Annotated in this window: 39 protein-coding genes and 1 tRNA gene (1 of these 40 running past the window's edge); 15 read left to right on the forward strand and 25 right to left on the reverse strand. The window is 33.4% G+C overall.

Annotated features, from left to right (window positions below; genetic code table 11):
- Window positions 1-165 precede the first annotated feature (165 nt).
- From ACZIYX_RS04195 to ACZIYX_RS04225, 7 genes are all read right to left on the reverse strand, one after another.
- The gene (locus ACZIYX_RS04195) at window positions 166-5,214 is read right to left on the reverse strand and encodes a DNA repair ATPase (RefSeq protein ID WP_462680945.1); all 5,049 of its coding nucleotides are present in this window, start codon (window positions 5,212-5,214) and stop codon (window positions 166-168) included.
- Between the two features lie 129 nt (window positions 5,215-5,343).
- Window positions 5,344-5,655, reverse strand: a complete 312-nt coding sequence (locus ACZIYX_RS04200) for a GIY-YIG nuclease family protein (protein ID WP_462680946.1) — start codon at window positions 5,653-5,655, stop codon at window positions 5,344-5,346.
- Window positions 5,656-5,757: 102 nt separating this feature from the next.
- Window positions 5,758-6,075 carry a hypothetical protein gene (locus tag ACZIYX_RS04205; RefSeq protein WP_462680947.1) on the reverse strand — a complete coding sequence of 106 codons (318 nt, stop codon included), beginning with the start codon at window positions 6,073-6,075 and terminating at the stop codon, window positions 5,758-5,760.
- 217 nt (window positions 6,076-6,292) lie between these two features.
- On the reverse strand, window positions 6,293-8,359 hold the full coding sequence (locus tag ACZIYX_RS04210) for a flotillin family protein (RefSeq protein ID WP_462680948.1): 2,067 nt from the start codon (window positions 8,357-8,359) through the stop codon (window positions 6,293-6,295).
- Between the two features lie 6 nt (window positions 8,360-8,365).
- A complete protein-coding gene (locus ACZIYX_RS04215; protein WP_462680949.1) occupies window positions 8,366-9,076 on the reverse strand; it encodes a hypothetical protein in 711 nt (236 codons plus the stop codon).
- A gap of 59 nt (window positions 9,077-9,135) precedes the next feature.
- Window positions 9,136-9,846 carry a PspA/IM30 family protein gene (locus ACZIYX_RS04220; protein ID WP_462680950.1) on the reverse strand — a complete coding sequence of 237 codons (711 nt, stop codon included), beginning with the start codon at window positions 9,844-9,846 and terminating at the stop codon, window positions 9,136-9,138.
- 5 nt (window positions 9,847-9,851) lie between these two features.
- Window positions 9,852-10,247 (reverse strand): type III secretion system chaperone family protein, encoded by a 396-nt coding sequence (locus ACZIYX_RS04225; protein ID WP_462680951.1) that lies wholly within the window; start codon window positions 10,245-10,247, stop codon window positions 9,852-9,854.
- A gap of 321 nt (window positions 10,248-10,568) precedes the next feature.
- Here ACZIYX_RS04225 and ACZIYX_RS04230 point away from each other — a divergent pair, with 321 nt between their 5' ends.
- The 4 genes from ACZIYX_RS04230 to ACZIYX_RS04245 all read left to right on the forward strand — a co-directional run bounded on the left by ACZIYX_RS04230 (window position 10,569) and on the right by ACZIYX_RS04245 (window position 14,275).
- Complete coding sequence (locus tag ACZIYX_RS04230) at window positions 10,569-11,333, forward strand: helix-turn-helix domain-containing protein (protein WP_462680952.1); 765 nt, start codon at window positions 10,569-10,571, stop codon at window positions 11,331-11,333.
- 321 nt (window positions 11,334-11,654) lie between these two features.
- Complete coding sequence (locus ACZIYX_RS04235; RefSeq protein WP_462680953.1) at window positions 11,655-13,112, forward strand: catalase; 1,458 nt, start codon at window positions 11,655-11,657, stop codon at window positions 13,110-13,112.
- Window positions 13,113-13,229: 117 nt separating this feature from the next.
- Window positions 13,230-13,697 carry an ankyrin repeat domain-containing protein gene (locus ACZIYX_RS04240; protein WP_462680954.1) on the forward strand — a complete coding sequence of 156 codons (468 nt, stop codon included), beginning with the start codon at window positions 13,230-13,232 and terminating at the stop codon, window positions 13,695-13,697.
- A complete protein-coding gene (locus ACZIYX_RS04245) occupies window positions 13,694-14,275 on the forward strand; it encodes a hypothetical protein (protein WP_462680955.1) in 582 nt (193 codons plus the stop codon). The genes ACZIYX_RS04240 and ACZIYX_RS04245 overlap by 4 nt, the downstream gene beginning before the upstream one ends.
- Here ACZIYX_RS04245 and ACZIYX_RS04250 read toward each other — a convergent pair.
- The 10 genes from ACZIYX_RS04250 to rplM all read right to left on the reverse strand — a co-directional run bounded on the left by ACZIYX_RS04250 (window position 14,255) and on the right by rplM (window position 29,065).
- Complete coding sequence (locus ACZIYX_RS04250) at window positions 14,255-16,825, reverse strand: DUF3857 domain-containing protein (protein ID WP_462680956.1); 2,571 nt, start codon at window positions 16,823-16,825, stop codon at window positions 14,255-14,257. The genes ACZIYX_RS04245 and ACZIYX_RS04250 overlap by 21 nt on opposite strands.
- A gap of 65 nt (window positions 16,826-16,890) precedes the next feature.
- The gene (gene asnS, locus ACZIYX_RS04255; RefSeq protein WP_462680957.1) at window positions 16,891-18,333 is read right to left on the reverse strand and encodes an asparagine--tRNA ligase; all 1,443 of its coding nucleotides are present in this window, start codon (window positions 18,331-18,333) and stop codon (window positions 16,891-16,893) included.
- Window positions 18,334-19,332: 999 nt separating this feature from the next.
- Complete coding sequence (locus ACZIYX_RS04260; RefSeq protein ID WP_462680958.1) at window positions 19,333-21,738, reverse strand: efflux RND transporter permease subunit; 2,406 nt, start codon at window positions 21,736-21,738, stop codon at window positions 19,333-19,335.
- Window positions 21,739-21,823: 85 nt separating this feature from the next.
- Entirely contained in the window at window positions 21,824-24,265 is a 2,442-nt protein-coding gene (locus ACZIYX_RS04265) for a DUF5686 family protein (RefSeq protein ID WP_462680959.1), read from the reverse strand.
- Window positions 24,266-24,357: 92 nt separating this feature from the next.
- Window positions 24,358-24,921, reverse strand: coding sequence for a ribosome recycling factor (frr, locus tag ACZIYX_RS04270; RefSeq protein ID WP_462680960.1), 564 nt, complete (start codon window positions 24,919-24,921; stop codon window positions 24,358-24,360).
- Window positions 24,922-24,967: 46 nt separating this feature from the next.
- On the reverse strand, window positions 24,968-25,675 hold the full coding sequence (gene pyrH, locus ACZIYX_RS04275) for a UMP kinase (protein WP_462680961.1): 708 nt from the start codon (window positions 25,673-25,675) through the stop codon (window positions 24,968-24,970).
- Between the two features lie 456 nt (window positions 25,676-26,131).
- Window positions 26,132-27,097 carry a translation elongation factor Ts gene (gene tsf, locus ACZIYX_RS04280; protein ID WP_462680962.1) on the reverse strand — a complete coding sequence of 322 codons (966 nt, stop codon included), beginning with the start codon at window positions 27,095-27,097 and terminating at the stop codon, window positions 26,132-26,134.
- A gap of 177 nt (window positions 27,098-27,274) precedes the next feature.
- Complete coding sequence (gene rpsB, locus ACZIYX_RS04285) at window positions 27,275-28,057, reverse strand: 30S ribosomal protein S2 (RefSeq protein WP_462680963.1); 783 nt, start codon at window positions 28,055-28,057, stop codon at window positions 27,275-27,277.
- A 130-nt stretch (window positions 28,058-28,187) separates the two neighbouring features.
- Complete coding sequence (gene rpsI, locus ACZIYX_RS04290) at window positions 28,188-28,610, reverse strand: 30S ribosomal protein S9 (RefSeq protein ID WP_462680964.1); 423 nt, start codon at window positions 28,608-28,610, stop codon at window positions 28,188-28,190.
- On the reverse strand, window positions 28,610-29,065 hold the full coding sequence (rplM, locus tag ACZIYX_RS04295) for a 50S ribosomal protein L13 (RefSeq protein ID WP_462680965.1): 456 nt from the start codon (window positions 29,063-29,065) through the stop codon (window positions 28,610-28,612). Before rplM ends, rpsI begins: the two co-directional genes overlap by 1 nt.
- Window positions 29,066-29,350: 285 nt before the next feature.
- Here rplM and ACZIYX_RS04300 point away from each other — a divergent pair, with 285 nt between their 5' ends.
- Together ACZIYX_RS04300 and ACZIYX_RS04305 are read left to right on the forward strand one after the other, a co-directional pair.
- Window positions 29,351-32,068, forward strand: a complete 2,718-nt coding sequence (locus ACZIYX_RS04300; protein ID WP_462680966.1) for a DUF5916 domain-containing protein — start codon at window positions 29,351-29,353, stop codon at window positions 32,066-32,068.
- 69 nt (window positions 32,069-32,137) lie between these two features.
- Entirely contained in the window at window positions 32,138-33,334 is a 1,197-nt protein-coding gene (locus ACZIYX_RS04305) for a serine hydrolase domain-containing protein (RefSeq protein WP_462680967.1), read from the forward strand.
- Window positions 33,335-33,394: 60 nt separating this feature from the next.
- Here the strand turns inward: ACZIYX_RS04305 and ACZIYX_RS04310 are convergent, their stop codons facing one another.
- The 4 genes from ACZIYX_RS04310 to polA all read right to left on the reverse strand — a co-directional run bounded on the left by ACZIYX_RS04310 (window position 33,395) and on the right by polA (window position 38,861).
- Window positions 33,395-34,075 (reverse strand): hypothetical protein, encoded by a 681-nt coding sequence (locus ACZIYX_RS04310; protein WP_462680968.1) that lies wholly within the window; start codon window positions 34,073-34,075, stop codon window positions 33,395-33,397.
- 281 nt (window positions 34,076-34,356) lie between these two features.
- Window positions 34,357-35,040 carry a hypothetical protein gene (locus ACZIYX_RS04315; RefSeq protein ID WP_462680969.1) on the reverse strand — a complete coding sequence of 228 codons (684 nt, stop codon included), beginning with the start codon at window positions 35,038-35,040 and terminating at the stop codon, window positions 34,357-34,359.
- Between the two features lie 38 nt (window positions 35,041-35,078).
- The gene (locus ACZIYX_RS04320) at window positions 35,079-35,759 is read right to left on the reverse strand and encodes a hypothetical protein (RefSeq protein ID WP_462680970.1); all 681 of its coding nucleotides are present in this window, start codon (window positions 35,757-35,759) and stop codon (window positions 35,079-35,081) included.
- A gap of 273 nt (window positions 35,760-36,032) precedes the next feature.
- Entirely contained in the window at window positions 36,033-38,861 is a 2,829-nt protein-coding gene (gene polA / locus ACZIYX_RS04325) for a DNA polymerase I (RefSeq protein ID WP_462681038.1), read from the reverse strand.
- Window positions 38,862-39,263: 402 nt separating this feature from the next.
- Between polA and ACZIYX_RS04330 the strand changes: the two genes are divergently transcribed.
- Window positions 39,264-40,502, forward strand: coding sequence for a metallophosphoesterase (locus ACZIYX_RS04330; protein WP_462680971.1), 1,239 nt, complete (start codon window positions 39,264-39,266; stop codon window positions 40,500-40,502).
- 73 nt (window positions 40,503-40,575) lie between these two features.
- Complete coding sequence (locus tag ACZIYX_RS04335) at window positions 40,576-40,872, forward strand: thioredoxin family protein (protein ID WP_462680972.1); 297 nt, start codon at window positions 40,576-40,578, stop codon at window positions 40,870-40,872.
- Here ACZIYX_RS04335 and ACZIYX_RS04340 read toward each other — a convergent pair.
- On the reverse strand, window positions 40,869-41,522 hold the full coding sequence (locus tag ACZIYX_RS04340) for a polysaccharide deacetylase family protein (protein ID WP_462680973.1): 654 nt from the start codon (window positions 41,520-41,522) through the stop codon (window positions 40,869-40,871). The genes ACZIYX_RS04335 and ACZIYX_RS04340 overlap by 4 nt on opposite strands.
- 149 nt (window positions 41,523-41,671) lie before the next feature.
- On the reverse strand, window positions 41,672-44,977 hold the full coding sequence (locus ACZIYX_RS04345) for a glycosyltransferase family 117 protein (RefSeq protein ID WP_462680974.1): 3,306 nt from the start codon (window positions 44,975-44,977) through the stop codon (window positions 41,672-41,674).
- Between the two features lie 209 nt (window positions 44,978-45,186).
- Between ACZIYX_RS04345 and ACZIYX_RS04350 the strand changes: the two genes are divergently transcribed.
- A tRNA-Gln gene (locus tag ACZIYX_RS04350) sits at window positions 45,187-45,259 on the forward strand.
- Window positions 45,260-45,398: 139 nt separating this feature from the next.
- On the opposite strand, the gene ACZIYX_RS04355 is transcribed toward ACZIYX_RS04350, so the two are convergent.
- Window positions 45,399-46,232 (reverse strand): universal stress protein, encoded by an 834-nt coding sequence (locus ACZIYX_RS04355; RefSeq protein ID WP_462680975.1) that lies wholly within the window; start codon window positions 46,230-46,232, stop codon window positions 45,399-45,401.
- Between the two features lie 240 nt (window positions 46,233-46,472).
- On the opposite strand from ACZIYX_RS04355, the gene rimP reads away from it, so the two are divergent.
- The 3 genes from rimP to infB are packed head-to-tail and all read left to right on the forward strand — an operon-like array spanning window position 46,473 to window position 51,073.
- Complete coding sequence (rimP, locus tag ACZIYX_RS04360) at window positions 46,473-46,937, forward strand: ribosome assembly cofactor RimP (protein WP_462680976.1); 465 nt, start codon at window positions 46,473-46,475, stop codon at window positions 46,935-46,937.
- A gap of 15 nt (window positions 46,938-46,952) precedes the next feature.
- Window positions 46,953-48,185 carry a transcription termination factor NusA gene (gene nusA, locus ACZIYX_RS04365; protein ID WP_462680977.1) on the forward strand — a complete coding sequence of 411 codons (1,233 nt, stop codon included), beginning with the start codon at window positions 46,953-46,955 and terminating at the stop codon, window positions 48,183-48,185.
- Window positions 48,186-48,229: 44 nt separating this feature from the next.
- Window positions 48,230-51,073 (forward strand): translation initiation factor IF-2, encoded by a 2,844-nt coding sequence (gene infB / locus ACZIYX_RS04370; RefSeq protein WP_462680978.1) that lies wholly within the window; start codon window positions 48,230-48,232, stop codon window positions 51,071-51,073.
- A gap of 67 nt (window positions 51,074-51,140) precedes the next feature.
- Here infB and ACZIYX_RS04375 read toward each other — a convergent pair whose 3' ends face one another.
- Window positions 51,141-51,605, reverse strand: a complete 465-nt coding sequence (locus ACZIYX_RS04375; protein ID WP_462680979.1) for an SPOR domain-containing protein — start codon at window positions 51,603-51,605, stop codon at window positions 51,141-51,143.
- A 224-nt stretch (window positions 51,606-51,829) separates the two neighbouring features.
- On the opposite strand from ACZIYX_RS04375, the gene ACZIYX_RS04380 reads away from it, so the two are divergent.
- From ACZIYX_RS04380 to nrfD, 3 genes are all read left to right on the forward strand, one after another.
- Complete coding sequence (locus ACZIYX_RS04380; RefSeq protein WP_462680980.1) at window positions 51,830-53,155, forward strand: c-type cytochrome; 1,326 nt, start codon at window positions 51,830-51,832, stop codon at window positions 53,153-53,155.
- Window positions 53,156-53,216: 61 nt separating this feature from the next.
- On the forward strand, window positions 53,217-56,336 hold the full coding sequence (locus ACZIYX_RS04385) for a TAT-variant-translocated molybdopterin oxidoreductase (protein WP_462680981.1): 3,120 nt from the start codon (window positions 53,217-53,219) through the stop codon (window positions 56,334-56,336).
- A gap of 34 nt (window positions 56,337-56,370) precedes the next feature.
- Window positions 56,371-57,671, forward strand: partial view of an NrfD/PsrC family molybdoenzyme membrane anchor subunit gene (nrfD, locus tag ACZIYX_RS04390; protein WP_462681039.1) — the 5' portion only. It continues 430 nt past the right edge of the window; the window shows 1,301 of its 1,731 coding nt (coding positions 1-1,301); its start codon is at window positions 56,371-56,373; its stop codon lies beyond the right edge, outside the window.

Genomic DNA, 57,671 nt, shown 5'->3' on the forward strand with positions numbered 1-57,671 from the left:
ACAAAGTAAATCATTATTGAAATTTAAACCCTATACAAACATAGGATGACAAAAAATAAAAACCCAAGACATAACACAGTTCATCCCAGTGTATGCTGGGATCTATTTCGTAGTCTAATTAGATTCCAGATCAAGTCTGGAATGACAGTTATGAATTTGATTTGTTTACCTCTCCAATCCCTTTTTTAAAACTTCTTGTATGCCTGCCAGGTGATCGCTAAACTGCATCATTTGTGCTAATACCTGAGCCATTTCATTTTTATCTCCAAATCCTTTAAGCTTATTATTTTTGATAAAAGCTTCTTTTATTGTTTTCCAGCGTGTGGTTTCTTCTTCAGAGAGGATATTAGTCATTTCTTTGTATTTTAATACATTAGCCTCGGCTGCACTGGTTAACGTTTGAGATTCGTTTTCGTAGTGAGACAGAAGTATCGTTTTTAATTCTTTTTTATTCATAATAGGAACCACTTTGGATACCAATTTACTCATATCCCTATAAGAGCCTTGTAATTTAAAAGATGGCTCTGTACGATAGGCATCTTCCATAGCTGCAGATTTTATATACGTTTCATTTACTTTTAGAACCGTATCCCGTATTGTAATAACTTTTTCTAATACCGCCAAATATTCTTGTATTTCTTGTTTGGTATGATTTCCTTTAAGCTCTATGCCTTCCTGCGACCCGGTTTCTGCAACCTTAATTAGTTGGTATATGTCTTCAAAATACTTACTGCTTAATTGATGTAATATTGGATTTGCTGTCATGGAGTTTTCTATCAAACTTAATTTGAACAAATCCGCAGTATCTCCAATAATATCTCCCAGATTATAAATATCTGCACGGTTGGCAAGCATATCCGGGATTTGAAATTTGTCTCCGCTTTCTGTATATGGATTTCCTGCCATAATCACACAGAATTTTTTACTGCGCAAATCATATGTTTTGGGTTTACCATTATAGATACCTTCTATTTTTCGGGTTCCGTCTGCCAAAGAAATAAATTTTTGCAAAAACTCTGGATTACAATGCTGTATATCATCCAGATATAACATTACATTATTGCCCATTTCAAAAGCCAGATTTAGCTTTTTTAATTCTTCTCTGGCAGAGGAATTGTTTGCAGCCATTGGATCTACAGAAGTTACTTCGTGACCAATAGCTGGGCCATTAATTTTCATAAATACCAGTCCCAGACGATTTGCCATATATTCCATTAAGGTCGTTTTTCCATAGCCAGGAGGAGAGATAAGCAATAACATTCCCATTCGGTCTGTTCGCTTAGTATCGCCAACACTACCTAATTGTTTGGATAGGTTATCTCCAAATAACGGCAGGTACACTTGATCGATCAGTTTATTTCTTACAAACGAGGAAAGTACTTTTGGTTCAAATTCATGAAGTTTTAAATCTTCTTTTAAATTTTCTGTAACCGAATGTTTTGCTTGTTTGTAGGCTTCAAAAGCAGGAACTTCAATATTTGTAAATTGGTTCATTCTTGCTGTAAAGTCATGATAATTAAAATCAAAAACCCCTTCTGTAATCGTAGGATGACTGCCATTTAATCCGTCGATAGTCTGTGAAGGGTTGACATGAATTATTTCGGAAGCAGATTCGTTTTTAAACAACAAAACACAAGCTATTTCATGTGCATAACTGATAAATAGAGGATGATTTGTTTTTAGGTAAGAGGTTATCCATTGCATTATAAGTTGAATGGTGTCGATAGGTTTTTCTTGGTCATGCCAGTGCATGTCCGGATCTATGTTCAAAGTTGTTTTTAACTTTGTATACACATTTTTCTTTTCTAATTCAGCAATAAAAGCATCACAAAGTTCATTTGCTGTTTGACTTATACAAAAACTGCGATCGTTTTGTAATTCTTTAAATAGATACATTGCAATATTTTCCGACAACACTTCGTCAAGCTCCCTGTGACATTTTATCGAGATATCAGAACTAAGATGGTTAGAGGGAAGTTGTTGAAGTTCTTTTTCTTCTAATAGTTCGATTATCAAATCTGAATTTTTTACTTCTTTTTCTAAATTTGAAATTACTTTGTAATATTCATTACTATCCGGAAAAATGGTTAGCACTTCTCCTGAAGCTTTAATAGTATTGTTCCAGTAGGCTTGTTTTTCTGAAGTTAAGCTATTCCAAAAATATTGTGCAAAAGCACGTGTCCTGGGCGTAAATCGCAACAATCCTAAATCGTGACCTTTGGTAGCTAATACTTTTAATATTTTGGAGGCATCGATATCGTGAACTCCTTTTATGTACCCTTCGGCATAGTTTTTACTGCTTTCTGATTTTACGAGTTCTAATAGTTCCTGGTCATTCATAGATGTCAATTTTTTCTTGAACAGGCTCTGTGTTACATAACTATTTTGCCTATCTAAGTTTTTTTTGACATTATTATTTGAATTTGCTTCAACAGGTTCGACATGATATTGTTTAAAAATTTTGTGAGCAAGATATGCAGCACGATACACTTCTTGATTTTCAGAAATTAATTCCTGATCCCAGTATTTTTTTGATTTTAGCAAAACCTCATTTGTAACTTCTTGATAAAAATCGGTTCCGGTAAGATGGTAGTTTAAAGTTCCGTCTTTATATACAATTGTTAAATCCAGAGGTTGTTTGTTTACTCCAAACTTATGTTTACCCAGTTTTATGATATTTTCGCCATCCTCATATAGGTCTTGTTTGTCTTTTAGTTTACGGGTAGCATCTTGTTTTGCTACTTTTAAAGAAGTTAGGATAGCTTCGGCTTTACCTATATCTTCTAATTTTTGTAGCTGATCAATAATATCCCGCAATTTATTGATCATAAGATCGGATGCAAAATATCCATTAATACTTACTATAGAATCAAAAGTTAGTGCTTTTTTGGTGATCCCTTTTAAAATACGATTGGCTGCATTTTCTAAAGCAATGGCTTTTTTGTTTCTGGCTTCGATTAAACTATTTTTTCGGGCTTCAAAAGCATTGTATACTTCTTCTCTTTTTTCAATAATCTGAATGATAAATTCTTCAAAATCGGCAAATCGACCTTCAAGGTCTTCTAGCTGAACGGAAACTTTGTTTAGTAATTCTTCTGTTTTTTCGGGGGTATTGGCAATATCCAGATAGTTAATGATACTTTGATCTACCAGTTTTAGTTGCGAGGCAAATTCTGCTGTAGCTTCTTTGCTGCCCAGAGATTTGATTTTATTTTTAATTCCTGCTTTAAGTTGATTTATGGTAGCAAAAATAAGAGATATGTTGTCAATAATTTTGGTGGAGTGTGATGTGTCTTCTATTTGTAGATTAGAAACAATGTCGATAAGCATTTCCAGATCTGTAGCTATCTGGTTTACTTCATTTTCTAATTTTTTGGCATCAATAACCTTTTTGATGTCCTCTAAGAGCTTTTGTTTTTCTTCTACACGATTATGATAGGGGAGCAGAGCTTTGTCGTTTATTAAAAACTGAACACATCGTTGTGAAATTTTTTTGGTTTGCTCTGTAATTTCAGTCTCTAATGCAGTAATAAATGTTTTGTCTACATATCGAATATCATTTAAACCTATAACTTCGCCACGCAAAGTACGTAGCTGTGATAACACCAATACAAAGTCATCGATAGAGGTAAAAGAACTACTTTTAATTTTGCCAAAAATAGCTTCGGCTTTATCTTGTGTCTCTTTAGTGGTAGCTAGCGCTGTTTTTCTAAGCTGTAGCACTTTTTCAAATTCATCAATGGCAGCATTTGCAGCTCCATTAATTTCATCGAGCGGGATATCTAGTCTAAAGGTGTCCTCTTCTCTAATCCAATAATAACTATCTACAATTTCATTAGAAAATTTTGCTATATCGTCATACAATCCATCATAATTGTCTTCTTTATTAAGCAATGTTATTAAAGCATTGCTTTCTGCCATTGCTTTTACAATATCCTTATTGCCTATTTTGTAAAGTAAGGTGTCTGTGTGTTCTGATGGTAATATGGTGCCTTTTATAAATGGGGTTTGCCATATCTGGATGACATGATGTTTGGTTTGCTCGTTTTCGGTTTTAAAATAACATAATTCGCCATGTTCCAGTATGGTAAAACCATTACAAACTATTGGGGTTTTTACCTCTTGTTCTATTACATTATAAGACATGAGTGTGTATAAGCCCTTTTTGCCTTCATAAAAAACATAAAGATAATCTTCTCCATTAGGAGAACTGATTTTTTCTTGAAATTTTACATTGGTAACTTCATTGGTAAATAATTTGAATTCGCCAGATTGCAGGTAGTATCCATTAGGATAAATAATGCCCTGATCGTCAGGGAGCAATACGCATGCGTCTTTTATACAACTAATTTTTTTTACTTCCTGTATTTTATGATTGTACACAAAATAGCGGGGCGCTTCCTGAAAAGGTTTTATTTCGAGTGCTATTAGGTTACCTATGTCGGCAAAGCGATATTGTCCATCGTCTAAGGTTTGATCTACATGTTCTACAGCCTCGTCTAAAATTCCTTTTCCTTCTTCGGTATTATCTTCAATTTTAATAGTTAAATCCCCACCTATAGTTTCGACAAATACTTTGTCTAAAATCGAAATATGCGGATGTTTTCCATATCGGTGCATATCCCGATTGACTTCGATCCAATTAAATTCATGTTGTTTAGGAAATTTGAATTCGTGTTCACTGCGGTTGTCCATATAGGTTAATTTACCTTCATTAATTAACCATTTGAAGGTTTTAATGTCTGAAACACTATCACTAAGTTGAAAAACCATGTGAAGGTAATTTCCAACTATTGCAAATTTTGAAAATATGGTGTTACGATAATATTTATATAGATTGGTAAATTCATCAATAAATGTGGTATCGTTGATTAGGTCTAAAGGTTTTGCTGCAAAGTGGTCATTTTTATAGGTGTAGATACTAAATACATCTGCTAATGTAACTTCTGTACGGAGCCCAAAGTGTACGTTATACCCAAAAATACAAAACTCACCAATGGTAACGATGTCCCGGGCAATACAATTATGCTCTGTATTTATTCGGTTGTTGGCAATTAATTTGGTTTCTACACTACCAAAAACTTCTTTACGGGCATCATTAAGTTGTATAAGTCGATTTTGAAGCTCACCTTTTTGTTTTTGTAAACGGTTCTGGATGATTTCGTAAGTCCCTCCGTCTAGTTGGGTATGTGGATTGGTGTTTTCTTTTTGCATAGTTTACCTCGAATTTTTCATTCGTTTTCATGGAGGCTCTGACAGATTTAATACAACAAAAGAGATCTGATTGCTAATTTCGTTGTCACGCTGAGCTTGTCGAAGCGCCTATGATATTATAGTTTTATTCTACTTCTCTATGTTTTTTCCAAACTGAGTATAGTTTTTTGAATATTCTATCAATTTGTCCCAATTTTCTTCTATCAAAGCTATTTTCTTTCTTCGACTCCAGCCTTTTAATTGTTTTTCTATGGCTATAGCTTGATTTGGCTCAGTAAATACTTCAAACCATTTTAATGTTATAGGCCTTCTTTTAAAAGTATAACAATCTTCTTTCAAACCAATACTGTGCTCATAAATTCTTCGCTCAAGGTTATTGGTGATTCCAATATAAAAGGATTCATCATTACACTTCACGATATAGACATAATATTGTTTCATCTTTTTATTATCATTATAACTTCGACAGGCTCAGTTTGACAGTTCGTACGGGATAAAATTTTCATTAGATATATCATCTAGACATTAAATCTTTTTTTATTATCAATTTGATTGCTTGTATAAGAAATCATTGGATATTCCAGGATCATTTTCAAAATAAGAGAACAAAAAATAGATAACGATAATTGAGATCACAATGCTTAATATTATGATACCCAAATTAATAATTGTTGTTTGTCTTTTTTGTCTTTTTAGCTTATTTCTAATTTCCTGTAATATTTCTTCAGAAACTGGTTCTATCTTGATACCTTGACTTGTCTTGCTAGAACTTGTCCATCCATCAAAAGCTTCGCGTTTATTTCTTCTATTATTATTTTTGAGCGATGTAATCATTGCTGCTGTTGCTCCTCCAAATCCCATGATTAAACTGTATTAAAAGTTAAACAAATCCCATCCCGAGTCTCCCTTAGGATGAGAAGACTTTTAGGGGTCTAAAAATGTGGTTATGATTGTATTCATAAAGGTGTTTTTACCTTTTTTTTCTTCCGCTTTGCGAAATTCATTCTCCTCCTTTTTTTTGCAAGGAGGAGAGTTTTTTGGTTCCTAATTTTGTTCTTCTGCTTTGCGAAAGAGTTTATTATTTTAATTTTTTATCAGATAATCCCAATCCTTTTGCGAGGTTTAAGAGATTGTTGAACATATTGTTTTCTGAAGAATCTGTAGTTTTTTGTTTCAAATCCATTAATATATTAGCAATGGTTAGATTCTTGATGTCTTCAGAAGAAATACCGTATTTGGTAGCAAATTCTTTTATTTTTTCTAAAAGGTTTCCTTTTACATCATCGCTCCCCAGTATGGCATCTTTTACGTCTTGTATATTATCAGAATGTTTAACTAATCGATCTATTCCTTTGGCTCTTGTAATTTGCCCTACAATTTGATCGAAGAACATGGTTTCTCCACCTACAATATCAATATTTGCAGCTTTTAAGGCTTCTCCGATTACTTCTGCCTGTGCATCTGCGATTTCTTTCTGGATATTAATATGTGCCAGATCTACTTGTAATTCTTTGTCTAAGCGCAGCTTAAATTCTTCATGTTCTTTACCAACACCATCTAATTTTTTCATTGCTTCTGCTTTTTCTTCTATTCCTACAGCATCTGCAATAGCTTTTTCTTTGATTACTTCTGCTTCTGCCAGTCCTTCTTTTCGAATGGCTTCTGCTTTTGCTTCAATTCCCAAAGCTTCTGCTTTCGCTTTCTTTTCAATTACAATGGCTTCTACCATACCTTCACGCTCTCTGGCATCTGCTTTTGCGTGCATTACTTGCGCTTCAGACATCCCAATGGTAGCTTCTTCTTTTGCAGTTGCTTCTGCTAATGTTTTACGTGCTTCAGCTTCTTTTTGGCTGGCTTCTTTTTGCGCTTGTGCTTCGATATTTATTTCTTCGGCTCTTTGTTTGGCTGCTTCTTTTTGTGCTTCTGCTGCTTTTATAGTTTTGATCAAATCTTCTTGCGCATTTGCTTCGGCAATAGTAATTTTTACCTGTTTATCACGATCTGCGGTTTTAAAAGCTTGAATATCTTTCATGTTTTCTTGCTCTTCTACCACCCCTTTTTCTAGGACCACCCTATCCCGAATTACATCCTGAATATTCTTTTTTTCAACTTCGACTACTTTTTCTTTTTCGATTTGAGCTAAGGTTACAATACGTTCCCGTTCTGTAGCTTCCAACATTCTGTCTTTTTCTACTCTTTCGGTTTCTACTGCGTTTGTACGTTCTTTATTTTTGGCGGCAACTATAATTTGGCGTTCCATGTTTTCTTCTGCAACTTTCACTTTTTCTTGTGTTGCAATTCGGGCAGTTTCAGATTTTAATCGTTCTTCTTCTGCCACTTTTAGGGTTTCGGCTTCTTCTCTGGATTTTATATTGGCAATTTCTCGCTTTTGTTGTTCTTCTTTTTCTGCAAGTTGTTTATCTAATTCTAAAATAGCCTCTCGTGCTTCTACATCTTGTTTACGAATGATTTTTTCTTCATCCCGTTTAATTAGGTTAGATTTGATATTTTGAGCAGCAGTTAGTTCTGTTATTTTTTTAATCCCTTCAGAATCTAAAATATTATCTGGTTTTAAAACACTTAATGCAGTTTGTTCCAGATCATCAATGGCGCAATCATCAAGTATATAACCATTTAGGTCTGTTCCTATAATGTTAATGATCTCTTCTCTAAATTCTCTTCTGGCTTCGTACAATTCTATAAATTCGAATTTTTTACCTACTGTCTTCAAGGCTTCCGAAAACTTAGCGTCAAATAAACTACGTAAAGTATCAATTTCTGAAGCGCGATTACAACCAATGGTTTGTGCTACATTTATAATATCTTCTACAGACTTATTAACTCTAACAAAAAATGCTACTTTAATATCTGCCCGGATATTGTCTTTACAAATCAATCCATTTACTCCGGTTCGTTCTATTTCAATTTTTTTGATAGAAATATCCATAATTTCTACCCGGTGTAGTACAGGAATTACATATAATCCTTTGTCGAATGCTACTGCAGTTCCTCCAAATCCAGTACGAACCAGGGATTCTCCTTGCGGAATTTTTCTGTAGAATATGGCGATTATTATAAAGTATAGTACAATTAGCAGTACCAATGCTACCACCACGATAATGGCTATGTTAGCTATATTGCTCATAAAATATTAATTTATTGGTTGAATGATATAAAGTTGTTTGTTTTTTACTTGATTAACTATTTCTACTTTGGTATTGGCAGGAATTTCTATGCCATCTTTGGATTTTACCATTACTTTGATTGGGTCTAACTGAATTTTTATTTCTAAAGTTGAAATTTTTTCTCCCGAAATAGTATTTTGTAAGATACCTTGCCTGCCTAATAACTCTAGGGCACTTTCTCCTTTATTATTAAAATTGGTAAAGAACCGTTTAAATGGGGTAGTAAATATTTTGGTTAAGAATAATGCAGGAATAATCCCTGCAAAGAAAAACGTAAATCCAAAATCACTGTCATAACTATGGGTTATAGATGTTCCTGTCATGGTTATTGCCCACCAGAACAAGACAAAAAATGAAAAGGTAAACATAAATGGCAGCCCGACAAAGTTAAAATAGATTAAAAATATCTGAAAAAAATTAAGTTTACCCCGTCTTCTAATTACATCTTCTTTTTTTACTTCGGTGTTAGAGATCTCATGTATGTCCAAGTTGGTTCTTGCATCAAAATCCGTATCCATGTCTATATCTGTATCGATATCCACATCTATATCTGCATCAAAAAAATCCAGATCCATTCCTGTTAAGGTGGTTAACAGCCAGTATAGGATTAATAATCCAAAAAGGATAGTTAATGGTAAATTAACTATAGAAGTTGCAATGTCAAATAATTCTTTCAATGGTATGGTTATTTAATGAGTACTATTATATACTTAATGTCGCGAGCCTAAAAAATGTTTCATTTTTTATTATTAATTCCTAATTGTTTTTTTAGTTTAGCTAAATCATCCTCGGCATTTTCCTGGGTTACGTCGATGGCTTTATCTAATTCTTCATCAATGGACTTAGAAGTATTGGCTATCTCCCCATAGGCTTCTGCAAGGGCTTCTTCTTGGGTCACTTTGTCTTTCATGCGCTCTAGCATAGATACGGTACTTGAACTATCAATTTCGGCCATTTGTTTGTTTACATTTTTGGTAGCAGCAGATACTTTTACACGAGCTTTTAGTGTTTTTAGTTCGTTTTCCCATTTGCTGATGTTTTGTTTTATTTCCTGCACATTCGTTTCTAATTGTGCCACCGATGTATTTAGTTTATCCGATTCTTCTTTGCATCGTTTTTTTTGTTGTTGAGCTTCTTCTTTTTTGATTAAAGCTTCTTTGGCTAATCGATCTCCTTCTGTATAGTCCAAATCTCCTTTTTGTGCTTTTTTTAGAATCAGCATTGCTTTTTGTTGATAATCTTCGGACTTTGCTGTAAATTCTTCGATATCATTTTTGGCTCTTATTGCTAATGCCTTTACTTGCGCCAGTGCTTCGAGGCTTTTTTCAAGATCGGTTTTCATATCCCGTATTCCTTGCTCTGTCATTTTTATAGGATCTTCCATCTTATCAATTGCAGAATTTGCTTCTGCTTCTCCTATTTTAAATATTCGTCTAAAAAAATTCATAGTATTTAGTATTTTGAAAAATTTATAATTTTGTCTGAGTATTCGCTCAATAGCAGACCTAAAGAGTTTAGCGATCCTTCTAGTTCATTAAGATCAAGGTGTTCTACCTGAAGGGTATCTCTAAAGATCACTTTCTCACCAGTTTCATCCAAAACAAAAGCTCCATGAACGATATCCCGGTTTTTCTGAAGTAAATTTCGGTATACTTCCTCATTTTTGTTCCTGATATTAAAAATATGCTGTTCCATTATAAGAATAGGGGGTGCTACTCCCAAAATCATGTTCTTTATTCCTTCATTTTCTTTGCTGATCATGATAATACCTTCTGCTTTATTTTCATGAACGATATTATAGTTGAGTTGAAGCAAATAGTCTTTTACCAGTTGAAAATGATCTTGCATAGGATGGTTTATTTAGATAATTATTAGTAATATATTTCAAGTTGTAGGACTGTAGATCAATATTACAAAAAGTAGTATAACTTTTTGAGAATATCCAGTGCTAAATTAACGAGATAAAACACAATGACTATCATGGGTATAAAAGATTTAAGTTAATAATTTGATTATTTTGCTAAAAAAATTAGGATATACTTCTTTTGATTAAAAAAGGTAAAACAAAAAAAGTATATCTACTAAAATTAGCTTTTTAACAAGATATTAGCTAATATTGTTAGTGTAAATATACGATTATATTTTATAATTGCAAATAAAATTAGCAAAATGTCTTTTTTTGGAAAAAATATTAAAAAAATAAGAGGGGTTAAAGGTTTAAGCCAACAAGCTTTTGCAGAGCTTTTTGAGCTTAAAAGAGGTACCTTGGGAGCGTATGAGGAGGGTAGAAGCGAACCAAAAATAGAAACGATTATTAGAATTGCTAACTATTTTAGCATAGCAATAGATGATTTGTTAACCAGAGAACTAACCGTAAACCAACTCTTAAAATTTAAAGGAGATTTAACTACGTATGCAGAGGATATAAAACGAGAACAATTTGCAAATATTCCTTGTATAACCGATAATACCTCTAATGAGTATATTGCTTTTTATGATAAACCGTTCTTTATTAAAGAACTCCCCATAGTGCAATTACCAGTTAATCCAACAAAGGAATTTCGGGCATATACAGTAAGTAATCTTGAAATGACATCGCATGATAAAGGTTTTTATCCTAAAGATGTGGTTATAGGAGAAAAAGTCCCGCAAACGGTTATAAAAAAACTGAATACCGGGACCTTGGTTTTTGTGGTCGTGGGTAATAAATTGATTTTCAGAAGATTATATGTAGCAAATAATAATGCTGTTTTAAGGGCAGATCACAAAAACATTGAAGACGAGGAATATTCTTTGTCAGATATAAAAGAAATATGGAGAGTTAGGTATGTTTTTTTTAGACGTATACCAGAATTTTCTGATGCTGTTGAGGATAAATTGATTATGATTGAAAGAGAGTTATTAAAAATGAAAAATCGTTTGGGCAATGAGTGAGTTTTTTGATAATTTTTAAATAAAAATAAATATAGAAGCACATTTTTATTTAAAATAATATGATGTATGTTAAAAGTAAGGATAAGTGTTTCTTCTTTTTAAAATTTGAGTAACAGAAAAATTAATAGTAGGTTAATTATATAATCACTATTTCTTATGTCTAAGAATTGGAATATATTTATTGATAGTTTTTTATGATTAAAAATATTATAAAATAGATTTTTGTTATACGGTAATTATTAGAATCAATATAATATATTGATTTTGTGTGTAATAGAGTGTATCTTTAGATAAAGATTATCCACACAAAATTTATATACAATGACTAAGAAAAAATTGACTACCTCGGCAGGGGCTCCTGTCCCTAATAATCAAAGATCCGTTACAGCAGGGCATAGAGGTCCTGTTTTGTTGCAAGATTACCAACTAATAGAAAAATTAGCGCATCAGAATCGTGAACGAATACCAGAACGCGTTGTTCATGCCAAAGGATGGGGAGCGCAAGGTACTTTTACTGTAACCAATGATATTACAAAGTATACACGTGCAAAGATCTTTTCTGAAGTGGGAAAGAAAACACCAATGTTATCCAGATTTTCTACTGTTGCAGGAGAGTTGGGAGCAGCAGATACAGAAAGAGATGTAAGAGGATTTTCCTTGAAGTTTTATACCGAAGAAGGAAATTGGGATTTGGTAGGAAACAATACTCCGGTGTTTTTTATTCGGGATGGATATAAGTTTCCGGATTTTATTAGAACTCAAAAAAGACATCCCAAGACTAATTTAAGGTCTAATGAGGCTATGTGGGACTTTTGGTCTCAAACTCCAGAAAGTTTACACCAGGTAACTATATTAATGAGTGATCGGGGAATCCCTCAAACACCTATGCACATGAATGGGTATGGATCGCATACATTTTCATTTTGGAACAATGATGGAGAACGTTTTTGGGTGAAATTTCACATGAAAACTCAACAAGGGCATAAACATTATACGAATGAAGAAACTGCAACAGTAATAGGACAAACCAGAGAAAAATTTCAAGAAGAATTGTACGGAGCGATAGAGCGTGGAGATTACCCTAAATGGAAGATGATGATTCAGGTAATGCCAGAAGCAGATGCAGAAAAAACACCATATAACCCATTTGATTTAACAAAAGTATGGCCACATGCAGATTATCCGTTAATCGAGGTAGGAGAGATAGAGTTAAATAGAAATCCGGATAATTATTTTCAATACATAGAAAATGCTGCGTATTCCCCATCAAATGTAGTTCCTGGTATTGGGTTTTCTCCGGATAAAGTATTACAAGCAAGGATTTTTTCTTATGCAGATGCGCATAGATACAGATTAGGAACCCATTATGAGGCATTACCAGCTAATGCACCGATATCTGAGGTAAATCATTATCATAAAGATGGTGCTATGCGATTTTTTGATAATGGAAACACAAACCCGGATGCATATTATGAGCCTAATACAAAAGGAGGGGCAGTAGAGGATCCTGGTGTTGCAGAGCCGCCAATGAAAATTCATGGAGATGTAAACAGATATGAAGAAAATGACACTTTTGGAGAGTATAAACAACCAGGTGATCTGTTTAGATTGTTTAATGATGAACAAAAAGAACGCCTTTTCAAAAATATTGCCGCAGCAATGCAAGGGGTATCTATGAAAATTATTGAAAAACAATTGAATCATTTTGATAAAGCAGACCCAGAGTATGGTAATGGTGTTCGTAAAGCCTTAAATTTAACAGCCCAAACTTTATATTAAATTCATAGATTTGATTTTATATTATTTAGAGTAAGGACGGAAGGTTTCTTTGAGATATTTCAAAAAAACCTTCCGACCAGTTGTTAAGTATTCACAAAAAAAAATGACAAAATAAACATGGAAGATATTTTTAATGCTATTCGATCTGAAGAAGTAGAAAAAGTAAAAACAATTCTAAATGCAAATCCTTTGTTGGTTAACGAAAAAGATAACAGGGGTTCTACACCTTTGCTGTTGGCATCTTATTATGGGCTTGAGGAAATTACAAAGACAATTCTGGATTATGCCCCCAATGTGGATGCAAAGGACGCTTCAGGAAATACGGCGCTAATGGGGGTTTGTTTTAAAGGATATTACGACATAGCAAAACTACTTATAGAAAAGGGTGCAGATGTAAATGCAAAAAACCTGAATGATGCTACTGCATTGATATATGCTGCTACATTTGGACAAAAGGAAATTATCAAGTTGTTGGTTGAAAAAGGGGCGGATACACAGGCAAAAGACAATCGTGGTTATACTGCCGAGATGCATGCTAAAAATCAAGGACTAGAAATATCAGGATTATTTAAGATTACCCGGTGAACAATAACAAAGAAATAGAAAGTATTAAATCTGTAAACATAAGAGGTGTAGGTATTAGTAAAAGGTTGTTAATGTCCTCGTCTATGGTTGCGGTTTTTGAATCATTTTTAAAAGAAACTATAGGTCAGGAAGTGTTGGTGGTAAATACTAATATCGGAATGGAAGTATATTATTATTCTAAGAAGGATTATAGTACTTTTATTAAAGAAACCATATTATTATATGTATTGACACAAATAAATCCCGAAACGCTTAAATTTAAAAATAATCTTAGTAAAACAGAAGTTTACAATAGTTTTTGCGAAGCATTACTTACTTTTTCGCAATATCCACAAACTTTTTTGGCCTACACCAAAAAATTTATTCATTTAAAACAAAAAAACGAATCCAGCAGATTTGTGATCCCTATTTTAAATGGTTTTTTTGAAGAAGTTCTTATGGTTATAGAAAAAACAGGAAAGATGCCACATTATAAAAAGATACAAGATGCGAAAAACAAATCTCAAAAATCAGATCCGGATAAAATTATTATAAAGAATCTAATTTCTGAGATTTTATTAAAAAGGCATAGTAACTGATTTTTTCTTCAAAGAGATGATTTCCTCTGTAAAAGTAGATTTAACTCTTTTTGAAAACAAAAAGTAAGGAATCCATATCACCACTTTTATGAATGATTTCCCTATTTCTTTATAAGCTTGCATTTTTTCAATTTCAGAGTAAAATGATTCATTTAAACTGAAGGCTAAAATGGAGTCTAAGAAAAGAAAAATAAAAGATGATGAATAGAAGATTATAATAATATTAGGGAGTATAGTTCTGCGTTTAAAGAATAATAGTATAATTAGAATTGAAAATACAAAAAAAGCAGAATTATAGATCAATTCAAAAATAATGAGTAATGAAAGAAATAATTCACTAAATGAACTGTGATCTAAACTTATATAAACCCAAGTGTTCATTCCAAAAAAATCTTGAGAGTTTTTTAATACTTCATAAAGTATTTTAATTGGAGTGAATATAAGTCCAATTACTATTAGAATCAACCATCCTCCAATTTTTTGTGAATTACCATCTGTATTTTTTGATGGTAAATTATAATTGTAATATACTTTATAGGCAAAAAAGGTACTTATCAATAAAATCGAAATAGAAAAGAAGATTAATATCCAACTTGTTTTAGGGTTATTTTCTGTATAGCCCTTATTATAGGTAAGCTGATAAGATAAATTGTTTAATATTTTTTCATGGTCCCCTATAAAGGATTTTGTTTCTTCTGGTGTTATAAAACTTTTTAAAGTTTTGTACTTATGGTCAATTTCTATTTTTTGATTATCATATTCTACATTAAAATGATATTCATACACATCACTTTCTAGCTTTCTGTTTTCTGGAGATAGATTCCATTTTTCAGGAAGGTTTATAATAATTTTATGACTTATATCTAAAGGATATTTAACGTGATATGGCATATCTCTATTCGGAGACTTATCTATATTTACATAAGATTCAATATTTAAAGGATAGAACTCACTAATCAGTATATTTTCATTTTCTGATGATTTAGTCCAAAGAGAATCAATAAAATAACTTTCTTTAATCGTTATTTCATTTATATCCAGCCTATTATCGATAACTTCTATTTTAGAAAACTCCTTTATGCTTGGGTATAAAGCACTATAAAAATTGAGATATTCTTTTTGAATTTTGTTTATATCTTGTTTGGCAAAATACGCCCTTTGGTCGTCTGCACTTGATCCTGTATATTTTGAAGTTATATCAAGATATCCATTACCTCCAATATTATCGACATCAAACTCTTCGGTAATTACCAGAGTGCTTTTCGATTTGAATTTAATATCCGAAAGTTTGTTTTCTTCTTTTTTGAGAACCAGACCAGTATTGTAATTGGGAATAGATAAATTTTTTAAGCTCCCCCCTTGATTACTAATTGTAGGGTCTATGTAATAAATAGCATTGTCTTTTTTTACTTGTACAATGCAGTGATTAAATACATTTGGTGATGGTAATTCTTCTGGTATGTTAATGCCATTATAAGAACTTACCAAAGTTGGATATGCTTCGATATCAAATACATGATATGCTTCAGATAAAAGAAAAGATTTTGCTTTACAATCCCCATATCTTTGATTCAATACTCTAATGGGATTATCTGGTTTGTGAGAGTTTATACCTCCTTCAAAGCCTAAATATCTTATTTCATCTTGTACAAATGTTCTTATAACGTCAATCAATGAATCTTTTGGGACCCCAGAAAATAACTGTTTTATATTTTTTATGAATTTATTTTTATCATCCTTGTTTAAGTAATAATACTTAGAATACTGATTGGATACTTCTTTCCAGGAATTGTATTCTGATATAGATACGTTAGGAAAAGGATCATACCAAGAAGGAGTATTGGTATCGTAAATTAATGGTGAAATATCTGTATGTTCCCAAATATACTCATTCTTATTATCTAAAAAGACAGGTTGATTTATTTCGGCATTGTTAAAAGATTTAATATATAAGTTTCTGTTTTTTGATATCCTTATCCTGTTATATAAGTGATGGATAGGGATAGAGTATTGAAAATATAGTTTACTATGATATTTGTTCTCATATATAGGGTTAGATCCCTCTATAGTGTAAGAGTAATCTATGATATCACCTACTCTTACATCGGTTATGTTTACAAATGCAGTAATTGTACCATCATAAAGAAACCTTTCCATACTGGTCTCTCTTTGGATAGTCTTGATTTGATCCAAAAAGAGCTTTTTAATTGTTTTTCCATCTCTAATTATACTTATATTGTGAAAAACCAGTTTTTGATAAGAAGGATCGAAATCAACATTGATATCAGATATTTGTTGTATGCCTTCATTATTAATTACTTCGATTGTATAATGAGAAAAATAACTTTGAAGATCTATATCGCTTTGAAAATCTATTAATTGGTAATAAAAACCAGATGTTTCAATATCGTTTTTATTACCAATGTCGGGAGTGTCTATTTTGTTTACCCATTTTGGTTTAGGAAAAATCGAAATATTCCCCTTTTGTCCAAAAATATTTAAACAAGACCCTATAATTATGAGGATGAGTATCTGCTTTTTTAAATACATAGTATATTAAAAAATAAAATTGAGAGTTTGAATATTTCGGAAATACACAAAACTATATGTCTTAATTAAAACTCTGCGTTAAGTGGTGTTCTTGGATATGGGATAACATCGCGAATGTTACTCATGCCAGTAACAAAAAGAACTAAACGTTCAAACCCCAGACCAAAACCACTATGTGTACAGGTTCCAAATCGGCGGGTATCCAGATACCACCATAATTCTTCTTCAGGGATGTTAAGAGTTGCCATTTTTTCTTTCAAAACATCCAGACGTTCCTCTCTTTGAGAACCACCAACAATTTCTCCTATTCCTGGAAACAATATATCCATAGCTCTTACCGTCTTTCCATCTTCATTAAGGCGCATATAAAATGACTTTATGTTTGCGGGATAATCAAATAAGATTACGGGGCATTTAAAATGTTTTTCAACAAGAAATCTTTCATGTTCACTTTGTAGATCTGCTCCCCACTCTTCAATAGGAAATTTAAACTTCTTTTTCTTGTTAGGTTTAGAGTTTTTTAGAATTTCAATAGCTTCTGTATAACTTACTCGTTTAAAATTATTATCTAATATAAACTTGAGTTTGTCCCTTAACAGCATTTCTGATCTCTCTTCTTGCGGTTTTTGTTTATCTTCTTGAGCTAAACGGTTTTCTAAAAATTCTAAATCATCCGGGCAATTTTCTAAAACAAATTTAATTACGTATTTTATAAAATCTTCTGCCAAATCCATATTACCATCCAAGTCACAAAAAGCTACTTCTGGTTCTACCATCCAGAACTCAGCCAGATGGCGGGAGGTATTTGAGTTTTCTGCCCTAAAGGTAGGCCCAAAAGTATATACCTGTCCCAATCCCATAGCGTATGTTTCTGCTTCTAATTGACCAGAAACAGTTAAATTTGTTTCGCCACCAAAAAAATCTTTTTTATAATCAACCTCGCCATTTTCATTTTTAGAGATATTATTAAGGTCCAGATTAGTTACTTTAAAAGCCTCGCCAGCTCCCTCTGCATCGCTTTTTGTAATTATTGGGGTATGAACGTAATAGAAATCATTTTTTTGAAAATATTCATGTATAGCAAAGGACAGTTTTGAGCGAACCCTCATTATTGACCCAAAAGTATTTGTTCGCACCCTTAAATGCGCTTGTTCTCTTAATTTTTCTAAAGTATGCCTTTTTGGAGATAAAATAGTAAGTTTTAATTCTTCCGGATCTGCATCTCCTTCAATCTCAACATTGGTTACCTGTATTTCTACACGTTGTCCTTGCCCTTGGCTTTCAACAAGAGTTCCTGTTATTGCAACTGCCGCTCCAATATTAATTCTGTCTTGTGTAGTTTTGTTAATTGTGTTATCGTCTAAAACACACTGGATATTATTTATGGTTGATCCATCATTAATTGCAATAAAACGATCATTTCTAAATGAACGAACCCAGCCTTTAACAATTACAGGTTGTAATAGCTTATCACTTTGTAGTACTTCTATTACTTTAGTATGTTTCATTAGTTTTTATTTTTTTAAGATTAGATGTAGTGTATATAATAGTCAAATCAATATCAAAATTTGATTATATGCACATCCTATGAATTATTATAATTTGTTTTTCTAAATTATTTTAAAAATTATTTTTTCATACTTTATAGTTTACTATATATAAACTATGTATGAATTTTGAGGTAGCAAAGATAATTTTTTAATCGGATTGTAGCATAATCTTATCAATTCAAAAAAGAAGGATTGTGCTTTGTAATCAAAATTCGACGCTTTTTTAAAATCCAATTCTAAAAAAAATACTATTGGAAGCTATTTTAGGCTAGAAAACATGTTTTTTTTGAAGGCTTTTATATAAAAATAAAAATAGTAAAAGAATAAATAGTTTGTTTAATAATCTGTATATCAAATAATTAGTTTTATTTTCAAAATATTGTTTACCTAAATAATGTTAAATTTTCCGATGTTTTTGAAAAAAGGGGATTTTTCCCCCCCATTAGGTATTTTAAAATATAAAAAGGGGTATTATCTTGCGTATGCAATTATGACGATTGTGTTTACGTTAAGTTTAGTTCGATAGGTTTTGGGGTAATCTATCTTACACAAGTCCCGTTAGTTTCTGACGGGGCTTTTTTGTGATATTTTTTTAATGACGATTTCATGATACCATTTTAACTTTGAAATCGTGCGTATAGAAATTGATTTTTTTTAAGTATTCAAGGCAAAAAAACCTAAGCATAGCTGTAGTTACGGTTATATTTTTTAAGGAAGAATATATGAAAAAGAAATAATTTATTAGTACTATTTCAAAGTTAAAATGGTATTACCTTCCCTCTTGCCTCAAAAACAAAATATATGTTTTCAAAAGCATATCTAGTAAGTTTGTTTCTGGATTGTTGATTTCTTACTTCAAAATTAAATATTACAATAGTTACTCCTGAATTTTATTTTTAAGCCAAAAAATAGTTCGATTTTCCTTACAGGGATTTTATGTACAGCTGTGTAATCTAACTAGTTCTTTTTATTGGGCTCATCTAGCTCGTCGTCGTTGGGAATAATTTTTAGAGTAGGCTCTTTAAGGGTTTTTTTGTTAGCAATACTTCTTTCCAGAGAGAGTAACAGAGAAGGAAGCAATAACAGATTAGATAGCATGGCAAATAATAAAGTTGTGGATACAAGCCCTCCTAATGCCTTAGTCCCGCCAAAACTGGATATCATAAATACAGAGAAACCAAAAAATAAAACAGTTGAGGTGTAGAACATACTAACCCCTGTTTCTCTTAAGGCCGCAAGAACAGATTTTCTGATCCTCCAATGATTTGCTTTTAATTCCTGTCTGTATTTTGCAAGAAAATGTATGGTGTCGTCTACAGAAATACCAAATGCAATACTAAAAACCAATATAGTAGAAGGTTTAATAGGTACACCTAAATATCCCATTAAACCAGCGGTCATTAATAATGGTAATAAATTAGGAATTAAGGATATTACTATCATTTTCCAGGATCTAAACATCCAGGCCATAAATAGAGCTATTAATAGTACTGCAAGACCTAATGAAAAGGTTAGGTTCCATACCAAATATTTAGTTCCTTTCTGAAAAATAAGTGCTTTACCTGTAAAGGAAACATCGTACCGGTCTTTTGGAAATATTTTTTCAATCTGTGGTATAAGGGTAGATTCTATACGTTCCATTTCTTCAGTGCCTACATCTTTCATAAATGTAGTTATCCTGGCATATTGCCCGGTAGAGTCTACATAGCTTTTCATCACTCCTGCTTCAGATTCAAAACTATTTGCGTAGGGTAAAATAAAGTTTCTTTCCTGACTGGTTGGTATCTGGTAGTATTTAGGGTTTCCGTTATAAAAGGCTTGTTTAGAATATTTAACAAGGTTAACAATAGAAATTGGCTTTGAGAGCTCTGGGGTTTCTTCTAAAAGCTCTTGGAGTTTTTCCATTCGTTTTAATGTAGGCAACTTTAATACTCCTTGCTTTCGTTTGGTATCTATTAAAATCTCTAAAGGCATAATGCCATCAAATTCTTCTTCAAAAAACTCTATATCTTTGTAAAAACCGGCAGATTTTGGCATATCTTCTAATAAACTCCCGGAAACCTTTATAGTATAGATGCCAATAATACTAACAATTAAGATAATAACAGAAGAAAAGTATATGGTTACCCTTCTTGTTTTTACCATATTCTCCATCCAATCCATCAATTTTTCTATCCATCCTTTACCTAAATGCTTTAAATGCCTTTCTTTGGGTTGGGGCATATAGCTATATATTATAGTTATGACCAATAAGCAAAGTATAAACAAGGCAATAATGTTTAAGGAAGCTACAATACCAAATTCTCTTAGTAATTTACTTTCTGTTAAGGCAAAAGTTGCAAATCCGGCAGCTGTAGTAACATTTGTCATTAATGTTGCATTACCCACCTTTGTAATTACTCGTTGTAAAGATTTTGCTTTATTACCGTGTTTTTTAATTTCTTGCTGATACTTATTAATCAAGAAAATACAATTAGGTATACCTATAACAATTACTAATGGTGGTATAATTGCTGTTAACACAGTGATTTCGTACTCTAAGAGTCCTAAAAATCCAAAAGCCCACATTACTCCTATGATAACTGCTGTCATGGATATAAAAGTGGCCCTAAAGGATCTGAAAAAGAAAAAGAAAATCAAAGAAGTAACGAGTAAAGCTGCAAGAATGAAAATTTGAATTTCATCCATTATATTTTGAGAATTCAAGGTTCTGATATACGGCATACCAGATACTTTAACGTCTAGATCATATTTTTTTTCGAAATCAGCAACGGCAGGCTGAAGTATTTCTTCAATAAACTTTTTTCTTAGAGGAGTGTTTACAATGTCTTTTTTTAGATAAAGTGCACTTTGTACAGTTTGGGATTTTTTGCTATACACTAATCCTTCATAAAAAGGTAATTTATTGAATAGTTCATTTTTATACTTTGCAACTTGTTTTTTAGTATAAATACTGTCTTTAATAAATGGTACTAATTCAAATCTTGAGGGATTATCTTCTTTTTTTAAAGTTTTGAGATCGGCAATAGATACTACCAGATCAATCTCTTTATATGCTTTGAAAGAAGTGTTGAAATCATTCCATGCTTTTAATTTTTCAGGAGTAAATAGCGTACTGTCTTTAACTGCCATTACTATTAAATTACCTTCTTCCCCAAATTTTTCAAGAAATTTTTGGTATTGTATATTTACCTCATGATCATCAGGGAGCAGATTAGCTTCAGTATAGGAAAACTTCATGTTTTTCCATTGAAACCCTAAAAAAATTGTTATCCCTATTATTGCTAGAAATATTACTGCCCTATTACGGAGTATGATTCCAGCCAGTGCATTCCAAAACCCGAAACTGAATAATTTTGCCATTCTTTACTTTCCTTGTGCAAAGGTAAGGATTGGGGGCATATAATTTAACTAATTTGATAAAGAAAATAAGGTCTTGTTTTGAGAATTAAAGTTTTAAATAAAAGGTGAATTTAAAAGAGATGTTATCTTCAAATTCTGGTAGATGATATGCTCCGTAACGGTAAGCAAAACTTAACCCAAAACCGGCAAATAACTTATTGATTTCTATTCCGGATTCTTGATATCCTTGTTGTAAAGAAGAAAAATCAACTCCTTCATGTTTTTTGATATCGCTAACTTCACCGATTGCATAACGGCTTATAAAAACAAGTTCAGGTTTTAACCAATTGGTGATATGTATTGGTCTTATTTTGTGTTTAACTTGTAGCGTTGCTAACTTATCACTAAAAAACTCGCCAAAATACATGGTTTCAAAAGTTCTTCTGCCTGCTACAGAAAATCTTCTTAATGCGGTTTCTTTTGTGGGGGCATTGGGGTATGTATGGTACAAATGGGTAAGAGGGATGCCTCCGGTTGCATAGTCTGCTTCTAATAAAAAACTTGTTTGGGATTGATTAATACGATTAACAACGTACTCTGCTTTAAGTCCTATCTTTCGATATTCAAAGTCACTATCAAACACACCCTTAAAACCTTGGGTATATTGTGCTGTTATTTTTGGGTATCCTTCATGGATTTCTTTAAACTGATTAGGGGTTTTTAAAAACTCACTAAATGGACTCCACCTTAACGCTATGGTTGCTTCTGATATTTTGTATGAAGAAAAAGAAATGTCATTGTTTGTGTATGCATATCCTCCGGTCTGATCAATATTGCTTACCGAAAATTGGGTTTCAGACATTAATTTGGGAAAAATTTGTTTTTGCAGACTGGTACTCCATGTTTTGTGTTTATAGTAAAAGTCGATATTTACTAAACGTGGTTCAAACAAGGAATATACTCTTCGGTCTGTGAGATATAAAAAACTACCTACTTCTTTAACATCATCTTTGTAATTTATGTTAAGCCACGAATCTGATTTTTTATTTAATAAAATTCCTCCTCCGATACCATATTTAAACCTTGAATCTCTAAAGCCATAAACAAGATATCCTTCTAATCTAAATCTGCTAGAGAATTTTGTGTTTGTTTTGCCTCCTAATCCTACCCGTAAACCTTCATAATTGTTAAATTTAACAGGGTATGTAAGATCAAAGTCAAAAAAGCCGACAGGATAATACCCAATATTAAAACTTTGGATCACATCGATTCTTCGTTCGATATTTTGAGCTTTTACTATACTGTCAACTATTGGAAACGAATTTAGATCTTTTTTGGTAATAGTATTGGTGCGGTATTGATTCCAGTAAGATTCAGGCCTGTCATTTGCCAATGGGTCAATTTTTATGCTGGCTTGATTTATGTTTAAATTTTCTTTTTTTTCTAACTGGATATCAATTAAGTCGGTTGTATAGATTAAGAAATCATTGTTCTTGAGTGCGTGTTTTTTATTGTTTCCTATTCTTCCTACAGCAATTTGACCACCAAAAAGGCTTACTTTTTGCCTTCCGTTTCCGGGTCTTATTGTAATTTCTTGTCGGGTCGGAAACCAACTTTCTTTTTCGGAAAAGTATTTGAAATCATGGGTTGCCATTACATTAAGCTCTCCTCGTAACTCTATAATAGCTTTTTGAATGGCCAATGTTTTTACATCGATGTATAATACTCCTTCGAGGCTTGCAAAATTTTTAGATTTTCGTGGTTGAAAAAGGATGACAAAAGCAGGAGTTTTGCTTTGTGTAGTGTCCAAAACTTTATAGTGATAATTTTTTAAGGCAATTTTAGATAATGGAGCTATGTATTTGTTGTTGAAAATAGTATAATCTTCATCGTATAAAGAGTTGGATTGTATTTTAATACCTAATACATTATAAATTGGTTTTTTGAAACCGGTCATTTTGGTTGCCAGCACTGTTTCTTTTTGCCCAATATTTTTTTTGAATTGATGTAAGCTTATTTTTTCAGATAAAAAGGAATGGGCTTTATTGAATATGTGCTCTATATCTGTGTTAGAAGTATCATTGGTTTTTAAATGGGCTTGATGATCTTCTGTTATCTTTAATTTATTATAGCTTTTGTAACTGTAGGAGGATAGTGATTTATTGGGGTTGTTTTGTTTTTTTTTACGAATAGCTTCATTAATAATTTTTGCTGCGATATTTTGCAGGCTACCTAATTTTACTATATCCAGGTTTTCTTCTTGAGAGATAAGCCCAATTGTGAGTTTTTCAGTTTTTTTTTCTGTAATTACGATAGTTTTTTTTTGATATCCTAAATAGCTTATGGTCAATATTATGGGATAGGTATTACATCGTATGGTAAACTCTCCTTTTACAGAGGTAAGTGCATAAGAGGAGTCATTGGTTTTTACTGTAGCAAATGATAAAGGTTCTTTAGAGCTTTGATCTATAACTATACCCGTGATGCTAATTTGAGAAATTAATACAAAGTGCGTAAAAAAAAATAAACAAAAGAGTTTGTTTTGCATTATGTTAAATAGATTCGAAAAAACGAAGATACAAAAAAAGCGTTTCCGTTTAGAAAACGCTTGTGTTATAATTAAAATACTATAAAAAAAGATTAAACGGTCATGATTTCTTTTTCTTTTTTGCTAAGTATTTCATCAATTTTTTTGATATATATATCTGTTAATTCCTGGATATTTGTTTCTGCTACTTTTGCCAGATCTTCAGATAATCCTTCTTTTTCTAATTTTTTAATTTCATTATTAGCGTTTTTACGATCGTTTCGTACACCAATTTTCGAATCTTCTGCTTCAGACTTAGCTTGTTTAGCAAGGTCTTTACGCCGTTCTTCAGTAAGAGGAGGGACGCTTATAATCACACTGTCCCCATTGTTCATAGGGTTAAAGCCTAAATTGGCCAACAGGATACCTTTTTCGATTGCTTGGATCAAGGATTTTTCAAAAGGTTGGATAGTTATAGTTCTTGCGTCTGGAGTGCTTACATTTCCTACTTGATTTAATGGGGTAGGAGAGCCGTAGTATTCAACCATAACGCCACCTAACATTGCAGGAGATGCTTTTCCTGCTCTGATATTAAGTAATTTTTTTTCTAAATGAGTAATTGCAGCTTGCATTGCCTCTTTAGCAGAATCTATTATAAAATCTATTTCTTCGTTCATTTTTTAGTTCTTTTCTTCTGATTAATCAAAAAATAAGTCAACATGATTAAAGGTTTACCTGGGTGCCAATGGATTCACCGGCAACTACTTTTAACAGGTTTCCGGCTTTATTCATGTCAAAAACAATTATTGGTAGTTCATTTTCCTGACTTAATGTAAAGGCTGTAGTATCCATTACTTTTAGCCCTTTGCGCAAAACATCATCAAATGTTATAAAATCAAATTTGGTTGCATCTGCGTTCTTTTCGGGATCCGAAGTATAAATCCCATCTACTCTGGTGCCTTTTAAAATAACATCGGCATTGATTTCAATTGCTCTAAGTACTGCGGCAGAATCTGTAGTAAAATAAGGATTTCCTGTTCCTCCTCCAAAAATCACGACCCTTCCTTTTTCTAAGTGTCGTATTGCTCTTCTGCGAATAAATGGTTCTGCAACTTCATTAATTTTTACAGCAGATTGTAATCGGGTAGGTATTTTAGCGTCTTCAAGTGCGCTTTGCAAAGCTAATCCATTGATAACGGTGGCTAACATACCCATGTGATCTGCTTGGACTCTGTCCATTCCTTTGCTGGCTCCTGCAACACCTCTAAAAATATTACCTCCTCCAATTACAATGGCAACTTGTACACCTTTTTCAGTAATTTGTTTGATTTCGTAGGCGTATTCTGCTAGTCTTTTAGGGTCAATTCCATATTGGCGATCCCCCATTAGAGCTTCGCCTGATAATTTGAGTAATATTCTTTTGTATTTCATTGTGAGATTTAACTGTGATGCAAATATAGCGATATTCTTAATTTAGAAAATATTTTGGGTTATAAAGGTGTTTTTTATAGAAAAGAAACTAAATATTGAAATTTTGCTGCTTTTGATAAAAAAGGGTGATTTTCCCCTGCTAATAGTATTGATTGGTGTTTAATTATACCTTAGTTTTGCTTCATGGAAAACAAAAAAATGTTGGGGATAAAAAATATTTTGAAAATGTTTTTTGTGCGTTTATTAGATATATAACCTTAACAGGTTTGTGTATCGTGGATTGATTGGGGAGTCAATCTTCGTTTTTGGGGGTAAGTACTTTAATAAATTAGGTGCTTATAAACGTAACAGAATCAGGATGAGAATATTTTGAAAATGATGAAAAAAAAACCGCTTCTTTTACAGAAGCGGTTTTGATTTTTTCGGCCAATACCTGAAAAAAATATGATTTTGGATTTATCCTAAAGAAACTCTTTCAAAAGCAACTACAGATACATCTCCAAGTGATTTAACATATTCTGAAACACTTTTCTTGTCATCTTTGATAAAGTTTTGGTCAAGAAGACACTGTTCTTGATCAAGTGTTGTATTATCAGAAATGAATCTTTCTAGTTTTCCCGGAAGAATTTTGTCCCAGATTTGTTCTGGTTTACCTTCAGCCTTTAATTCAGCTTTTAAGTTTTCTTCGGCTTGTGCAATTATTTCATCTGTTAATTGCGCTCTTGAAATAAATTGAGGCACATTTTTTAATGTTTTGCCTAATCGTCCAAGTTCTATGTTTTCTTTTTCAATAGCTGCAATTCTTGCTTGGGTTTCTGAAGCCACATATTCCGGATCAAAATCCTTATAAGAAAGTGTTGTTGCCCCCATAGAAGCTACTTGCATAGAAATGTCTTTGGCAAGTGTGTCTGCATTCTCGATATTTGAAGATAAACCGGTTAATGCACCAATTTTGTTTCCGTGTATATAAAATCCAACAAAAGGAGCTTCTAATATTTTAAAATCCCCGATTTCTATTTTTTCACCAATAACACCAGTCTGCTCGGTAAGTTTTTCCTGAACAGTCATGCCATTAAAATTTGTAGCTAATAATTCTTCTTTAGAAGAAACGTTAAGAGCTATTTCTGCTAATTCATTAGCTAAAGAAACGAAAGACTCATTTTTTCCTACGAAATCAGTTTCGCAATTAAGAGATACAATTATTCCTTTGTTTTTAGTGTCATTAACTTTTGCAATAACTGCACCTTCAGAAGACTCTCTGTCAGCTCTTTTGTCAGCAATTTTTTGTCCTTTTTCTCTAAGGATTCTGATTGCTTTGTCAAAATCTCCTTCGGCTTCAACAAGCGCTTTTTTACAGTCCATCATTCCGGCACCTGTAGCTTGACGCAATTTACTTACTTCGGCTGCTGTAATATTTGCCATATTTTTAAATATTTAATGTGTAAATGTGTTGTTTGTATAAAAAACAAGTCGTTTAGTTAGTACTGCAAAAGTAAAAAACCAAACGACTTGTCAATTTTATATTAAAGTTAAGCTTTGTTTTGAAAGGGTTAAAACTCAACTTCGAATTTAAAAAGATTACGGATTGCCAAATCCTATCTATTCTTCTTCGTTTGCAGCATCAAGTACTATTGGTGCTTCTTCATTTTTAGCTTTTGCAGATGCATCTTTTTTAGGTGTATCTTTTACAGCTTTTCTTTCGCTTAGACCTTCTATAACGGCATCGGTAACATAGGTCATTACTTTGTCTATAGATTTTGAAGCATCATCGTTTGCAGGGATAACATACTGTACTTGACGAGGGTCAGAGTTAGTATCTACCATTGCAAAAATAGGAATGTTTAATTTCTGAGCTTCTTTTACTGCGATATGCTCGCGAGTAATATCTACAACAAATAATGCTCCAGGCAGACGGGTCATATCAGAAATAGAACCTAAGTTCTTTTCTAGCTTAGCTCTTAAACGATCTACTTGTAAACGTTCTTTTTTAGATAATGTATTAAAAGTACCATCTTTTTTCATTCTATCAATAGCAGCCATTTTTTTAACGGCTTTACGAATAGTAATAAAGTTGGTAAGCATACCACCAGGCCATCTTTCAGTAATGTATGGTTGGTTGGCTTTGGCTGCTTTTTCTGCCACGATTTCTTTGGCTTGTTTTTTTGTAGCGACAAAAAGGATTTTTCTGCCCGATGCTGCTATCTTTTTTAAAGCTTCGCTGGCTTCATCGATTTTTGCAGCAGTTTTATATAGATTAATGATGTGAATACCATTACGCTCCATATAGATATAAGGAGCCATGTTTGGATCCCATCTTCTTGTTAGGTGACCAAAGTGTACACCTGCATCAAGTAATTCTTTTACTTCGATATTGTTTGCCATTTTTGTAATAGTTTACGTTCTGTTGAATTAGCAATGCTCAAGTGGCTACTATTATTGTATGGCCTTGGGCATTTAGATGCTAAACTAACCCCTCATAAGGTGAGGTAACAACAAATACTGTTTTAATAAATTAACGTTTAGAGAACTGGAATTTCTTACGTGCTTTTTTCTGTCCGAACTTTTTACGTTCTACCATTCTAGGATCTCTGGTTAACAAGCCTTCTGGTTTAAGGATACCTCTGTTACCTGTTGCTCTTCCGTCTTCAGACTCAGTAGCGTCTTCTGCGTCCAAAGTGCACATTGCTCTTGATATCGCCAAACGTATTGCTTCAGCTTGTCCTGTAATTCCTCCACCATAAACATTTACCAAAATGTCGAATTTATCTTCATTTCCTGTTAAAACCAAAGGTTGGTTTACTTTGTATTGTAAAGTAGCAGTTGGGAAATAATCAACAAGGTCTTTTTTGTTAATAGTGATTTTTCCAGAACCATCTTTAAGATAAACTCTGGCTACAGCCGTTTTTCTACGACCAATTTTGTGAATAACTTCCATTACTTAAATTCTTTTAAGTTAACAGTTTTAGGCTGCTGAGCATCTTGATTGTGTTCTGCTCCTGCATATACCTTTAGATTACGGAATAAAACTGCTCCTAATTTGTTTTTAGGAAGCATTCCTTTTACCGCCTTTTCGATTAAACGCTCTGGATTTTTGCTAAACAATTCCTGAGCAGTAAGACTTCTTTGCCCTCCAGGATATCCAGTGTGACGGATATAAGATTTATCTGTCCACTTTTTTCCTGTTAAGTTGATTTTATCGGCATTGGTAATGATAACATTATCACCGCAATCAACGTGTGGGGTAAAGCTAGGCTTGTGCTTTCCTCTTAGTAGTATTGCAACTACAGAAGAAAGACGTCCTAAAGTCTGTCCTTCAGCGTCTACATGCAACCATTCTTTTGTAACGGTAGCTTTGTTAGCAGATACTGTTTTGTAACTTAATGTGTCCACACTAATTATTTTTTACTTAATTAAACATTCCTTTCCTATCATAAAATAGGGGTGCAAATGTACAATTATATATTTAGATAGCAAATAGGTGACTCATTATTATTTTAAAAGTTTGATGTATTGGCTTTTAGAGATCTTACAAGTAAGATGCAGTTATTTGAATTGTAAAAGGGATTAATGTAATGATTTCCTGTTAATTTTTTACTAAAAAAAAGAAGTAAATGTGACAAAACAAATTAATTTCTATCATATTTAGACATATCAATCGTCAAATATTTAATTTTCATGAAAGTTTATACCTTTTTTTTGGCACTTTTTCTATTTCCTTTTACCATTGTAGCACAAGATTCTACCAGTGTTACTAAAAAGAGAAGATATATAACCAAATCGCTTAAAGAAGGTGATGTTTTAAAAATAGACGGAGTGCTGGATGATTTGGGATGGGAAACTGTAGAGTGGGATGGGGATTTTATTGAGAGCCAACCAGATGAAAATACTCCTCCGAGCCAGAAAACAAAATTTAAAATAGTATACGATCAAAAGTTTCTTTATGTTGCATATAAGTGTTTTGATGATGAACCAGATAAAATAGAAAAAAGACTCTCTCGAAGAGATGGCTTTGCCGGAGATCGTATAACACTTATCCTGGATACGTACCATGATAAGAGAACAGCTTTTTCTTTTACAATAACTGCATCGGGGGTAAAAGGAGATGAGTTTGTATCTCAAAATGGAGACAATTGGGATAGTAGCTGGAACCCTATTTGGTATGCTGCCAGTGCTATAGATAGCGAAGGATGGACCGCAGAAATAAAAATACCATTAAGCCAATTAAAATTTGGAAAAGTAAGGGAGCAAATATGGGGAATGCAAATTAGCCGATTATTTTTTAGAAATGATGAACGCTCTGTTTGGCAACGTATACCCAGAGATGCTTCTGGATTTGTAAGTGAGTTTGGAGAGCTTCATGGGTTGATCAATATTGAGGCGCAAAAACAATTAGAAATCCAACCATTTGCCGTTACCCAGTTAGATACATATCCCGAAGAAGAAGGAAATCCTTTTAGAGATGGCAATGATTTTAAACTTAACGGAGGATTAGATGCAAAAATAGGGGTAACCAATGACCTTACTTTGGATCTAACTGTTAATCCTGATTTTGGACAAGTAGAAGCAGATCCGGCAGCAATTGCATTAGATGGTTTTCAGGTCTTTTTTGAAGAACAAAGACCATTTTTTGTGGAAAACAAAAACATTTTTGATTATCAATTTGCTAATGGATTTGATAATTTGTTTTATTCCCGAAGAATAGGCAGAAGCCCGCAAGGAGCTGTAGGAGAAAACCCAATAAATAATTCTAATTCTGCAAATGATGAATATATCGACTTGCCAAATAATACTACTATACTTGGTGCTGCTAAGTTTAGTGGAAAAACCAAGGATGGGTGGTCTGTCGGGGTTTTAGAAAGTATAACCTCCAGGGAGATTGCCAAAATAGAAGATAAGGAGGGGCACAAAAGAGAGGCTGTAGCAGAACCCTTAACAAATTATGCGGTTGGCAGGGTGCAAAAAGATTTTAATGAACGTAACTCTTTTGTTGGGGGAATTTTTACAGCAACAAATCGGGATTTGGGGGATATATTGAATATTGATTATGAAAACGTAAATACTAATGAAACTTCAGAATTAGCAGGTGTGAGAGAAAACAATCTGAATATACTTCATCAATCTGCTTATACAGGAGGCTTGGATTTTAGGCATAGCTGGAAGGATAGAAAATATTTTATAGAAGGTAATATGGTAGCAAGCCATGTCGAAGGATCTAAAGAGGCTATTAAATATACGCAAGAAAGCCTTACACATCTTTTTCAGCGTGCAGATGCAGATCATGTAGATGTTGATGCCAACAGGACTTCATTAACCGGAACAGGTGGTAAGCTGGTTGGAGGAAAATCTGGAGGAGGAAACTGGAGATATGCAGGAGGTTTTTTTTGGCGATCTCCAGAACTAGAATTAAATGATATAGGGTTTTTAAGACAAGCAGATGATATCAGGCAGTTTGCCGAAATTAAATACTTGTTTCTAAGACCAACAAAATTTTATCGCAGAGCAACAATAGAAGTTAACCAATCATCAGCATTTGATTTTGAAGGGAATTATAATCGTATTCAATATGCTCTGGAAGGAGATATTAATTATGCAAATAATTGGTGGACAGAGGTAGAGATGATACATAAGCCACGTATTTTTACAAATACAATTTTACGGGGAGGACCTCGCTACCGTTTTTCTCAAGAAAATATAGCGGTACTATTTTTTGGTTCTGATAAAAGAAAAAAATTCAACTTTGCTATGGGACATGTAAATTCATTTACACAACAAAATAATTTTTCTTTTCGAAGATATGTACTTAGGTTAAATTACCAACCATTTAATGCATTTAGTATGTCTTTAAATCCAGAATTTGAAGAAAACCCTAATAAAACACAGTATGTTACAGAACAAAATTTTAATAATACAACAAGATATATAACTGCAGAAATTGATCAGCAAACCTTAAGTGCAAGTATACGATTAAATTATAGTATTAATCCTAATCTTACTATACAGTATTATGGGCAACCTTTTATATCAAGAGGACGATATACAAATTTTAATTACGTAAATGATGCTATTGCAAGTGATCTTAGGGATAGGGTGACTTTATATGATCAAAATCAAATATCCTTTGCAGATGACAAATACTCGGTAGATGAGGATAAAAACGGAACTGTAGATTATACATTTGATAATCCTGATTTTTCATTTGTTCAATTTAGATCTAATTTGGTACTGCGATGGGAGTATATACCAGGTTCTGAAATATTTTTAGTTTGGTCACAAGGAATCACCGGTGACGGAAACCCGTCAAATCATCTGTTTAGAAGTTTGGATAACCAAATTTTGGGCCAACAGCCAGAAAACACCTTTTTGATTAAAGCTACTTATCGATTTGTGTTATAAAGTTTGTTTTAAAAGTTTTTAAGAAATACTATTTTAAATGTATTTTGCGGCAATATAGATTGTTATTGTATGAAATATTTTTGTGTAGTATTTGGTATTATTTTTTTTGCATCTTGTAATATATCAAAACCCAAAGAAAATGTAAGTAGTATACACGAAAGACCAAAAATATCAAAAAAAGATTCTTTGTCTTTCTTTTTAGAACATTACGAAAAGTTTTTTACTACTAATTTTAATGTTTCAGAATGCCCGGGAGCGGCTATTGTAATTGTTAAAGACTCTACCGTTGTTTACAAAAAGGGTTTTGGTGTAAAAAAAATTGACACGCAAGATTCTGTAGATGTAAACACTGTTTTTAGAATAGCTAGTTTATCAAAGGGAGTTACAGCAGTTTTGGCAGGAAACCTTGTAGATCATAATGAATTAAAATGGAATCAAAAGATTAAAGAATCATTACGGGCATTTGATTTAAAAGATAAGGCTCAGGCAGATCGTCTTCGGGTAGATCATTTACTATCTCATACAACAGGGTTGTACCCATATACCTGTTCTGGACATATACAGAATGGTTTTTCTATAGATCGTATTATTAGTAGTTTTAAAACCAAAGGAGTGGTTGCAAAAGAAGGGATCGATTATGAGTATCAAAATGCTATGTTCTCGGTTATAGAAAAAATAATGGAGAAGAATACTAAAAAAACTTTTGAAACTCTCCTCAAAGAAAGACTTTTTGACCCAGCAGAAATGCATAATGCATCAAGTACCTTTTCTGAAATAAAAAACAATACCAATGTAGCTTTACCCCACTCTTATAATCACTATTCAAAAACGTATAAACTAGATAAACTTCATCAAAACTATTATAATGTAGCAGCAGCAGGTGGTGTTAATGCTTCTATTTCTGATATGGGGGAGTATTTAAAAGTATTGATGGGATATCGCCCTGATATTATCTCTAAAGAAAGTCTTACAGATATTTTCAATCCAATTATTTGTACCAGCGATAAAGATACCTATGTAAATCTTTGGGATGGAGTAACAGATTCTTATTATGCAATGGGCTGGCGTATCTTGGATTATAGAGGGCGCAGAATTATCTATCATGGAGGTAATGTAAATCAATATAAAACACAATTGTTAGTAGATCCTGATAATAAAATAGCTATTTGTGTTTTGTTTAATGCTCCAAATCCATTTAATGGCCCTGTAATCCCTACATTTTTAAGTTATTACGACTTTTATTTGGATAGCATCAAAAAATTATAATTACTAAGCTTATGATATATAGGCTTAGTAATTATATTTAATTATTTGTTTTAACAGGGTTTAACGGGTTACCTGTATTCTTTCTAACACCTTAACATCTACTTCCCCAGAAGCTGTAAGGTCATTTCCTGTAGAGTTATTTAATCCATCTACATTAAAAGAGAACGAAAATGTTAATTCATTTGTTTCTTCATTAAAATTATAATTCGTGATATTAAAATTGGTAACTCCGGATCCATTACCATTGAAATAATTATTCATTACAAAATACTTATTATCATTAGAAATAATTGCGTAATTAGTAATTAATAGAGAAAAATCTATGCTTTGCGTATCTTCACCAGGGTTGTTAACTACAAAATTAATGCCTGTTGTAGCTTCTTGAAAAACATCATCTGGTGCGCTTAGAAACCTAAGTAATTTAAAAGAGGTGCTTGAATTAGTTTTAAATACAGAATTAGTATGGTCGAGATCCTCTGCTTCAACAGGGGTAAACTTAAATTCAGAGATGTCTGTAAAAGCAACATTGTCAGGTCTTGTCCCGGTTAAAGTAAGTTTAATACTTCCATATTTTACTAATTCATCAAACCCTGCACCATTTTCCCCATTTACGCCATCATTTCCGTTTGTTCCATCAATTCCTTTTTCGCCAGTTAAGCCATCTGCCCCATCTTCTCCATCGCAGTTATAAAAGGATACTGCTAAAAAGCATACTAAGATAATTTTAAAGTAATTTTTCATTTTTTTCATTTTTAATACTATTGATTTTTAATTGTACTGAATGTTATTTTTTTGTTTCAGTACTGCAATATTACATCACAAAAGTTTCATTTTCCGACACTTTGGTTTTTTGTGCCTTTTTATTTATGTATTTTTTTGATTATTATTTTCGTATGTAGAGCGTCGTTTTTTAATAAAGTTCTTTTTTTGATATGTTTATCTTTGATTTTTAATCTGTTAATAGTTTTTTTGCATAAAAAAAGCCCGTAAATTTTTATTTACGGGCCAGTTTTTTTCTTTTTTTATCTATCAAATGGAGTTATAGATTTTAATACGATCATATTTACTTCTCCGGATACAGAAAGATCTTTTCTTGTATTATTATAAGCTGCGCCAACATTAAAAGAAAATGAGAATATTAAATTATTGGTTTCGTTATTAAAGCTATAATTAGTAATACTAAAATTAGATATTCCTTCTCCTTTATTTGAATATCCTTTTTCGTTATTAATTTCAAAATGGGTTAAATCTTCCGATACAACGGAATACCTGGATATGTGTAAATTAAAAAAATCGATGACTTCATTTTCTGTCCCTGGATTCTTAACAAAAAGAGTAAAATTAGTATTAGATCTTTGAAATAAACCATCAGGAACACTCAGAAATCTGGTAGTTTCAAACTCTATAGATGTCTCGTTTTTGTAAAAAGAATTATATCTTGCTCTTATAGGAGTAAATTTGAATTCTGCGGTATTTGTAAAAGCAACATCATCGGGTCTTGTTCCTGTAAGAGTAAGTTTAATACTTCCGTATTTTATCAATTCGTCAAAACCTACGCCATTTTCACCATTGGTTCCATTGATACCATTAGTTCCGTTAGCGCCATTAATACCGTTTTCACCATCTTCTCCCTCACAATTTGTTAAGAAAAGTCCCAACAGGCAGATTATAAAAATTTTGTATAGTATAGTAGTAAAGTTTTTCATGTTTAGTATTTTAATAAATGATTATTTAATTTTTGGTTTTATCCTCTTTTTGGATTAATATTTTCTAGTATAACAACATTTACCTCTCCAGAAACAGATAGATCATTTTTGGTAGAATTTTGATCTCCGGATACGATAAAAGAAAATGAAAATATCAAATTATTAGTTTGATCATTAAAACTATAATTGGTCAAATTAAAGTTTTTGATATCTGTACGGTTATTATCAAAAGGAAGTGAAATTTTAAATGTTTGATTAATTTCATGGAACGTTAAGTTGTTGGATATTATGGCATATTCGTTGATGTCAAAACCCAAAAAGTCAAGTGTTTGATCTTGTCCTTCCATATTCTTTACTTCAAGAAAAAAGTATAGTTTAGAACCTTGGAATACATCATCAGGAGAACTTAAAAATCGAGAAAAATTAAAGTAGATATTCGAATTTTTTTTGAGGAAGGTATTATGATTAGCAAAAACAGGAGCGTATTTGAATTCTGAAGTCTCTGTGAATGTAACATTATCAGGTTTTGTTCCTGCTAAAGTAAGTTTAATACTTCCGTATTTTACTAATTCATCAAAGCCTGCACCATTTTCTCCATTAATGCCATTTGTTCCGTTAATACCGTTCTCCCCGGCTGTTCCAATTTCTCCATCTTCACAATTGGAAAGCAATATCCCCAATGTACAGATTAAAATAACTTTCAAATATTTTTTTTTCATTTTTTCATTGTATAGGTTAATTATAGCGCAAAAATAATGATATGTGAAGCCTGAAAAGATGCTGTTTTATATTTGTGCGGGTTTTTGTAGTATATGACAGGGTTTAATTGATAGTTGATAAAATTAAAATGAAGGCAAGAGATCTGATTTGGTCAAAAATGTTTAAAAAAAATAAAAGGTCTTATATGTTTTAAAACATATAAGACCTTTTGGAGTATTGTAAAATTTTATTTTATGATTTGGGTTAGATCACTTTATTGTGTTTTAGGCTGTTTAATGTGCTTCGAGCCAATTTTTCCCTGTTCCCATATCTATATCCAGAGGGACTTCTAGTTTATAAGCATTTTCCATTTCGGTTTTGATTAGGGTTTTAATGATATCCAATTCAGGTTTGTAAACATCAAATACCAATTCATCATGTACTTGTAAAAGCATTTTGGTTTTATAGCTTCCTTGTTTTAGTTTTTGATGGATATTTATCATTGCTATTTTGATAATATCTGCGGCGCTGCCTTGTATCGGGGCATTTACCGCATTTCGTTCTGCCGCACCACGTACTATTGCATTGGCAGAGTTAATATCTTTAAGATATCGTCTTCTTCCCAAAACTGTTTGTACATAGCCATTATCTCTTGCAAAATCTACCTGTTCACTCATATAGTTGCGGAGCTTGGGATAGGTTTTGTAATAGGTATCTATTAATTCTTTTGCTTCATTTCGGGAAAGACTAGTTTGGTTACTTAATCCAAAAGCAGAGACACCATAAATAATACCAAAATTTACCGTTTTGGCATTACTACGTTGTTCTCTGGTTACTTCTTCTAGAGGAACGTTAAAAACTTTTGCAGCAGTAGAGGAGTGGATATCTTCACCATTTTTAAAAGCTTCGATCATAGTTTCTTCTTTACTCAATGCAGCAATGATTCGTAGTTCTATTTGCGAATAATCTGCGGCGAGCAATATATATTCTTCGTTTCTTGGTATAAAAGCTTTTCTAACTTGTCTTCCTCTTTCTGTACGAATAGGAATATTTTGTAAATTAGGGTTATTAGAACTTAATCGTCCTGTGGCAGCCACTGTTTGCATATAATCGGTGTGTACATGGCCTGTGTTTTTGTTTACCTGCGTTGGCAAGGCATCTACATAAGTGCTTTTTAACTTAGCCAAGCCACGAAAATCTAATATATTCCTAATGATTTCATGGTCTTTTGCCAGATAAGACAATACGTCTTCTGCGGTGGAGTACTGACCGGTTTTTGTTTTTTTAGGTTTATCTACCAATTTCAATTTTTCAAATAAAATAACGCCCAATTGTTTTGGGGAAGCTATATTAAATTCTTCTCCGGCTTCAGTATAAATTTTAGTTTCTAATTGTTTGATGTCGTTGTCTAATTCTCCTGAAAGCGATTGTAAAAATTCTTCATCCAGATTAATGCCTTCGATTTCCATATCGGCCAAAACTCTTAGCAAAGGGATTTCAATATCTTCGAATAAAGTTGCTGTTTTGGCCTCTTTAAGTTCTGGGGCAAAATGTTCTTTTAACTGAAAGGTAATATCTGCATCTTCTACTGCATATTCAGTTTGTTGATCAAGGGGAACTTGTCTAAAAGATAATTGGTTTTTTCCTTTCTTTCCAATCAATTCTGTGATCGAAACCGGGGAGTAATTAAGATATGTTTCGGCAAGTACATCCATATTATGCCTCATATCCGGGTTGATAAGATAATGAGCAAGCATAGTATCAAATAATTTCCCTTTAACTTCAATATTATATTTAGCCAATACTTTGATATCATATTTTAGGTTTTGACCAATTTTGGTAATATGATCTGCTTCAAAAAAAGGACGCAACTGTTCGATTAATTCTTGTGCCTCTTCTCGGTTTTCAGGAAAAGGAACATAGAAACCTTTTCCTGTTTCCCATGAAAAAGCAATTCCAACAAGTTCTGCTACAAGAGGGTCAAGACCGGTAGTTTCGGTATCAAAGCAAACGTTTTCTTGTTTCAGTATATTTTGAAGAAACAATTTCATGGACATTCCGGGAGCAATACTTTGATAAAAATGCTCTGTGTCAGAAATTGTTTTTCTGCCAGAGAACGAAGCTATTTCTGTAGGTTCCTGATCTCCGCCAAATAAAGAAAATTGTCCTGCTCCAGCTTCTTTTGCCTGCTTTTTTGCTGTAGTGGTACTGGTTACTTCTGTAGGGGATAGATCTTCTCCAGAAAAAATCTTTATAAATTGATCTTTAAGTCTTCTAAACTCTAATTCTTCAAATAGTTCTTGTACTTTTTTAGAATCGGGTTCAGAAAGTTGATAGTCATCGGCGTTAAAGGTTACATCGCAATCTATAATAATAGTTGCTAATTTTTTGGATAATAACCCCAATTCTGCATTAGCTTCTATTTTTTCTTTCATTTTACCTTTCAGCTTATCTGTATTAGCCAGTAAGCCTTCCATAGATCCAAATTCTGCAATAAATTTTTTGGCAGTTTTATCACCAACTCCGGGTAATCCCGGGATGTTGTCTACGGCATCCCCCATCATGCCTAAATAATCGATAACCTGATCCGGGTGTTCTACTTCAAATCTTTTTTGTACTTCAGGGATTCCCCAGATTTCGATACCATTGCCCATTCTGGCTGGGCGATACATAAAAATATTTTCAGATACTAATTGTGCATAATCTTTATCAGGAGTAACCATATAGGTTTTGTAGCCTTCTTTTTCGGCTTGTTTGGCAATGGTTCCAATTAAATCATCGGCTTCTACACCGGCACGCTCTATAATAGGAATATGCATTGCTTTTAATATTTCCTGAATGATAGGCACAGCAATCTTAATAGCCTCGGGAGTCTCGTCGCGATTGGCTTTATATTCAGGAAAAATATCCAAACGATCTTTACTTCCTTGTTTGTCAAAAGCAACTGCCAGGTGATCTGGTTTTTCTCTTTTTATAACATCAAATAAAGAGTTTACAAAGCCCAATACGGCAGAAGTGTCCTGACCTTTGGAATTGATTCTTGGGTTTTTTATCAAAGCATAATATCCTCTAAAGATAAGAGCGAAGGCATCCAGAAGGAAAAGACGTTTTTGTGACATGATATAAGTTCAATTTTTTTTAGAAATGCAATATAAAAAGAAGATTCATCAAAATGATTTAAAAGGCTAATAAAAACAAAAGAAATGCCGTCAAAAACTGACGGCATTTCGCCCCAAAATAAAATTGATAACAATGTATCAACTGCTATAAATACGATAGTAATTTTTTATATATAGTATAGGTCTTTATAATTAAAATGTAGTATTAAAAATAAAACTACGGAACGAAGTTACAAATAAAAATCTTAGTTCTAAAAGAAATTATTAAGATTTATGTTCAATAAAATGACGATTTTGATAGTTTAAGAGCGTTAAATTTTATTTATCGTTAATTTTTACTTAAAAAACAGCTAGAAATTAAAAAGTGGAATAGTTTTGTTTGCTAAACGAATTTAAAGTCAAACTATGCGTTGGATACTTCCGGTAATTCTATATGTTCTTGTCGAGTTTTATGCTTATCAAGCTATAAAAACTATTACAAAAAATCAATGGATACAAATAGGATATCTGGCAATTTCTTTGCTTGTTTTGGGGTATGTGATATATGTTTTTGCTAATTATGACCGTAGTGTAGGGCCTACCAAATATACTTTAAGGGCTACGGCAATGTTGTTGCTAGCCTTAGTGCCAAAATTAATATTAGTGTTGTTTTTGTTTGGAGAGGACATTGTTAGACTTTGTATTACAGGATATAACTACCTTACAAATACTTTTTTTGAAGGCAAGGCAACTCAGTATATGCCTGATCGAAGACAATTTATAAGCCAATTGGCATTGGGTATTGCTGCAATACCTTTTGCAGGGTTGCTACATGGTATTTTTAAAGGAAAATATAATTTTAAAGTGATAAGCCATGTATTGTATTTTAAAGATCTTCCGGTAGCTTTTGATGGGTTTCGTATTACACAAATCTCAGATATACACTCTGGTAGTTTTGATGATGCGGCAAAGATTGAATATGCTGTAGATTTGATTAATGAGCAAGAAACGGATCTTATTTTGTTTACGGGAGATATTGTGAATACTGTGGCAGATGAAATGAATGATTGGATAGATACTTTTAAACGAATTAAAACTCCGGAATATGGCAAATATTCGGTTTTGGGAAATCATGATTATGGAGAATATGTTACATGGAATAGTCAAAAGGAGAAAGATGCAAATTTTGATGCAATAAAAGGAATCCATACTAAAATTGATTTTAATCTGTTACTTAATGATAGTGCTTTTATCGAAAAACAAGGAGATCGTATTGCGATTATAGGTGTAGAGAACTGGGGGCATAATTTTAAAAAAGCCGGGGACTTAAATAAAGCGTCCGAAAAAGTAAACAATAAAGATTTTAAAATTTTGTTAAGCCATGATCCTTCGCATTGGGAATATGAGGTTAAGAAACACCCTAATCATTATCATCTTACATTGAGTGGTCATACTCATGGTTTTCAGTTTGGTATAGAAATACCCGGGTTTATGAGATGGAGCCCGGTACAATACGTGTATAAACAATGGGCAGGAATGTATAATGAAATGGGACGCTATCTTAATGTAAACCGGGGATTTGGATTTCATGCTTTTCCGGGCAGGGTAGGAATTTGGCCAGAGATTACGGTAATCGAATTGAGAAAAGAAGTTAAGCCCGCTTAATTCATAGAAAGTGTTATATTTACAACAGTATAATGGTTGATACAAAGAAACCCAAAATATAAAAAGTTTAAAAATGTCAAAGTTTGGAGATTTAATAGGTATTAAAGTTCCTGTTTTATTGGACTTTTTTACAGAATGGAACGAACCTTCTTTAGCAATGCATCCGGTTTTAAAGGATGTAGCAGCAGCTCTTGGGGATAAAGGAAAAGTTATAAAAATTGATGTTGATAAGAACGAAGAGTTGGCTACAGCGTTGCGTATAAAAGGATTACCTACTTTGATGATTTACAAAGATGGTGAAATGGTTTGGAGGCAAAGTGGTGAGCAGGATGCAAATACCCTGATTGGTATTATGAAAGAGTATGTTTAAAATCTAATAGAGTCAAAAACAAATCCTTTTTTAGTCAAATGCTCCAATACTAATGGAAGCGTTTGGATAAGGTTTTTTGAAGCTTTTATACTGTCATGAAAAACCACGATACTTCCTTTTTTTGAACTTTTAATTACATTTTGCAAACATTTTTCTGGCAAAATTGTTTTTTCCCAATCCATAGATAAAACATCCCAAAGTACAATTTTGTACCCCATATTTTTGAGGGTTTTAAATTTAGAACGGCTTATTTGCCCATAAGGCGGTCTGAATAATCGTTGTGTAGATTTTACTTTAGAATGCTCTTTGATTATGTTTTCACAATCTATTACATTTTGTATGTACACATCATTAGTATTTTTCCACGCTTTTAAATGATTCATTGTATGATTACCAACGGTATGGCCAGAGGATAGGATTTGATTGAAAATTTCTGGATATTTATGAATATTGTCTCCAATACAAAAAAAAGTTGCTTTAGCATTATACTGATCTAATTGGTCTAAAACAAATTCTGTAATATGAGGAACAGGGCCATCATCAAAAGTTAAATATATTTTGTTGTCACTTACGGTATACAAATCCCATATATACCTTGGAAAAAGCTTTTTGATTATCCTTGGGGTTTTAATGGGGATTGTGGGTGCCATATAAATGGGTATAAGAAACTGTTTGAAAGTAGCCATGATTTGTCTGTCTGAGTTGTCCAAGTTTTAACTAATAATTATTAATTGGTATTCGACAACTCAGACAGATAAAGGATACTGGTTTTTACTTTGTTATACTTTCTTTAAAATATTTAATTAGGAATGCTGTCTATGGAGTCCAGAGAATTTTCTTTACTATTTTGAAACTCTTTAATTAAATCCTCTTCTTGTTTCTTAATAGCTTCTTCGTCATCATATTCTTCATCGGTAGAGTATAATCTGGTAAAGAGTCTAAGGTATTTATTAAATTCATCCGCTTTTTCTTCTACCATTTCTCGATCCTGATTAATTAATAATAGATCTACTACACTACGATAGCGTTCTACATTGGTCACAATTTCTTCAGCATAATTATATTGATCTTTAAGTTCAAGACTGCCAAAGTAAGTAAGTTGTTCTTGGTATTTTTTGGCAAGTTTTAGCCAAAGATCTCTGGCTTTTTGTTTTTCTCCTATTTTATAATACCCATTAACATAAGGCTCTACCAATGTGTAATATTCATAATACTCTATTGGCATTTTTTCCATTGCCAAATCTAAGATCTCTTTTGCTTTTTCTTTTTTCTCTTCTTGTATTAATACTTCCACTAGTCGTGCCAGATTGCTTCTGTAGGTTATTGCATTTTTTCTGGTTTCCGGATCATGATATATATTAGGATCTTCACTATTGCCCCAGTCCCAACTTGTCACATTTTTATACATAAGATCAGTGTCGATTCTTCCCATTTCAAAAGGGTTTTTGCGATCTACTTTTGTTAAAATAGGAACTAACTTATAGGTTACCCCATCTAGTTGTAAGTAATCCTTCATCCATAAAAAATCATCGTCACCATAACTTCCACCTGTAAAATAAATAGGTCTTTCCCAGTTGTTATTGGCAATAATATCTAACATTAATAAGCGGTTTTTAAAGATCATATCTCCTTTAAGGTGAATATCTATATATGGCACGATAAGATCTGCATCTTTTTGAGCTACGATACCATTTTTAAGCACCGCTTCTTTATCAACTGGTATTCTTATATGTTTAGTAGGAAATGTGTTTACTTTTTTTCCACTTTGTAAGTCTCCTTTAGTCCTGGGGTCGTCCGTTTCTATCCAACGCATCCAGTTTTTAATTAACATGGTATCATTAGTTACCTGCTTGTAATATATGGCATCATTGTTTCCAAATCTATAAAAATCATGTGTTAATTGAGAGGGTATAGGTTTGCCTTCATAAGCTGCTCTTTTCATTTGATCGATATACCAGTCTGTGGCAAAAAGGCTGGTGTTTACAGTTCTAACATCAGTTCTGTACCCTTCAATCTCTTGTGCATACCATAACGCAAAGGTATCGTTATCTCCAATAGTAAAAAGGATAGCATCTTTTTGACAGGACTGTAAATACATTTTTGCCATAGATTGCGCAGTGTATCGATTAGAACGGTCATGGTCATCCCAGTTTTGTGCAGCTAATACTATAGGAACAGCTAATAAGCAGACAAAGGTAATAGCAGGAGCAACTATTTTGGGTTTAAGATATGTTTTAAGTAAATCAAATAATGCATACACCCCAAATCCTATCCAAATAGCAAACACATAAAAAGATCCTACTAATGCATAATCTCTTTCTCGTGGCTCAAAAGGTCTTTCGTTAAGGTATATTTTTAATGCAAGACCTGTAAAAAGAAAAAATACGAGTAGTACCCAGAATTTTTTCTTGTCTCTTTGTAGCATAAATATAAATCCAATCAATCCTAAGAGTAAAGGTAGGAAATAATACGTGTTTCTTGCTTTGTTTTTAAGGACATCGCTAGGTAAATTATCCTGAGACCCCAATCGAATCTCGTCGATAAATTTAATTCCACTTAGCCAGTTTCCTTCCAGATTAGTAAGTTTTCCTTGATTATCGTCCTGTCTGCCAACAAAATTCCACATAAAATAACGCCAGTACATATATCCTATTTGATAATCAAAAAGATATACTACATTGTCCCAAAAAGAAGGTTTTTCTACATTTAGATAATTGCCAAAAGATTGTAAAAACTTGCTGTAATCATCGTTATCTAATTTCCCTTTGGCATATTCTCTTCTAAACTGGGTTACTGCACTTAGTAATTCTTCTTCGGTTTGATATTCAGGTTTTATGGTAAAACTAATTGGCCCCGAGTATTCCATATAGTTTGCTATATGTTCTGTGCTCCACATTCTTGGTAAAAATGCTTTGTGTGCGTCGTCCAGATTTTGTTTTGCATTTTTCCAATCGTTAACAATAATATATTTACCAGTTTTAAGATCTTTTTCGTACTTGGGTTTATCGTCCTGATAAGGGTTGTTCTCGTCAAGACCAGCATAGATTTCTGTAAATTGAGGCCCATAAAACAGATGTGTCTCGGGGTATTGTTCTAGATTGTAATACGCTAATAATTCTCTGGCGTTGTTTGGGTTGTTTTCATTTATAACAGTACCAGCATTTGCTCTTATAGGTAACATAATCCAACTAGAGAATCCTATGAGTATAAATAATACGCAAAGCAGTAATGTGTTTAATTGAACATACTCTTTTTTTCGTGTATATTTTATACCAAAATAGAAGGCTGTTGCAATTATTAGCCCTGCAATAATAGTTCCTGAGTTAAAAGGAAGACCAATAGAGTTTACAAAAAAGACTTCAGAGGCACCAAAGAATTTTAATGTAGATGGTAATAAGAGTTTAAAAATAAACAATAAAATTGCTACAACCACAATATTGGCGATGATGAAATTTTTTATTGTTATTTCTTTGTAATTTTTAAAGTAATATAATAATCCTATTGCAGGAATAGATAATAAGCCCATAAAATGAACTCCAAAAGATAACCCTACGATAAATGAAATTAAAATCAGCCACTTATTGCCTCTGGTGGTATGCATGTCTCTTTCCCATAATAGCCCAAGATAAAAAAGAACAGACAGGATACAGGTAGCCATGGCATATACTTCGGCTTCTACGGCATTAAACCAAAAGCTATCTGTAAAGGTAAAAGCCAGGGAGCCTACTAATCCGCTTCCTAATATTGCTATTGATTTGCTTTGTGTTAACTCTTCATCTTTTAAAATGACTTTTTTAACCAATATAGTAATAGACCAAAACATAAATAAAATAGCAAAAGCACTGGCAAAGGCAGAGGTCATATTTACCATTAAAGCAATTTGTGTAGGATCTGATGCAAAAGCAGAGGCAAAAGCCCCTATCATTTGAAATAAAGGAGCTCCCGGAGGATGACCAACTTGTAGTTTTGAAGAAGTAGCAATATATTCTCCTGCATCCCAAAAACTAGCTGTAGGTTCTACGGTCATTGTGTAAACACATAAAGCAATGGCAAATACTATCCATCCCAGTATTTTATTCCACTTGATAAAGTTGAATGTACTCATAAGAATTTTTCGTTTATATAACGTGTGGCGAATTTAGTAATAAAAATACTTTAACCTTGTTTTTTTTAGGAAACGCTTAACAGAAGTTTATATTTTAAGACTTTGATTATAGATGTGTAAAGAAGAAAAAACATATTTATTAAATAATTTTTCAAAAAATGTTTGCAGAGCTAAAAGAAAATTTTAAATTTGCACCCGCAAAGGCACATTGGTCTATGGTGTAACTGGCAACACGTCTGGTTTTGGTCCAGAAGAGTCTAGGTTCGAGCCCTAGTAGACCAACAGAAAAAACCCCTGAGTTATTATAAACTCAGGGGTTTTTCGATTTTAACGCACAACATTTGTTGTTTTTTAAAAATGTAGCAACTCCGGTTACTCAGATAGTTAGATCAGGTTCTGGTACATTTTTTTAGCGCGGTTTCTATATTTTAAAGGTAAGAACAGGTCTTTTTGCGTGATTTACTACATCTTCTCCCAGGCTTCCGTTAATAAAATGAGATATCCCTTTTCTGCCATGAGTGCTAATGCCAATCATACCTGCGTGAATTGATTCTGCAAAATTCAAGATGCCTTTTTCTACGGTAATATCATTGTATATATTCAAGGTATAATTGTTAATAGGCAGATTAGATATCATTTTATTCATTTTTTCTTCAGTTTCGTAAGTTGTTTTAAAGCCATTAGCGGTATTTATCCAAACCAAATGAAGTTTTGCATCTATAGATTTAGAAAAATCATGAGCTGCTTGTAGGCATGATTTGTCCTCGTCATCAAAATTAGTTGCATACACAAAGTCGTTTATGTTAAAAATATCACAATCTTCTTTGATTACCAGAACAGGTTTTTTGGATGTTCTTACTATTTTTTCGGCGTTAGAGCCTATAAATAATTCTTCAAAACCAGATGAGCCGTGAGATCCCATAATGATAATATCTACATTGTTTTTGGTGCTGGAATTTATAATCCCATGCATTACATCTTCAAAGCTCACAGTATCAATTACATTAATATCTTTTAAGTAATCCCTGCTTGTTACCTCTTCAAATTTTTTATGAGCCTGTTTCATAAAAAAAACTGCCTCAGGAGCAGGGGCGGGCATGCCAGAAGACATCAGGTCTGCCAGGTGCATTGGGAGTTCCAGTATATGTAGTAGGTAAATTTGTGCATTATTTTTTTTTGCAATTTGCGCAGCTACTTTTAAAGCACTTTCTGCTTGCTTGGAGAAATCTGTGGGAACCAGTATATTTTTTATCATGACTTTGTTTTTGAAGTTCAAAAAATAGGTATTGTTTTAATAGATTCAAAAAAAGTATTAGGGTTTAATTTATAGTTAATTTTTTGGAAAAAAAACTAATCCAAAATAAAGCATCTTAAATTTACGAATAAATTCATTCTCAGCGATATTTTGTATCTAAGATATTATTACTATCTTTGCACCGTTGAAATTAAAAAAACAGGATGAGGGGACAAAAAAGTCCCCTCTTTTTATCTATTTATGTCATTAAAAGACAAAGTTCGTAGTTTATTAGAAGAGGCGCTTCAAGAAAATCCGTCTCTGTTTCTGATTGAAAGTAAAATTCATCCGGATAATAGTATTGAAATTATTATTGATGGAGATGAAGGTGTAAAGGTAGAAGATTGTATTACTATTAGTAGGGCGATCGAGCATAACTTGGACAGAGAAGAAGAAGATTTCTCTCTTCAGGTAATGTCTGCCGGTGTTTCCGAAGGTTTAACCCATGTTCGCCAGTATAAAAAAAATGTAGGCAGAAAACTTAAAGTAAAAACAAAAGAAGAAGTGTTTGAAGGAGATTTAGTTTCGGTAACAGAAAAAGAAATCACCTTAAACTGGAATAGCAGAGAGCCTAAGCCCGTAGGAAAAGGTAAGGTAACAGTAACAAAAGAAGTTAGTGTGACTTATGATAATATTGTAGAAGCAAAAGTTATAATAACATTTTAATTATAATATACTGATATGGAAAATATCGCATTAATAGAATCATTTTCAGAATTCAAGGATGATAAGTTTATAGATCGTGTTACGCTAATGTCGATCTTGGAAGATGTGTTTAGAAATGCTCTAAAGAAGAAGTTTGGTAGTGATGACAATTTCGATATCATTATAAATCCTGATAAAGGAGATTTGGAAATATGGAGAAATCGTGTCGTAGTAGCAGATGGTGAAGTTGAAGATGATAATCAGGAAATTTCATTAACAGCAGCAAGAAAAATAGAGCCTGATTTTGAAGTAGGTGAAGATGTATCAGAAGAAGTAAAACTTATACATTTAGGAAGACGTTCTATATTGGCATTGCGCCAGAATTTGATTTCTAAAATTCATGAGCATGATAATACCAATATATATAAGCAATTTAAAGACTTAGAAGGAGAAATCTACACAGCAGAAGTTCATCATATTCGCCATAGAGCAATCATAATGCTGGATGACGAAGGAAATGAAATTATATTGCCAAAGGACAGGCAGATACCATCAGATTTTTTCAGAAAAGGAGAAAATGTGCGAGGAGTTATAGAGTCGGTAGAGCTTAAAGGTAATAAGCCATCTATTATTATGTCCAGAACCTCTCCGTTGTTTTTAGAAAAACTGTTTGAATCAGAAATCCCCGAAGTATTTGATGGACTAATCTCTGTTAAAAAAGTGGTGAGAATCCCGGGAGAAAAAGCCAAAGTAGCTGTTGACTCTTATGATGACAGAATTGACCCTGTAGGAGCTTGTGTCGGTATGAAAGGTTCTCGTATACATGGTATTGTTAGAGAATTAGGTAATGAAAATATCGATGTAATTAATTACACAAACAATTTACAGTTGTATATAACAAGGGCTTTAAGTCCTGCAAAAGTTACTTCGATAAAGATTAATGAAGAAACGCATCGGGCAGAGGTTATGCTAAGACCAGAAGAGGTTTCTAAAGCTATTGGTAGAGGAGGACATAACATTAGATTAGCAGGTCAGTTAACTGGTTATGAGATAGATGTGTTTAGAGAAGGAGTAGAGGAAGATGTAGAGCTTACCGAGTTTTCTGATGAGATTGATTCTTGGATAATCGAAGAATTTTCTAAAATAGGTTTGGATACAGCAAAGAGTATTTTAGAACAAGAAATAAGTGATTTAGTAAAGCGAACTGACCTTGAAGAAGAGACAGTAAGTGAAGTGATGAGAATATTAAAATCTGAATTTGAAGATTAATAATCACAATATAATTATATTTGAGCATTAAATAAAAGGCGTTTATGGCTGAAGCAGGAACAATGAGATTAAATAAAGTATTACGTGAATTCAATATCTCGCTAGATCGGGCTGTTGACTTTTTGAGTTCAAAAGGTTACGAGATAGATGCACGTCCTACTACAAAAATTTCTTCAGAGATTTATAAACTCTTGTTTGATGAATTTCAAACAGATAAGAGTAAAAAAGTGGCCTCTAAAGAAGTTGGAGAGGAAAAGAAGAAAGAGAAAGAAGCATTGCGTGTACAAATAGAACATGAGTTAGAAGAAAAACGTAAACGTGCCGAAGCTCGAGAAGTTGTAAAAGCTAAAGCTCAATTAACCGGACCCAAGCAGGTCGGTAAAATTGAATTAGACGGCAATAAAAAGAAGGAAGAAACTACAAAGCCCGAAGAAAAAGTAGTGGAAATCCCTAAAAAAGAAGAAGTAAAACAAGAGGTGAAAAAACACATCCCTGAAATAGTTTCTAACAGACCGCCAAAGATAGGTTTGAAAATAACAAAGCAGGCGCCAAAAGAAGTGAAAGAGGAAAAGCCTGTTTCAGCTCCTGTGCCGCCACCGCCAGTTGTGGATAAAGAAACTCCCAAAGTTTCTCCCCCTCCTCCTCCGGTTGTCGAAACAGAAGTTTCTAACGAGCCAGAAAGAGTCAAAACGCAGTATAAAAAACTAGAAGGGCCTAATTTTACCGGGCAAAAGATCGATTTAACCCAGTTTAAAAAACCGGTTAAAAAGAAAGATGATAGAAATGATAAAAAATCTGCATCTGCAGGAGATGCAGCTAAAAAGCGTAGACGAAGAATAAATAAAGATGGGACAGCTAATCAAGGAACTCCCGGAGGTGGAAAACCCGGAGGTCAGGGTGCTGCCGGAGGAGGAAACAGAGGTCCTGCCAATAGAGGAAGAGGCCCTGTAAAAGGTAAAAGACCTGCTGTTGTAAAAGAAGAGCCTAGTGAAGAAGAAGTGCAAAAACAAGTTAGAGAAACTCTGGAAAAACTGCAGGGTAAATCTAATAAGTCTAAAGCAGCTAAGTATCGTAGAGATAAAAGAGATCAACACCGTCAAAAAGTAGAAGATGATGTAGCACAACAAGAACAGGAAAGCAAGGTTCTTAAAGTAACAGAGTTTGTTACTGCATCAGAAGTTGCTACGATGATGAATGTTCCTACTACACAGATTATTTCTGCATGTATGTCTCTTGGTATTATGGTAACTATGAACCAACGTTTAGATGCAGAAACACTATCTATAGTTGCAGATGAGTTTGGATATGAAGTTGATTTTGTAACTGCAGACATCGAAGATTCTATAGAAGAGATTTTAGATGCGGAAGAAGATTTAGAAGCAAGAGCGCCGATTGTAACAGTTATGGGGCATGTGGATCATGGTAAAACGTCTTTACTGGATTACATAAGAAAAGAAAATGTAATTGCAGGAGAAAGCGGTGGTATTACACAACATATAGGTGCCTATGGAGTGCAATTGGAGAATGGGCAAAAGATAGCGTTTTTAGATACGCCAGGTCACGAAGCCTTTACTGCGATGCGTGCTCGTGGTGCACAAGTAACCGATTTGGCTATAATCGTAATAGCAGCAGATGATGATATTATGCCGCAAACTAAAGAAGCGATTAGTCATGCGCAAGCAGCTGGTGTTCCTATTGTGTTTGCCATTAATAAAATAGATAGGCCAGAGGCAAATCCAGAAAAGATAAAAGAAAAACTGGCTTCTATGAATTTATTGGTAGAAGATTGGGGAGGAAAAATACAATCTCATGATATTTCTGCTAAGACAGGGTTAGGAGTAAAAGAATTGTTAGAAAAAGTACTTCTGGAAGCTGAAATATTAGAATTAAAAGCAAATCCAAATAGATTGGCTTCTGGTACTGTAGTTGAAGCATTTTTAGATAAAGGTCGTGGATACGTTTCTACTGTTTTAGTTCAAACAGGAACACTTCGAGTAGGAGATTATGTTCTTGCAGGTAAAAATAGTGGTAAGATTAAAGCGATGCAGGATGAAAGAGGAAATAATGTTAAAGAGGCAGGACCTTCTACGCCAGTTTCTATTTTAGGATTAGATGGGGCAACCCAGGCAGGAGATAAGTTTAGTGTGTTGGAAGATGAGCGTGAGGCTAAAGATATTGCCTCTAAACGGGCACAGTTGCATAGAGAACAATCTGTTCGTACACAAAGACATATTACTTTAGCAGAAATCGGACGACGAATTGCTCTGGGAGACTTTAAAGAACTTAATATTATTCTTAAAGGAGATGTGGATGGTTCTGTAGAAGCATTAACAGATTCGTTCCAGAAATTATCTACCGAAGAAATACATGTCAATATTATTCATAAAGCAGTAGGAGCAATAACCGAAAGTGATGTATTGCTTGCATCAGCATCAGATGCAATTATTATAGGATTTAACGTTAGACCCGCAGGTAATGCTAGGCAAGTTGCTGATAAAGAAGAAATCGACATCAGAACATATTCTATCATCTATGATGCGATCAATGATCTTAAAGATGCGATGGAAGGAATGCTGTCTCCGGTAATGAAAGAAGAAATTACAGGTAACGCAGAAATTAGAGAAACATTTAAGATTTCTAAAATTGGTACTATTGCAGGATGTATGGTTCAGAATGGTAAAATATACAGAAACTCAGGAGTTCGATTAATACGGGAAGGAGTAGTTGTATACACAGGAGAGCTTTCTTCATTGAAACGTTTTAAAGACGATGTGAAAGAAGTAGGAAAAGGATACGATTGTGGATTACAGGTTAAGAACTATAATGATATTAGAATTGGGGATGTGATTGAAGCATACCAGGAAGTTGCAGTTAAGAAAAAGCTGTAGCAGATATTATATAAACAAAAAAAACCGATGTGAGAACATCGGTTTTTTTTTGTTTATGTTTAAAGAACTAGCTTTTTTCTGGTCTGAATATAAATGCATTCGGAAATTTAGTATGTATTTCTTTCAAAGCTCTGTCTGCTTCAAGTCTGGTACGGTAATTTCCGATCCATACTTTGTAATTAGGGGTTTCCCATTGTATAGTAGAATCCCATTCTGTAAACGCTTCTTTGGATGCTTTTACAATCTCATTGGCTTTGTTTAAGTTTCCATAATATAGTTGGATCTTATAACGATCACTAAACTCCCCGTCTTTTTCCATCTTGGATTTTATATCCAAAAGCATTTTTATTCTTGGATCTTGGTTGATAGTTACAGAAGCCTCTGGTCTTGGAGTTAGATTTACAGAAACAAAATTGCTCTGGTTGGGGGTTTCTGGAGTAATGTTTGGGTTATCTTGTGCAGTTAAATGATTGGAAGCTATTAGATAAAACCCAAATATAAAAATATAGTTTCTGGTGTTTAACATTCTCATTACAAATTGATTTGATACAAAGGTAAAGTTTAATAATTCAAAATTATTAAAAAATATTATTTAGAATTGTTATAAATTAACAGTTAACAGTAATCTAACATTTCTAAAATCGACTTATTATAGTACTTTTGTCGTCGAATTAAAAGTGCTGGTTTTTATGTCTTTTTTTAAGAGATAGATGAAAAAACCATACCAAAAATAAGACGATAATTCTACTTTACAATATGAAACAGGTGAAACACCGAAATTCAGCCTCTAAAATCCTAATTCTAGGAACTGTTTTTTTATTTACTTTTTTTACTCCTGTTTTTGGACAGGACGAAGCAGCTGTTGATACCGTTGCTGCAACCGAAGCTTCATCTGGAGGAGATGTAGCGAAAGGAGAAGAGTTGTTTAAATCTCTTTGTGCTGCTTGTCATAAACGATACAAAAAAATGACAGGTCCTGCTCTTTTTGGGGTAGCAGATAAGTACGAAAAAGAATGGATTTACTCTTGGGTAAAAAATAGTTCAGCTATGATTGCTTCGGGAGATGCACAAGCTGTTGCTATTTTTGAGGAATATAACAAAACTGCAATGAATGCTTTTCCGCAGTTATCAAATGCCGATATAGACAATATTCTGGCGTATGTTATGGTTCCTAAAGCAGATCCGCCAGAACTAGGTACTGGCGCAGGAGGCGATACTGCTGTTGCAGGAGGTGGATCGGGAGTGTCTACTAATGTTATTCTTGCAATTTTAGCTTTGGTATTTTTAATGCTTATGGTGGTTTTATTCTTGGTAAATAAAACACTTAGGAGCTTTGCAGAAGCCAATAACGTAGAGTTGCCTAAAGAAGAAAAAGGAACTCCAATATGGAAAGCATTTGTTCAAAACCAATTTTTAGTGTTGGTGACAGCAATATTCTTGCTGTTAGCTAGTGGTTACTTTGTGTATGGTTACTTTATGCAAGTAGGAGTTGATCAAGGATATCAGCCTGTTCAGCCAATACACTATTCACATAAAATCCACGCAGGAGACAATCAAATAGAATGTAAATATTGTCACTCTTCAGCAAGAGTTAGTAAAACATCAGGGATTCCTTCTCTTAATGTTTGTATGAATTGTCATAAATCGATAAGCGAAGTAGCAGACGCTACCGCTACAGAAGAGTATTCTAAAGAGTTTTATGACGGGGAAATCCAAAAGCTGTATAAAGCTGTTGGTTGGGATACTAATACTCAATCATACACTGGTAAAACAGAACCAGTTAAATGGGTGCGTATACATAATCTTCCTGATTTTGCATACTTTAATCACTCTCAGCACGTAAGTGTTGCAGGAGTAGAGTGCCAGACTTGTCATGGTCCTGTAGAAGAAATGGAAATCATGTATCAACATGCTCCACTTACAATGGGATGGTGTATCAATTGCCATAGAGAGACCAACGTAAAAGTTGCAGATAATAAATATTACGAGAAAATTCATAAAGAACTTTCTAAGAAATATGGTGTAGATCAGCTTACAGCTGCTCAAATGGGCGGTCTGGAATGTGGTAAATGTCATTATTAATAATAAAAAAATTGTTTTCCATAACAGGAAAAATATAGTAAGAAGCTAATATCAATTATATATGTCATCAAACAAGAAATACTGGAAAAGTGTTGAAGAGCTAAACGAAAATAGCTCTATTGTTGAGACGCTACAACAAAATGAATTCGTTAAGGAAATTCCTACGGATGAATTTTTAGGTGATAAATCATCGTTAGAAAACTCATCGACAACACGTCGTGATTTTCTTAAGTATGTAGGTTTTAGTACTGCCGCTGCATCTTTAGCAGCATGTGAAGGGCCTGTGAAAAAATCGATACCCTACGTAGTTCAACCAGAAAGAATAGTTCCTGGTGTGGCTAACTATTATGCAACTACAATTGCAGATGGGTTTGATTTTGCTAGTGTTTTGATTAAAACAAGAGAAGGTCGTCCTATTAAAGTAGAAAATAACAATCTTGCTTCTTCAAATGGAGATGCTAATGCAAGAGTACATGCTTCAGTATTATCTCTATACGATAGCTCTCGTCTTCAGGGTCCTAAAAAGAGTAACGAAGATATTAGCTGGGATGTGTTGGATAAAGAAGTTGGAGCAAAGCTAAATAGTCTTGCTGGTAAACAAATAGTTTTGTTGACTCAAACCTATGCCAGTCCATCTACTTCAAAATTAATTTCTGAATTCAAAACAAAATACCAAAATGTTACCCATGTAGTGTATGATGCAATATCAAACACAGAAGCTTTGGATGCGTATCAAGCAATGTTTGGAGAAAGAGCACTTGCAGATTATGATTTCTCTAAAGTAAATACTATAGTAAGTGTTGGGGCTGACTTTTTAGGAGATTGGCAAGGAGGAGGATACGATAGTGGCTATGCAAAAGGACGTATTCCTGAAAACGGAAAAATGTCCAGACATATCCAGTTTGAAGCAAACATGTCTTTGTCTGGAGCTAATGCAGACAAAAGAATACAGGCTACCCCGTCACAGCAAAAGCAAGTGTTGGCAGCCCTTTATAAATACGTAACAGGATCTGGTTCTAAAGGGGCTTTAGACTCTAAACTGGATGCAGAAGTAGTTAGCGCAGCCAAACAAATTCAAAAAGCAGGGAGCAGTGCCGTAGTAGTATCAGGCATACAGGATGTAGACGCTCAACTCGTAGTTTTAGAAATAAATAAAGCGATACAAAGCAAAGCTTTTAATCAAAATACACCACGCACTATACGCCAGGGAGATGCCAAAGCAGTGGCTCAATTGGTAAAGGATATGAATGCTGGTCGTGTTGGAGCATTACTTATTGCCGGAGTAGATCCGGTATATACTTTACCTAATGCAAGTGAGTTTAAGACCGGTCTTGAAAAAGTAGATCTTTCCGTAGCATTTAGTATGCATAATGATGCAACAGCAGAATTGTGTAATTATATAGCTGCAACTCCGCATTATTTAGAATCTTGGGGAGATGTAGAGCTTAAAAAAGGAAGCTATAGCTTAATGCAGCCTACCATAAGACCTTTGTTTGATACAAGACAGTTTCAAGAAACTTTGTTAAAATGGACAGGTAACCCATCTTCTTATGATGAGTATATAAAAAGTGCATGGACAGGTATTTTGGGAGGAACCTCATGGAATCAAGCTTTGCATGATGGAGTATTAGTAAAACCAGCCCTTCCCAAGCAAGAGCTGGTAGACGCTATAGAAGCCTCAGAAGGAGATACTACAGATACGGTTGCCACATCAATTTCTACAGGAGCTGACGTTGGAGCAGCAGCAAGAAGGCTTTCTATTGCAAAATCAAATGGTTTAGAACTTACACTATATACAAAAACATCTCTTGGAGATGGTCAACAGGCTAATAATCCTTGGTTACAAGAAATGCCTGATCCAATTACCAGAACATCATGGGATAATTATTTAACCGTTTCAAAGGCAGATGCAGACCAACTGGGTTTGATCAATGAAAACGTGGCTAATGGTGCTCTTAATGGTAGTTATGCTAAAGTTACAGTAGCAGGAAAAGAAGTAATTGCACCAGTAATCATCCAGCCGGGACAAGCTAAAGGATCTGTAGGTCTGGCTTTGGGATATGGTAAAGCTAAAGGGCTTAAACAAGAAATGAATGTAGGGGTAAATGCCTACCCGTTATATCAAAATTTTAATGCAGTACAAGAGGTTTCGATTACTGTAGCAGAAGGGATCCATGAATTTGCATGTGTACAGTTACATAATACATTAATGGGTCGTGGGGATATCGTAAAAGAAACCACACTAGAGATATTTAACACAAAAGATAAACACGAGTGGAATGCAATTCCTGAAGTAAGTAAAAATCATATAGAATATGAGGTTACTTCACCAGAAGTAGATCTTTGGGATTCATTTGATCGATCTATAGGGCACCATTTCAATCTTTCGATAGATTTGAATGCCTGTACAGGATGTGGTGCTTGTGTTATTGCTTGTCATGCAGAAAACAACGTGCCAGTTGTAGGTAAATCAGAAATACGCAGATCCCGTGATATGCACTGGTTGCGCATTGACCGTTACTACTCTTCGCAAGAAAGCTTTGAAGGAGATAATGAGAAAAAAGATAATATTGCAGGATTAGGAAGTTCTTTGTCAGAGTTTGGAGAAATGGAAAACCCTTCAGATAACCCTCAGGTAGTATTTCAGCCCGTAATGTGCCAGCATTGTAATCATGCTCCTTGTGAAACAGTTTGTCCTGTTGCAGCAACATCACATGGTAGACAAGGACAAAATCACATGGCATATAACCGTTGCGTAGGTACAAGATATTGTGCTAATAACTGCCCTTATAAAGTTCGTAGGTTTAACTGGTTCTTGTATAACAACAATGACGAGTTCGATTATCACATGAACAATGATTTAGGTAGAATGGTTCTTAACCCGGATGTTACAGTACGTTCCAGAGGGGTAATGGAAAAATGTTCTATGTGTATCCAAATGACTCAAAAAACTGTTTTGGATGCAAAACGAGAAGGCAGAGAAGTAAAAGATGGAGAATTTCAAACAGCTTGTTCTGCAGCTTGTTCATCAGGTGCTATGGTATTTGGTGATATTAATGATAAAAATAGCAAAGTAGCTAAACTTAAAGAGGATGATCGTATGTATCACTTATTGGAACATGTGGGAACAAAGCCAAATGTGATGTATCATACCAAAGTAAGAAATACTACAGAAGCCTAATTAAATAAATAAAGAATCAATTCAATTATAAAGGATTATGTCTCATTACGAAGCACCTATAAGAAAGCCTTTAGTAACTGGCGATAAAACATATCACGATGTAACTGTGGATGTTGCAGCACCAGTTGAAGGCAAAGCAAATAAATCTTGGTGGATTGTGTTTTCTATCGCGCTTGTTGCTTTCCTTTGGGGAATAGGTTGTATTATATATACAGTTTCTACAGGTATAGGAACCTGGGGATTAAACAAAACAGTAGGATGGGCCTGGGATATTACCAACTTTGTATGGTGGGTAGGTATTGGGCACGCAGGAACTTTGATTTCGGCAGTACTATTGTTATTCCGTCAAAAATGGAGAATGGCAATTAACCGTTCTGCAGAAGCAATGACTATTTTTTCGGTTATTCAGGCAGGGTTATTTCCAATTATCCACATGGGGCGTCCATGGTTGGCATATTGGGTATTACCAATTCCTAACCAATTTGGATCACTTTGGGTAAACTTTAACTCTCCGTTATTGTGGGATGTATTTGCAATCTCTACGTATCTTTCTGTGTCACTGGTTTTTTGGTGGACAGGTTTGCTGCCGGATTTTGCAATGATAAGAGATCGTGCAATAACACCATTTAATAAAAAAATATACAGTTTACTCTCTTTTGGGTGGAGTGGTAGAGCAAAAGACTGGCAACGTTTTGAAGAAGTGTCCTTGGTACTTGCCGGTTTAGCAACACCTTTGGTACTTTCTGTACATACAATTGTATCTTTTGACTTTGCAACATCTGTAATACCAGGATGGCATACCACGATATTTCCTCCTTATTTCGTTGCAGGTGCAATTTTCTCAGGATTTGCAATGGTAAACACACTTCTTATTATTATGAGAAAAGTTTCGAACCTGGAAAATTACATTACTGTTCAGCATATAGAATTGATGAACATAGTAATTATGATTACAGGTTCTATCGTTGGAGTAGCCTACATTACAGAACTTTTTGTAGCTTGGTATTCTGGAGTAGAGTATGAACAATACGCATTCTTAAACAGAGCCACAGGACCATACTGGTGGGCATATTGGGCAATGATGACTTGTAACGTGTTTTCACCACAATTTATGTGGTTCCCAAAACTTAGAAGAAGTATCATGTTCTCTTTCTTTATATCTATTGTAGTAAATATAGGAATGTGGTTTGAACGATTTGTAATTATTGTGACCTCATTGCACAGAGATTACCTTCCATCTTCATGGACGATGTTCTCTCCTACATTTGTAGATATAGGAATATTTATTGGTACCATAGGATTCTTCTTTGTTTTATTTCTTTTATATGCACGTAC

The organism is Aquimarina sp. (assembly GCF_977115655.1).

Bases quoted from the DNA above. Each gene is read 5' to 3' on its own strand.
- ACZIYX_RS04195 (WP_462680945.1), bottom strand. From the start codon at position 5,214: ATGCAAAAAGAAAACACCAATCCACATACCCAACTAGACGGAGGGACT.
- ACZIYX_RS04200 (WP_462680946.1), bottom strand. From the start codon at position 5,655: ATGAAACAATATTATGTCTATATCGTGAAGTGTAATGATGAATCCTTT.
- ACZIYX_RS04205 (WP_462680947.1), bottom strand. From the start codon at position 6,075: ATGGGATTTGGAGGAGCAACAGCAGCAATGATTACATCGCTCAAAAAT.
- ACZIYX_RS04210 (WP_462680948.1), bottom strand. From the start codon at position 8,359: ATGAGCAATATAGCTAACATAGCCATTATCGTGGTGGTAGCATTGGTA.
- ACZIYX_RS04220 (WP_462680950.1), bottom strand. From the start codon at position 9,846: ATGAATTTTTTTAGACGAATATTTAAAATAGGAGAAGCAGAAGCAAAT.
- ACZIYX_RS04225 (WP_462680951.1), bottom strand. From the start codon at position 10,247: ATGCAAGATCATTTTCAACTGGTAAAAGACTATTTGCTTCAACTCAAC.
- ACZIYX_RS04230 (WP_462680952.1), top strand. From the start codon at position 10,569: ATGTCTTTTTTTGGAAAAAATATTAAAAAAATAAGAGGGGTTAAAGGT.
- ACZIYX_RS04235 (WP_462680953.1), top strand. From the start codon at position 11,655: ATGACTAAGAAAAAATTGACTACCTCGGCAGGGGCTCCTGTCCCTAAT.
- ACZIYX_RS04240 (WP_462680954.1), top strand. From the start codon at position 13,230: ATGGAAGATATTTTTAATGCTATTCGATCTGAAGAAGTAGAAAAAGTA.
- ACZIYX_RS04250 (WP_462680956.1), bottom strand. From the start codon at position 16,825: ATGTATTTAAAAAAGCAGATACTCATCCTCATAATTATAGGGTCTTGT.
- asnS (WP_462680957.1), bottom strand. From the start codon at position 18,333: ATGAAACATACTAAAGTAATAGAAGTACTACAAAGTGATAAGCTATTA.
- ACZIYX_RS04260 (WP_462680958.1), bottom strand. From the start codon at position 21,738: ATGGCAAAATTATTCAGTTTCGGGTTTTGGAATGCACTGGCTGGAATC.
- ACZIYX_RS04265 (WP_462680959.1), bottom strand. From the start codon at position 24,265: ATGCAAAACAAACTCTTTTGTTTATTTTTTTTTACGCACTTTGTATTA.
- frr (WP_462680960.1), bottom strand. From the start codon at position 24,921: ATGAACGAAGAAATAGATTTTATAATAGATTCTGCTAAAGAGGCAATG.
- pyrH (WP_462680961.1), bottom strand. From the start codon at position 25,675: ATGAAATACAAAAGAATATTACTCAAATTATCAGGCGAAGCTCTAATG.
- tsf (WP_462680962.1), bottom strand. From the start codon at position 27,097: ATGGCAAATATTACAGCAGCCGAAGTAAGTAAATTGCGTCAAGCTACA.
- rpsB (WP_462680963.1), bottom strand. From the start codon at position 28,057: ATGGCAAACAATATCGAAGTAAAAGAATTACTTGATGCAGGTGTACAC.
- rpsI (WP_462680964.1), bottom strand. From the start codon at position 28,610: ATGGAAGTTATTCACAAAATTGGTCGTAGAAAAACGGCTGTAGCCAGA.
- ACZIYX_RS04300 (WP_462680966.1), top strand. From the start codon at position 29,351: ATGAAAGTTTATACCTTTTTTTTGGCACTTTTTCTATTTCCTTTTACC.
- ACZIYX_RS04305 (WP_462680967.1), top strand. From the start codon at position 32,138: ATGAAATATTTTTGTGTAGTATTTGGTATTATTTTTTTTGCATCTTGT.
- ACZIYX_RS04310 (WP_462680968.1), bottom strand. From the start codon at position 34,075: ATGAAAAATTACTTTAAAATTATCTTAGTATGCTTTTTAGCAGTATCC.
- ACZIYX_RS04315 (WP_462680969.1), bottom strand. From the start codon at position 35,040: ATGAAAAACTTTACTACTATACTATACAAAATTTTTATAATCTGCCTG.
- ACZIYX_RS04320 (WP_462680970.1), bottom strand. From the start codon at position 35,759: ATGAAAAAAAAATATTTGAAAGTTATTTTAATCTGTACATTGGGGATA.
- ACZIYX_RS04330 (WP_462680971.1), top strand. From the start codon at position 39,264: ATGCGTTGGATACTTCCGGTAATTCTATATGTTCTTGTCGAGTTTTAT.
- ACZIYX_RS04335 (WP_462680972.1), top strand. From the start codon at position 40,576: ATGTCAAAGTTTGGAGATTTAATAGGTATTAAAGTTCCTGTTTTATTG.
- ACZIYX_RS04340 (WP_462680973.1), bottom strand. From the start codon at position 41,522: ATGGCACCCACAATCCCCATTAAAACCCCAAGGATAATCAAAAAGCTT.
- ACZIYX_RS04345 (WP_462680974.1), bottom strand. From the start codon at position 44,977: ATGAGTACATTCAACTTTATCAAGTGGAATAAAATACTGGGATGGATA.
- ACZIYX_RS04355 (WP_462680975.1), bottom strand. From the start codon at position 46,232: ATGATAAAAAATATACTGGTTCCCACAGATTTCTCCAAGCAAGCAGAA.
- rimP (WP_462680976.1), top strand. From the start codon at position 46,473: ATGTCATTAAAAGACAAAGTTCGTAGTTTATTAGAAGAGGCGCTTCAA.
- nusA (WP_462680977.1), top strand. From the start codon at position 46,953: ATGGAAAATATCGCATTAATAGAATCATTTTCAGAATTCAAGGATGAT.
- infB (WP_462680978.1), top strand. From the start codon at position 48,230: ATGGCTGAAGCAGGAACAATGAGATTAAATAAAGTATTACGTGAATTC.
- ACZIYX_RS04375 (WP_462680979.1), bottom strand. From the start codon at position 51,605: ATGAGAATGTTAAACACCAGAAACTATATTTTTATATTTGGGTTTTAT.
- ACZIYX_RS04380 (WP_462680980.1), top strand. From the start codon at position 51,830: ATGAAACAGGTGAAACACCGAAATTCAGCCTCTAAAATCCTAATTCTA.
- ACZIYX_RS04385 (WP_462680981.1), top strand. From the start codon at position 53,217: ATGTCATCAAACAAGAAATACTGGAAAAGTGTTGAAGAGCTAAACGAA.